The organism is Terrisporobacter mayombei, from assembly GCF_020748465.1.
In the GTDB taxonomy this organism is placed as follows: domain Bacteria; phylum Bacillota; class Clostridia; order Peptostreptococcales; family Peptostreptococcaceae; genus Terrisporobacter; species Terrisporobacter mayombei.
The window spans coordinates 1-57,671 of sequence record NZ_JAHZMP010000008.1 but is presented as its reverse complement, the minus strand read 5'-3'; the positions used below and the strand labels follow the sequence as shown (position 1 = coordinate 57,671).

Here is a 57,671-nt window from a genome sequence, read left to right as displayed (position 1 = left end):
GGAAAAGATAGCCTAGCACTACTTCATATATTGAAAAGCTATCAAAGATTTTCACCTGAAAAATTTGAGTTAATAGCCATAACATTGAATCCAGGAGGAGTAGATAATTCTCCTTTACATAAATTATGCAAAGATTTATCAATACCTTATCATGAAATTCAAACAGATATAAAAGAAATTGTATTTGATATTAGAAAAGAGAAAAATCCTTGCTCATTATGTGCAAACTTAAGACGTGGTGCCCTTAATGATACTGCAAAAAAATTAGGTTGTAACAAGGTTGCATTAGGTCATCACCGAGATGATGCCATAGAGACTTTCTTAATGTCTATTCTTTACGAAGGCAGAGTAAGTTGTTTCTCTCCTAGAACACATATGGATAGACAAGACTTGACTATAATCAGACCTATGATTTATGTTGAAGAATATATGACTAAAAAAGCAGCTAAGGATTATAATTATCCAATTATAGAAAATCCTTGTCCAGTTGATGGAAAAACTAATAGACAAAATATAAAAGAACTTGTGTCTAAGTTAAATGATGATATGCCTGGTTCTAAAAAAAATCTTTTTGGTGCTCTAAATAATGCAGATAACTTCTTTATCTGGGATAAAGAAAAAATTAAATAGTTGCAAATAAAAAAGGCTATATCATTTTTGATACAGCCTTTTTAAGGGTTTGGGGGTGTATATAAAAACACTTTAAAATGTCTATTACCTAGTTCATGTATAACTTAGCTTCTAACTCTTGAGATATTGCTAAATTATATATATAAGCATTACTCACTTCTACTATTAATTTATCTTCTAATTCAGAAGATAATTTTATATCATTTATTTTTGCAGCATAGTTCATAACATAAGATCTTATATTTTTTATTCCATCACAATTATAATAATTTAATCCCTCTGATGGAACTTTATAATTTACACCTAATAAAGATACAAATGTTCTTCCACCAAATAAGTCTGCTATAAATCTAGTATATGCATAAGCTATTATTAGCTCCGGATTTGTATTGCCTATTTCTTTTATTTTTTCTACAAAAGCAACTGTTGAGGCTAATAATTCATATTTGTTTGAGTTTTCACCTAAAAAATATTCTAAATCTTTTTCTATTAATTTATATCTATATAATTCTGGTGTTGCAAACTCTTTAACAACCTCATTATCTTTATTATTTTCTATAGTCTCTTCTATTGCTTTATACATACCACTAAGGTTGAATAGATATTCTACATAACTATCTATTGATGCCTCTCCATCTACTATTCTTTTTAAAATTCCTGAATGTTCTGCAGCACTATGTAAAGCACCTGTATTTCTTCTTATTTTAGTTATTAAATCCATAACTGTCACCACCTATAATATTTTAATTTTTATTTATCAGAAAAATCAAAAGTTAATTGATAATAATTATCACTTTCTATATTATTATATATTCCCTTTCTTTTTTATCTTAAACATTTTTTAATATTTTTATCATTTTCATGCTATGAATACGATATCCCAAGCATTGGTATATCTAAGTTACACCAATTATTAACTATTTAAATTTTTTTGTATACCTGAGACAAAATTTTTGGTATTATAGATTAGTATGTGTATACAAAATGCATTAATATGAATTTTTATTAGGAGGTTTAACAATGACAAACGAAACAAAAGTTAAAGTTGTAACTGCTGACCCTTCAGCATTAGGACTTTTTGGATTAGCAATTATAACATTAGTAGCTTCATCTCAAAAACTAGGATTAACTTCAGGAGTATCTTTAGTTTTACCATGGGCTATATTCTTAGGAGCTACAGCTCAGTTATTTGCATGTATAAATGATTTCAAACATAACAATACATTTGGTGCTACTGCATTCGGTGCTTATGCATTCTTCTGGTATGCAGTTGGGTTTACTTGGTTAATACAAAACGGAGTATTTGGTCCTGAATTAGCATCTGTTTGTGATACAAAACAATTAGGATTTGCTTACTTAGGATATTTAATATTCACATTATTTATGACTATAGGTGCTATGGAAACTCATAAAGTATTATTTACTATATTTGTTCTTATAGATTTCTTATTTATAGGATTATCTTTAAGCTCATTTGGAATAATGGAACATGCTACTCATATGTTAGCTGCTTATTCTGAATTATTAATAGCAATAGTATCATTCTATGGCTGTGGTGCAGCTGTTTTAAACACTCACTTTGGAAGAACTTTCTTACCAGTTGGCAAACCATTTGGTATATTTAAAAAATAATAACTTTTATATATATGAAAATAGCATTAACCATTTTTACGGTTAATGCTATTTTTTACTTACTTATAATTTACTTTTTAAATTCACCATTCTAATATCCTAACTGTTCCCCAACAATAATTACCTTTATTCTTCCTTTAACAAATTGTCCTCTAACGATCACAAAATCATTACAAATTCGATTTGTATTTTTACAATCCACACAGTATCCTAATTCAACACATGGAGTTTTTTTGCCTAATCTCTTAGCATCTATAGGTGCAGCATAATTTCTTACCCTTTTTTCTGCTTCTTCTATATCTCTAACAATTTTATTTATTCCAGTCACTAAAATAACTTGTTTAGGTCCATATAACATTGGTGCAACTCTACTTCCATTTCCATCAATATTATATAATTCGCCCTCTTCTGTTAATGCATTTGTACTACAGAGAAACGTATCAGCAGAAAAATTTTTAATATAAATTTCTCTTTTTTCCTCACTTGTAATTCCGCATTTATATTTGTCCAAAAAATTGAGATTTTCTTTTCTAAGAAAATCTATAACTCCTGTTTGAAACAGAGTCATAGAATCTCCTACCCCTACTAAAGAATTTTCAGATATTAACTCCTTTAATAGTTCTATTAATTCTTGTTCATCATTAACATAATAACCTTCCATATTTCGATTATTTAAATTTTTAATGGTTCTCTCTATTTTCTTTTCAATATACCAAGAAACATTATTATCCATACTTTTCTCCCCTAATTCTAGACACATTTGTAAATAAGCATATGTTCTTACCCTTTATAATAATTAAATATAGTTAACGTCAATCCTATTATATTTTATAATCTTCTAAATTTATGCTGTGGTCTTCCTACCTTTCCATACTCTACTAATTTTTCTAGTTGTCCTTCTTTCTCCATATATTCCAAATACCTTCTAACAGTAACTCTAGCTACCTTTATTTTTTCTGATAGTTCTTCAGCTGTAAAATATTCATTATCTCCCCGCTCGATTTCTTTCCATATAGATTTATAAGTATACTTATTAAATCCTTTTGCAAGTCCTTCATCCCTCTGAACTACAGTAGCATTTAAAATTAATTTGTCCAATTCACTTTGTTCAATTTCATCTACTTTTTTGAATTCATAATATCTTTCCTTAAACTGAATAAGGGCCTCTTTAAATCGCTCAAAATCAAATGGCTTTATCAAATAGTCTATCGCTCCATATCTAAATGCTTCCTGGACTCTTTCTATAGTCTTATCTGCAGTAATTAATATTACATCTATACTAATTTCTTCACTTCTCAACCATTTTAAAAAATCTATGCCATTTTCATTTGGTAAAAAAACATCTAACAATATTAAATCAGGTTTTTTTACCATAATAAATTTTTTAGCTTCAGTAAGATTTCCTACTGCTTTATATAAATTGAAACCTTCCACTCTTTTTAAAAACCTCGAATTTATATCTCGTACCATTGGATCGTCTTCAACAATCATTACTTCAATCAAACTATTCACTCCTTACCATAGGTATAGTAATATCCCAAATAACACCTTTATCTACCTTAAGTTCAATTTCTCCATTAGCATCATCTATTATTTCTTTTACAATATACATGCCATGACCCCTTTGACCTTCTTTAGTAGTAAATCCTTGCTCATAAATTTTATCCCTATATTCCTCTTTAATACCATGACCATTATCTTTAACTTTTATTTTAAGGAAATCCTTCTGTTGTACTATTTTTATATAAATCTCTCCATCTCCATCATTACTAACTGCATCTAAAGAATTTTCAATTAAGTTACCTAGTATTGATACAATCTCCTCTGAAGTCATATATTGAGGCAACTTCGTAATATTAGATTCTTCATCTATTTTAAACTTAACTCGATTCTCTTCAGCCTTGTTATATTTTGAAAACAGTATTGCCGATAAAGACGGGTCTTTTATTTTTTTTGTCAAAATACTATTTATTTTGTTTCTGTTTTTAGCCACATTCGATATAAATTGTAGCGCTTCATCATACTCCTCAAGCTGTATTAACCCAGCAATAGTATGAAGTTTGTTCATAAATTCATGGTTTTGAGCTCTCAATGACCATGCCATCTTTTTTGCCCCAGTAAGCTCTTCTGCTAGCCTTGTCACCTCTGTTTTGTCTCTAAATGTAGCAATAGCCCCTACAATCTTTCCTCTATCATTTATAGGGATTCTATTTGTCATTATTACAGTATTATTTATCCTCTGATCTCTTTCAAATTCACAATTTCCTGTTTCCAATACTGCAGTCAAATGCGTTGTTGGAAAAACATCTTCTATATCTCTACCTATAATCTCTTTTTTATCAATACTGTTTTCATAGTGTAATATATTTAGTGCTGAATCATTTATAAGAGTAACCTTTCCTTTATTATCAATAGCTATTAATCCCTCATAAATTGAATCAATTATTACCATTTTTTCATTATAAAGTCTTGTTATTTCATCAGGCTCAAGTCCTAATAAAGTATTCTTTATATTATTGGCTAATATAAACGCTCCTACTATACCTACTGTCAAACTAGCAAAAGAAATTAATATTATATATAATATAGCCATATTCTCAGCTTCTTCAATGCTTTTTATAAGTGTGCCTACACAAACAAAGCCTATCTCTCTCTCATTTTCTGTATTATATATCGGAGTAAAAGCTCTTAATGATTTTCCCAATGTTCCAATAGCCTCAGAAATGTATGCATCTCCTTCTTTAACTACTCTACCTTCATCTCCACCCACAAACTTTTGACCTATCATCTGTGAATTAGGATGAGAATATCTAACTCCATCATTGTCCACTACTATTATATACTCAATTTCATCTAGATTTTTTAGCTGCTTATCAATATAAGGTCCAATTTCTTTCTTAGGATCCTTCTCCTCAAGTGCATCTATTACTTCTCTAGAATTTGCCACCATATCAGCTACATTCATAACATTAGTTTTTGCTGTGCTTTCAATATTTCTAGTCATCCATGAGGCAACAAAAAAAGTGATTATACATATAGAAATAAACACTACTATAATAATCAATATAGTAAGCTTTGTTTGCAGCTTCATCTTTTTTTTCATATTCATCACCTCAACTTTAATATGTGCAAATCTAAGTTTTATAAATAAAAAACTTAAAAAACACGGAATCATAAAAGACTATAAATGCAGATAGAAGGATTAATATAGGAATATATATTTCAATCCTATTATATAGCACTTCTTTCATTATTGTCTTCCATTTTTTCCGTGTTTGGTTTAACATTTCTTTAATATATTTATTTAACCTTTTATCATGAGGCAGCTTCATTATCTAACTTTTTCATTTTATTATTTCTAAGAACTTTAAATGTATAAGATACAATAAATGGACAAACGATAGCAGATACTACACATGATGCTGCAACTTGTGCAGTAGCTACTGCTGCTATAGAAGCCACTGTTGGATCTATTGCTGCAACAGCAGCTGGAGTCGCTACAGCATTTCCTGCTGTTGATCCTGTCGCTAAACCAATTATAGGCTCTTCTTTAAATAATTTCAATAATATATAGGCCCCTATTCCAGTTAAAGAAGCTATTACTCCTAATATTATACCAGGAATCCCAGCTTGTACAATAGTTGTAAGATCCATTCCTGCACCTAATGGGAACGAAAAGAATGGTATTAATAATAATTTACTGCTTCCAAGGAAAGCTCTCATATCAGAATCAAGATTTCCTAAAACCATTCCTATTACTATTGGAATCATTACTGCTACAAGTGCCGAAATAGGAACTTGAGCAAGTCCTGATGCACCTAATGCAACTAATGTAAAGAATGGACCATCTTTTAAAGATAATATAGCATAAGCACCCACATCAGTTTCATCACCATACTGTGAAGCAAGAGATGCATATAATCCACCATTACAATTTGTTAATGCTGCAAGAATCGCTAATGGTGATAAACCTAATACCCCAGCAGGACCAAAAACTTTTCCTACAAGTATACCAATTCCCGCACCTACTATAAACTTTCCTGTTATTAATATTGCGCCTTTTTTTAATGCCTTTGGGGCTAATTTGAAGTTAATTTGTGAACCAATTAAAAACATAAAACAAGCTAAAATTGTTGATGATGCTTTTGGTCCAAATAATGCCGTTGTAAAACCACCAATTTTTAAAAATTGTGGTAAAAATGTATTAACTAATACCCCTAGAAAAAGTGGAACAACCATCATACCACCTGGGATTTTATCAATCGTTTTCTTAATTGGGATTTGCATATTGATTCCCTCCTATTCTTGATTTCTTGCTGCGCCGCTTTCTATCGCCGCTTTTTTTATTGCTTCAGCTACGTTCTCTGCAACAGTTCTATCTAATGCATATGGAATTACATTATCTTCATTTAAATCTTCCTCTTTTATCATAGAAGCTATAGCATAAGCTGCAGCTATTTTCATTTCCTCATTTATTTCTTTTGCCCTAACATCTAGAGCACCTCTAAATATTCCTGGGAAAGCTAACACGTTGTTAACTTGATTTGGAAAATCTGAACGACCTGTTCCTATTACTCTTGCACCTGCTTCTTTTGCTTCATCTGGCATAATTTCTGGAGTTGGATTTGCCATTGCAAAGAATATTGAATCTTTATTCATAGATTTTACCATATCCTTTGATACAATCCCTGGAGCAGACACCCCGATAAATACATCAGCTCCTACTAATGCATCAGCTAAATTTCCTTGAATATTATCTGGATTAGTGATATTTGCTAATTCAACCTTAGCTTTGTCGACGTTTTTCATACCTCTGTAAAGAATACCTACCCTATCACAAGCAATTAAATTCTTAACTCCAGAAGATAATAATAATTTTGTTATCGCAGTTCCCGCTGCTCCAGCACCATTTACTACTACCTTGATATCCTCTATATTCTTTCCAACTACCTTTAAAGCATTTATAAGTCCAGCTAAAACAACTATTGCAGTCCCATGTTGGTCATCATGAAACACTGGTATATCAAGTTCTTTCTTTAATCTTTCTTCAACTTCAAAACATCTTGGTGCTCCAATATCTTCTAAATTGATTCCTCCAAATCCAGGCGCTATAAGCTTAACAGTTTTTACTATTTCATCTACATCCTTTGTATCTAAACAAATTGGGAATGCGTCTACCCCTGCAAACTCTTTAAATAATATTGCCTTACCTTCCATAACAGGAAGTCCTGCCTTTGGCCCTATATCTCCTAATCCAAGAACTGCTGAACCGTCTGTTACTACAGCAACTAAGTTTCCTTTCGAAGTATATTTGTATACGTTTTCCTCATTTTCATGAATTTTTCTACAAGGCTCTGCAACTCCCGGTGTATAAGCTAAGCTTAAATCATCCCTTGTTTCAACTTTTACCTTACTTATTAATTCAATCTTTCCAACTTTTCCCTCATGTAGTTTTAAACTCTCTTCAAAATAGTTCATTTATGTCACCCTTCCTCTTTAATAATTATTTACTATGGCTTAATAATATCAGTAAGTTTAATACATTAAAATATTATGAAAATTTAAAATAAATTTTGGTCATAAAGGATACTTTGATATTTTATTAACATAATATAAAATAACCGTACCTAATCAGTATTAGTACGGTTATTTTATCCTTTATTTGTAATACGGTTCTTCGTTGCACCTTCATAGGAGGTTACTTTTTAAATATTTATTATTAAAGTTTATAATTTTATAGATCATCACTTAAAACCTGGCTTGGCCATGAAAGTAGACTTTTTCTTGATATTTTTAACTGTTTTTCATTGGGGAAATTTAAGTCACAAAAATAATTGTGATAATTTGCTGTCCAAACATATTTATCCCATACTCTTATATTCTTTTTATTAATCTCAAGCATTTCTTCAATTTTAACCTTATGTCTAAGTAGTAATTCTAGTTGTATTCTTTCAAATTCATATTCATTGTTACACTCTCTATAATATTTAAATATAGTATTTAAATAATTTAAAAACCATTGTCCATCACTGTCTATAAGTATTTTATTATATTGCGGTGCTACATCATAATAATTTATGTATTTTTTTAACCTTTTTACAGTTTTATCATCTAGTATAATTCTTGGATAACATGCCAGTTTACTTTCTGTATTATGAGCATCTAAAAGAGCTGGTCCAAATACAATGTCCTCATTTATATAAAAATCACCTACACTTACACCACCTCTAACAAAAAGGCCTTCTAGAGACAGATTAAATTGATATTCTGATACATTATCTAGTATTTCATTTAATTCAGCTTCTCCATCATCTTTTATAGGATATCCAATAATCATATTATCCGTATATATCTTTATATTTCCTTGACTATATTTATTAGGAACTACACATTGCTTGTTCTTATTTATAAGGTAGTTGATATCCTTTAATAACTGATCTCCATATCTATCTCTACAAGAATCTGATATCATTTGTGAAAATCCTAATATATCTATAGCACATACCATAGAGTTAACTAGTTTTGGATTATCTTTATCGTATTTTTGCATATTCATTTCAACACATCCTTACATATTATTTACAATTTAACTTAATATCTTTAATATTTTATCTTATATATCTTTAATATTATGTTAATAAGTTTTGAGTTTTTAATAATAAAAAATATCATTAAATTTAACAACTATCTACTTATTATATTATACTTTTGTAGCAAGCACAATTAAGTAAATAAACCTAAAAAATGGCGGTGATTTTTATTCATTTATAGCCTGATTGACTATATATTGCATACGTTTCATATGGTTCTATTTAGCTCTTCTTCTATAAGATAATTGTTTTGTCTTTTTTCTTAATCTTGATGTTATTTTTAACAAAAAATACTCCTTAACTAAAAATGTTATGGAGTATTAATATAGTTAATTTCATTTATTAAATTATTATTTCTTACTTATGATACGGTTCACCGTCAACAATCTACTCGCAAAAAAATATATATAGAAGTATAACCAAGAGACCTTAACATGTCTCTTGGTTTATATTAATATATTTATTATATTTTTGTTTCATAGTATTCTTTATATATTGTTCCATATATTCATAATCAGGTTCATTTTTATCATTTACAGGAACCATTATTATCTGTCTTTTCATTCTATTTTCATTAAATTTATACCCGTAAGTATATTTTATTTTTTGTTTATAAATAATTGATTTGAAAAATAAATAAATATATTTATTACCTTGAATATTTTTTAAGGAGATGTGTTTTACATCATCTGAAAAAATACATTCATACGGATGGTAAAATACTTCACAAACACTTCCATTGTAATTTACACCTAAAACATTACTATCTAAAGAGTTGTTTATATTAGAAATGAAGTTAGTTATACCATTATTAGAGTCAATAGAACCTATAAATGGCATATTTCCTTCAATCATATTTTTTTTAGTAAGTCTTTTACCTGATTTGATATAGAATAAATCATCGATAGAAAACCCCTCCCATTTTTTCTCACTTAAAGGGATTATTTTCTTGCATTTTAATTCTTTAATTGATTCTTTTACATACTTATTATATTTCTTCTCTCTAATTTCATATTTTTGTTTAATATAATCTTCCATAAAAGCATAATCTGGTTCATTTTTTTCATTAACTGGCAAAGTTATATACTGTTTATTCAACCTTTCAGTACCCATTATATACCCATAATTATACTTAATTTTCTGTTGCATTATCTGATTAGTCAAAAATAATGCAACAAATTGATTAACTTGTTTTTTAAATTTAAGTTTTCTACAATTATTAGAATACAACGCTTCATATTTATGATAAAATGCATAACCAACCGAACCAGTACGATTGACAGAAATTACATTTCTTTCAAGGGTTTTATTTATATTTGAAACAAAATGTTTGACTCCATTATCAAAGGAAGTAGCTGTAATATATGGTATATTTCCTTCAATTATTTCACCTTCATTAATATCTTTACCTGAGTCAATATTAAAAATATCACATATCTTAAACTTTTTCCATTCCCTATCACTCAACTTCATTTTCATCCTCTTTCTTTCGCTTATCAGGAATTTTGAATAAATATCCTCTATTTTGCATTATCATAGAAAACTCAAAAGACAAATAATCACCAATAGTTTTATCAAACTCTTCATCCGTTGGAATTTCATCATTAAAATAATAAAAACTATGAAGCCATTCATCAGTTGCCTCTACTGTAGTTTTTACACAAAACTTAGTTTCTGACTCAATTCTATTGAACCAAACATCTAATAAATGTTGTTTTCTATCTTTTGCTTGTTCTGTTTCTATTAATCCTATATGAGGACTAACTTTAAATCCATCATCTTTAAAATCTATAAACTTACACTCTTTATTTTTAGGATGTGACTCTCCAGCTGTAAATATAGCTATACAAGGCATTGTTCCAACCCCATAGAAAGTATCCTTATTTAAAGTTATAACTCCCTCTAAAGTATGTTTCTTTAAAATATTTTCTTTTATGCTTTGTTCTTCTTTCGTTTTTCCAGTCATAGATGATTGAGGCACTATAACAATTCCCCTCGCACCTACCGTTAATGAATCAAGCAGATGTTCAGTAAATGATATCTCATACAAATCACTATTTTCTTTTGAACCTTGTGAATATGGTGGATTCATCATACCAACTGTAGCTTGTTTTAATTGTAATTTGCTTGGATTTTGTTTTAAGAAATCATCATTAATTAGATTACTTTTTCCGTCTCCCCTCAAAATCATATTTGTAGTTGCAATAGTAAACATATATGGCTGTAATTCAAATCCATGAAGTTGTTTTTGTTTAATATTTTTCCTTTCTATTTTATCATCTGTTTTCTCTAACATATGATGCATAGACGCTACAAGAAATCCCCCGGTTCCACAACAAGGGTCTAAAACAACATCATTAACCTTTATTTCTACTAAATCACAAAATAAATCTGTTATATGTTTTGGCGTAAGAACAATTCCTAACGTTTGTCCATCTCCTCCAGAATAAGACATGAATTCCCCATAGAATCTACCTAAATAATCCTCTGAAGATTTTGTATACTTTATAGTTTTATAAATCCTATCATATAAAAACTCTGTATAATGCCTTAATGGAGTTTTTTCCAACTTATCATTAATTTCATTTAATATCTTAGTGTCTTTAATTATTGAAAACTGACTAAGTATTTTATCCTTTTTAACATCTGGAGAAACATTACTCCTTATTAAATTAGATGAAATAGCATCATATATTTTTTGCCCATCAGTTTTAATACTATCTCCTGTCAAATCATTGATTGTGAAATTTTTAAATTCAGACTCTCTTAATGCAAGTAAAATTCCTGATACAATTAATGGTTTATCAATATCTTTAAGATTTCCGTAATTTCTTAAATCTTCATGTAACTTTGAAGCATCTTTCAAAATTTCAGATGTTTCTTTTTCTTTGTCTGTAGCCTCTTTTAAAATTTCTCTTATATAATATTCTTCAATATTACGTTGGTTAAATGATATAAATGATTCCACATCTGGTAACTCTCTATAATATTCTGTTTCATCAATATAAACTGGACTAATCTTATGCTTTTTTTCATTTCCCGAAATACCAAAAGCAATTATCTTTTTATATGAAGTATTCTTCACTAAATGCCTACCATAGAATACTGCACCATTAACAGCATAATTCTTAATATCACTTTGTTCACAACTAATAAGCTCTCTATCATCTAATTTTATGTGCTTTGATAAATCAGCTTTATCTTCTATAACAATTAAAAAATCTTTCACTACTCCTACATATTCTGGAAAACCAACTTTTCCAGTACCATTCTTTGAAGCACTTTTTAACGCATTATTAACTTCAACTATTGAACTTCCTTGTGGCTCTAATTCAATATCTGCTTCTTTTAAAATATTATAGACCCATAAATCTGTTTTAGCCTCTTTTTTAGCCATTATTGTATATCCTCTCCTATATATCCTATATATCCTATATATCCTATAAAATCCGTTATATTTTTTATCTCCTCTACATTATAATAAATTTTCATACTTAATTAAATACTATAAAAAATTTATCATTTTTTATATTTTTACAGTTATATTTTTATTCTTTCTATCTATAATATATTAATAGGTTAATCAAATGATTAAATTTAAAAAGGTTATGATTTTATATGAGGTAAAGATTTTAGTTAAGGGGAAAATTTAACATTAACATTTCATATATTTTGATATATGATAATATTCACTTCTATTTAAAGTTTGTTTATCAGACTTTGTGTAAACTTTATTAAAATATGCAATATAAAAAGGTTTAATCCTCTTTAGGGTTAATAGCTTAACAGGTTAATAATTAGAAGAAAAAACAAGTAGAAAATTAATTTTCTACTTGTTTTTTCTATTTTAAATATCTATGTTATAAGTTAATATTTTGATATTCATTCTTTCAAAATCAACTTCTGATAACCTATTAGCTCTAAGCATTTCAATAAGATAAGTATCTATTCTTTTTTCTTTAGTTCGAGGATTTATTCCCTTCTTATTTAAATCTTGGATAATTCTATGTTGTATTAATTCATTTAAGCATACCACTCTAAATTCTATATTAATATTATTGCCAAATAGCCGTTTCGTGGTATTGTATAAAATGCTATAATTTAAAGCTATTGTATAAGAATTTTTATTTGTAAACATATTAAAATAATAAGCAATAATTTTAGTTGTATCAGATTTTTTATTATATTTTATATTAGCTAAATATATATTCTTTCTACTTAAAGTAGCTATATTACTATTAAATAAATAATCCTCTTTATTTTTCCTATATTTCTCTTCACTTTTTTTTGAAATACCTTTTAAGTTACTTAGCCTTTTATTATGCTCATTTTTTAATAATTTAAAATCTTCTTCTATTTCTTTCTTATCAAAATATAGGTTTGTTTTATTTAATAGTCCCTTATAAAAGCTATACATACAATTATCCTTATATAAGATATTACAATTTAATTGACCTATAAATACTAATAGATTATCTAAAGTTAATTCTATATTATTCTTTTTAGCTGTAGGAATAATGGTTGTTAGTATAAACTGTACTTTCATAATATTTTGTATGTATCTTTTATTAGAATTTACTACACTTATACCAGCTACTTGTGAACTTTTATTAGCTTTCGCTAAGTATCTTATTGCGTATTTTTTAAACAATATAAATTTATTACTTGTCCCACTAAACTTTATTTTTTTTATTATTTCAGCTCTCTCTAATTCTTGGATTTCTTTTATTGCTTGAAACTTATCTTTTACTGCCCCTAAAGCAATTGATATCTCTATAAATTGCTTTTGTAACATCATTTTATCCCCAATTATATCTATTATCTTTAATACTTCTTCATACTTTTCACATATTAATTGTTTTCTTTCATTTGATACCATTTTACACCCTTTCTGTTTGATATGATTTTATGTTCATAATTTCAACAAACCTTTCCTTAGCTTGAATTTCTTCTTGTCCATATGAGTTTGTTATTACTTCAAAATATGTTTCTATTCCTGTTTCTTTATCCACATAAGCTCCATCTGGTGTTGAAATTAATTTTTCTTCTAACATTTTATTTATCTCTTCATATCTCTTATAATCAATTATTTTTATTTCCTGTAATTTTTCTTCAAGTTCTTGTCTTAACTCTGTTTCAGTTTTCCAATTTCCTCTTTTCTCCTCACTTAAAGAAAAGTATTTATTAGATATACCTAAATCGTGATTTATTGATTGTGCATTATAATGATTTTTTACTCCCCACTCTCTTTCTAATAATTGCTTTCCATATTTAGTTAATTTATACGCAACTAATTGTTCTCCATTATTTTTATTAAAAACTTCTTTTGTTATCAAGTTATCTTTTACATAATTACTTATCCTTTTATCTGCAATGAAGTTTTTTAGCTGAGCTTCTTTAACATGACCACACTTACTAATACTGGTTAATGCAAGTCTATCTCTATTATAAAAATTTTTAATTTTAGCTTTTGCCATTTAGAATTTCTCCTTTCATAAATTTACTTGTAAATTTTATTGTTTGAGCGATAGCTCAATTGCTCCACTTGGAGCAACATTCCCCAAAAGGGGCTGAACTTTTGAAAGCCATTTTTTAGGTTGTCGAAATGCAATGTAGCAACCGTTAATAAAAATGAGCTTTGTGGTAGAAGCCACTAAATGATTTAGTGAGTGCAAACTCGCTAAGAATGTGTGGATTGATACCCAAAAGTGAAGCCCCTTATCCCTCGTCTATCGCTCCACTACTTGATATATCTATTATTTAAACTACGTTTTATAGTTTCTATAATTGTAGTTTGTTCCTCATAAATTTATAACTTTCGCTTTTGAATTTATCTATTTTTCAACAAAAAAAGGAGCACACGCTCCTTTACTTTTAGTTAATAATATATTAATAGTATTCATTTAATATGCTTTATAAAATGAATTATCAATAATTTAATCATATATTTACTTTTACAAAAAGATATGCATGGTCTGAATATTCAGTCCACATAGATTTAGATTTTTTTTGTATCTTATTAACAAGTTGACTATTTCCAAATATATAATCAAACTTACGATTACGATGGGTAGCTTCTTTAGTTGTAATTTCTGTTAAATAGACTTTAAACTCTTCAAGATATTCTTTAAATACTGCTTGTTCATGAAGGTTAAAATCTCCTAATATAAGCGATGGGGTATTACTATGCTTATACTCTATAAATTTTTTATTAAGCTCCTCTAAGAATAATTTTTTCTCTCTCCTATTATTTTTTCTATTCCCGTTCATATCAGTTGTTTCTGCAAGAGGAACGTCAATACCCAAAATTTTTAAATTATAATCTGGAATTAAAATTTCGTTCCAATTTCTCCAACTATATTTTAATATATTTTGAGGTTTTTCAATAGGTAAACACTTCAGCTTAGATGCAATCAGCACACCATATCTCAAGGTACGTTCTTCCAATATTTTATCATAGTAAAAAAAAGAATATCCTAATTGTTTTAATCCTTCTTCAATTAAATCTTTCTTATAAAGATATTGAAATTCTTGAATAATTAATATATCAGAATTTTCCACTTCTATGACATTTAAATTTTTTTTATGTTACTTAACTTGGGCTTATCTCTATTAATTATACCACCATCTTGTATATTCCAAGTCATAATTTTCATTCGAGCTCCTCCTAAAATTCTATTTAAACAAATTCTAAATTATCTGCACTGTATCATAATATAATAATTATAACTAAAAATATATGCTAAAATATCAACTTTTTCCAAAATAGATTTTATAAAATAAAAACTTATTTCATAAACTTTCATTAAATAAAATATTATTTTATATTATGCTACTTCCTTTTATTTTAAGCACATATATTGAAAGGATTTTTTATATATGTAGGTGATTTCTTCAAATTTTTAGGTATTAATATAGGATTTATTTCAAGCTCATTTAAATACCATTTGTATTTCTTGAAAGAATATTTACTATATCGCTGTATTGTTTTTGTAACTCCATTTTGTGATATACACTTTAGAAATTCTATTAATTTCTCCTTATCACTTTCCTTTATATTACTACTATTAATTTTCTTTCTTGCTCCATATATCGTGTAATAATCGCCACTATGAATAAATATCTCTAAATGATTTTTTAAATAGCTGACATACAAACTTTCTTGTAAATATACATCTAAACATTTATCCATCTTATATATTCTTTTATTATAATTTAAATGGCTATTGCATAAGGAAACCTCAAACCTAAGTACATTTTTTTCATAACTACATATACCTTCTTTTTTACTTTTTCTTTCTTCCTCTTTATCATAAATTTTTGATTGTATGCTTTTACTATTATAATAAATTGTTGTTTCAAATTTATTATATTTTTTCTTAAACCCATATTTATCTATAGTTTTATTGTAAAGGTACATTAACACTTCTCTTTCTTTTAAATTAACTGAAACATCTAACCTATAATCAAGTCTTATCATAACTGGTTCATTATAACTACCTGTAATATCGGATATAAATTTATATATTTCAGAATTTATATTTTCTAAATCATCTGCTGTTATATCTGTCTTTTCCAATAACTTAATAAAATCTATCACAAAGTGGATTCTACAATTACCATACTCTTGTGCTATATAATTTATAGTAATCCCCTTACTTTCATATATATTATTGATTTTTACTATAGCTCTACTTATATCTTCAGTATATTTATCTTTTAAAAATTCTTTTTCTTCAGTTTCTATATTTATATAAAATTGTGCTGTATGTATCATAATTATTATTTCTCCTTTTCTATATACGGGAATACTGTCTCCCCTGTTATTTCAATAACTTTGAGTATATTTTTCATTGATTTTTTTCCCAAGTCAATCATATTTATATCTCTCTTAATCAACTAATCTTCTAATGCTTGTCATAATAATATAGTCTTTAATAAAAAATTTATATAATTTTTATGCACTATCATTTTTCTATAAGAAAAAAACACTTAACTTATTGCATATTCGCAATAAATCAAGTGTTCCTATCAATATCCTATAGAGTTTAAATATCCTTTTATTTCTAAATATTCTTCATCATCTATTGTCATAAAATACTCATTTGCTCCTTTTAAAAATATTTCTAACTCAAATTCCTTACAGCTATCCATTTCTAATATCCTCCCCTCTAAGACCGTTATATTTTCTGTTTGAAATTGTACTTTCATTAATTCTTTTATCTTTCTAACAAGTAAGTCATCGTAAATTGGTAACCTTACTCTGTATTTATTTTTTTTACTTTCAGCCACTATAAAGATATGTTGCTTTTCAAGTTCTGTACATATACCAACTAAATTTTCTAAAGCTTCTTTAATTGATAATTTATTTTTTGATATATCTATTAATATATTTGTTCCTTTTTTTATTAATACCATATCTTTTTGGTTCGTACTTATTTTAGACTCCTTATCTTTTAAAAAACTTTTTGCTAACTCTTCATATGGTATATTTAGTGCTTCTGCCAATGAAATTGCATGTTCTGCTGATGGAGATTTATTTACTCCATTCTCTATACGACTTATATATGATGCACTTATTCCTGTTAAATTTTCAAGTTCAGTTAATTTAAGTCCACAATTTTTTCTACTTGTTTTTATTAAATCTGAAAATTCCATTCTTTCTGCCTCCTTAAAACTTATATCCTAATATTAACACTTCACATTCCTGTGTGCAACTTTATTTTTACCTGTTGACAAACTTTATTTTTTGCTTTACTATTTACCTATAAGGAAATTCACATTTACTTTAACGTAAACAATAAGGAGGATTATAACATGACTACTAATGATATAGATAAACTAAATACTGAAATTGATTTATTCAATAAATTAGGATTAGAACATCCAAATACTAAATACATAAAATCAACTGAATTTATTAATGTATTATTTGATATAGTATCTCAAAATATAAATAATTATGAAACATCACTTGAAGGAGGTTTTTAATAATGATAAATAATAACAAAGAAATTAAAAATGTAGTAATGTATTGTAGGACAAGTTCAGAATTACAAGCTGATAATTTTTCAATAGCAATGCAAAAGAATGCTATTAAAGAATATTGTAATAAACATAATTATAACTTAGTAGGTGAATATATTGATGAATGTAAAAGTGGAACATCCACTAATAACAGAACTGACTTTAATAAAATGCTTAATGATATAAAAAATAATTCTACTATTTCTGCCGTACTTATATATAGAATTAGTAGAATTTCAAGAAGTTTAGCTGATACCGTTAATACAATACAATTATTAGACCATTATAATGTGAATCTAATAAGTACAGAAGATAATATTAACACAAGCGATATGTTTGGTAGAACTATAGTTTACATACTTGGAACTTTTGCAGAATTAGATAGAAATAATATTGTATCAACTTGTCGTTCTGGCATGATGCAACGTTCAAAGGAAGGGCTTTGGAATGGGGGTCGTGTTTTTGGATATAAGTCTAATTCAAAAAAAGAATTAGAAATTGTACCTGAACAAGCTAAAATTATTCAACAAATATTCAATTTATACTCAAATGAAAACTGGGGATATAAAAAAATAGCTTGTTATCTTAACTCTTGTAATCATAAAACACTCAAGGATGGTGATTGGTCTATTCAATCAATCAAGCAAATTCTTGATAATCCTATTTATATTGGATATATACGTTGGGGACAATATATTAATTGGAGAAAAACAAATAGAAATGGCAAGAATGATAATTACCAATTAACAAGAGGTATGCATCTTCCTATCATTGATGATAATACTTGGAAAAAAACTCAAGCTTTACGCAAAGTAAATAAAGATAAATTTCCAAAAGTATATGAAGGTGATTTTATTTTAACAGGATTACTTAAATGTCCTGACTGTGGTGCTTCTATGATTTCTCATAGAACTAAAAAGAAAAATAAAGTCAATGAATTTTATCGTTATTATCAATGCTCTAATTTTTTCAACAAAGGTGCTACAGTATGTAAATCCAATTTAATAAATGCAGATATTGCTGAAAAATATGTTTTAGATAAAATTTCTGAACTTATTAAATCTGATGAAATAATTAATTCCTTAATAGGTAAACTAAATAAAAAAAATTCAGTTGATATTGAACCTCTAAGTAAAACTCTTCACTCATTAAAAAATAGTTTAAAAGAAATTGAATTAAATAAATTAGATGCATTTAAAGAAAAGAGATTAAATAATATTGACTTTAAAGCCCTAAATGACTATATAAGTTTCTTAACAAGTGAGGAAAATAAAATATTATTAGAAATAAATAATATAGAAAATTCTATTGCTCAATTATCCTCTTATACTGACATAGATTCAAAAAAAATCACTGCAATATTAACCAATTTTAATTTAACTTTTATATCATCTACCATTGAGCAAAAGAAATCTTTATTACACTCAATAATAGATTCTATAAGTATTAACAAAGGTAAATCACCAAAAGAAAGAACTATTAATAAAATCAAGTTACATTTTGAGCCTGTAGATATACAGGCTCAAAAAATAAATAAAAAGTTTGCGACTACTTATGATACGGTTCACCGTTATTTATTCTATAAGATCTATAAATTTGTTCTAATAATATTAGTCTCATAAGCTGATGAGGGAAGGTCATCTTAGAAAAAGACAACTTATAATTAGCTCTTCTTAAAACCTCATCAGAAAGACCTAAAGATCCGCCTATAACAAATACTATATGACTAGTTCCTCTAACACCTAAACTATCAATTGTATCTGCCAATTCTTCGGATGATAAATTCTTTCCATCTATAGCAAGAGCTATAACATGAGAGTTATCTTTGATTTTACTTAGTATCTTCTTTCCTTCTTTATCCTTAATCATAAGCATTTCTTTATCGCTTAAATTTTCAGGAGCTTTTTCATCATCTAATTCTATTACTTCTAGCTTGCAATATTTAGATAATCTTTTTGAAAATTCATCTATTCCTAATTTTAAATATTTTTCTTTTATTTTTCCTACACAAACTATACTGATACGCATATTTTTCTCCTCTTATTAACTTTATCTTTTGAGCGATAGGTGTGTCTAAAGTCATATCAAAATGACTTATCAATACGTTGCTATAAGATATGTCTTCAGTTATATGAACTAATTTGCTCACATAGTGGCTCAAAGTTCACAATTTTACAGTTCAAAAACCTTTGAAACTTTATCTCTTGATAAAACTTCTAAATTTAAATCTTGTCCTATTATCATGTCATTATTGGCTAGCACATTCTTAGACGTAGCAAATGCCAAGTCTGGAAAATTATTTTCCTTGCTTAAATGAGCTAATAATATAGATTGTGCATTATTATTAATTAAATCTACACAGAACTTAGCTGCTTCTTCGTTTGATAAATGTCCACAATCAGACATTACCCTTCTTTTTAAACTATACGTATAGCTTCCCATCATTAGCATGTTTGGGTCATAATTAGACTCTAATACTACAAGTTTTGAGCCGTATAAATTTTGTCTAATGTTATCTGTTACACATCCTATATCCGTAGCAATTGACATTTTTTCCTGTTCTGAAAATAAATTATATCCTACAGCATCACTTGAGTCGTGTGGTATGGAAAAAGGCTTAATTCCTAAATCTCCTATACTGTATGTTTTATGATTTTCAAATACTTTCATATTGCCTTCTTTTATGTTTCCTAATTTATCTTTCATAGCACACCATGTTTTTACATTTGCAAAAATAGGTATGTCCAATTTTCTCGATAATATTCCCGCTCCTTTTATATGGTCAGAATGTTCATGTGTTATAAATATGCCCTTTATTTTTTCTATATCAGCATTTATATCATTTAAGCCTGTCATTATTCTTTTCCCACTAAGGCCTGCATCTATTAATATATTAGTATCCTTATAACTAACAAAGTGACAATTTCCGCTACTTCCACTTCCTATAGAACAATACTTCAACATGGTGCACCTCTTTTCTCTTTTTCTCATGAATTATATTATACCAAAAAAACAGAGCATTAAATTATTTTTCAATGCTCTGGCAAAAATTTTATTTACATTCCTTTATAATTTTTTCAATATCCACACCTTTACTCTTCCAAAGATCAACAAATTGAGGTCCATTTACATTTTTAAATTTATATGTACTATAGTATTCTTTTAAAGTATTAAAAAATACTTCATCTCCAACTTCTTTTCTTATTTCATTAAAAACTACTGCTCCTTTTGTATAAACACTTAGACTATATTCTGATGAATCTTTATAATCTGTTGTAGCCTTGAATATATCAGTTGTTTTATAGTTTCTTGTTTGAACTTCCATAGTTTTTATTAATTTATCTCCTGTTTCTTTTCCATACTTTTGTTCAAAATAAAGTATGGTTGAATATTCCGTCAATGCTTCATCTAGCCAAGGTTCATTAATTTCATCATTTCCTATAACACTGTACCACCATTGATGGGCAGTTTCATGAGCTATTACATACTCCAATAAAAATTTATTTTCCTTATTATATAAACCTTCATCTATCATAGATAACATGGGATATTCCATTCCTCCAATAAAGAAGTCACTGGCTACTACTGAATATGTATCATATGGATAGTCACCAAATAAATTACTAAAAATTTCTATGGACGACTTAGATATATCCAAAGCTTCTTTACTCATATCCTCATTTAAATTATATGTATTTATCACAATATCCTTATAATTAGCCTTATTTACTATAAATTTGTCACTTAAAATAAAAGCAAAATCTCTAACCATCTTACCATCTATAGTATATAATATCTTCTCATTGTCTGTTTTCTTCTCTGTTACTTTTCCTGTAGTTGCTAACTTATATTTTGATGGGGCTAATATTTGAACTTTAAAGTTGCTAGTATCACTATAAAATGGATCTCCTACAGTTTCATAACTTTTTAGATTCCATCCTTTATCATCATAAACACATGCTATAGGGAACCAATTTGTTACATTTACTGTATTATCGCCATAACCAAATCTTCCAAGGCAATTAGGTAATTTTACATTATATTTTAAGTCTATTTTTACTACTTCACTGGCTTTTAATAATTTGTTTAATTTAATCTCTAGAATATCGTTTTTATCTCCTTTTACTTCATACTTTAATTTTTCCTTATCACTTAATACATTTTTAAGATCTATATATCCTTCATTAAAGCCATTTGGATAAGCTCTGCTCATTTCTGAGTCTTCAAAAGGAACTGATTTTTCTTGGCAAAAAGCATTTGGATAAATATGTAGGTAAATTTTATCTAATGTAGTTTTCGTATTATTTATATAAACTAAACTTTCGTTGCATAAAATACGATTAGTTTCATCATCATATATTACATCTATAGTATATTCGCTTTTGTTTTTTTCATCTTTAAGTGTAAAAGTTTCTCTTTGATTAGTAAGTATAAATGTGCGTATACTTCCCCCTATAATGATTAGAAGAGCTAAGATTATAACAAATAATCTCCTTCTCTTTTTATCGAATTTAATAACCAATTTATACCTCCTTTTTAGTGAATATTTTTTTTTAAAACTTCCAATATAAATTTGTAATAGCTTTTATGTTATAATTGAAGCTGAGGTGATTGTATGTTTTTTTATAAAGAAGAAAATGATATAGATTTTGGGGAAACAACCATCCCAAATATCTTCATAGATATATATATGCCTATGGGTGATGGATTATACACAAAGGTATATCTTTTAGCATATAGGCAAATATGTTCTTCTATTCCAGATTCTAAATTTGATAATAGTTCTATTGCTAGAATTTTAGAAGTTCCGTTGTCAGATGTTATTAATGCATGGAAATTCTGGGAGAAGCAAAACATAGTAAAAATGCACAAAAATGATAGCCCGGATGCTTTTGATTATTCAATTGAATTTTTAGATTTAAAAAGACTCTATGTTGAAAATCTACAAATTAATACACCTTCTATTAAATCTAATAGTGATAGAATAGTTTCTGCTGGACATAATCCAAGCATAACTAAAATGTTTAATAGTATAAATCGTATAATAGGAAGATTTCTTGATCCTTCAGAAAAATTAAGAATACTAGACATTAGAGAAAAATTTAATGTTAATCCTGATGTTATTGTTTATGCTTATGAAACTTCAAAGCAGAATAATAATGGTACGCCTAAAAATCTTAATTATATTGAAGGTATACTTAGAAACTGGTATGACTTAGGACTTTATACTATTGAAGATATTGAAAATAATGTAATTGAAGATAAAAAGCGCTATGACATTCATAAGCTTATTTTTAAATCTCTTGGGTTTAATAGAAATCCTGGATCAGAAGAAAAAAGAATTATGGATACATGGATTGATAAGTACAATATGGATATAGAGGTTATATTAGAAGCTTGTAGCAAGTCCAAAAATACATCTAACCCTTCTATATCTTATATAAATGGTATAATTGAAAGATATAAAAAGAATAATGTTAAAACTTTAGATGATATAGAAAAATTAGAAGAAGAATTTAATCAAAAAAAACAACATCGAAAAAATACAACTTCAAATAATAACTCTATTCCTAAAGTTAAAACAAGATTCCATAATATCAACGAAACATTTAGAAACTACAGCCCTGAGGAATTAGAGAAAATTCTAAAAGAAAGTCAAAAGGGTAAATTTTAGTAGGTAGGTGGTTAAATGCAGGAATCAAAATTAAGAGATATTCTTACTAGTTACGAGAGAAAAAGAGATAAAGCAGATAGGCTACTAGAACAACGGAAAAATGATGTTTATAAACAAATTCCTAAAGTAAAAGAAATAGAAGATGAAATTAGCAAAGTTGGATTAGAAATGATGAAACTCGTTCTTAAAAATCCATCAAATAAGGAAGCTCTCACATTAGAAGCCAAGGAAAGAATCCAAGCTTTAACTAGCGAAAAACAAGCTTTATTAGATAGTTGGAATGTTCCTAATGGGTATCTTGATATTCAATATGAATGTAGTATGTGTAAAGATAGAGGATTTCTTTCAAACGGCAAAAAATGCAATTGTTTAAAACAAGCAATTATTAATGAGTCTTATAAAATGTCCAATTTATCTAGAATGTTAGAGAAACAAAATCAGTGTACATATGACGACAGCATTTTTTCAGAAGAAGTCGATTCAAGCACTGGTATTTCTCCTAGACAAAACATGCAACTAATTTTATCTGATTGTGATGAGTTTATCTATGATTTCGACAAGGATAATGACAAAAACTTATTGTTTTATGGAGATACTGGACTTGGCAAAACATTTATGTCTAGCTATATTGCCAAGGAACTTCTTGATAAAGGATATTTAGTAATATACCAAACTGCCTTTAAAATGTTTGAAATCATAGAAGAATATAAATTTAGAAATTCTGATCATCATTTATCAAGGGATGATTACGAAAATTTATTTGAGTGTGATCTTCTAATAATAGACGATTTAGGTACAGAACTTACTAACTCATTTACTATTAGTGAATTGTTTATAATTCTAAATACTCGTTTATTAAATGGTAAAAAAACTATTATTTCTACTAATCTTAATCCTGCACAACTTGGAGAACTTTATTCTCAAAGAATTTTTTCACGTATTTTTGATAAATTCAAAATGATTAAATTTATTGGTGCTGATTTAAGATGGCAAAATAAAATATCTAATTTAAATAAATAAAAAGAGAAAACTTCTGACAGTTTTCTCCTTTTTGTTTCATGTGAAACTTTATGCAAATATATTTTTCCTTATTATTGTTTGAGTTCTGTTTGGTCCAACAGATACTAAATCTATGTTAACATCTATTAATTCTTCTATTCTAGCTACATATTTCTTAGCATTCTCTGGAAGGTCATCAAAGTTTTCAACCTTCGTTATATCTTCATGCCATCCATCTAATTCTTCGTACACTGGCTCACATTTTGCTAAATCTTCTAATGAAGCTGGGAAGTTATTTATTATTTCATCTCCCATTTTGTAAGCAGTACATATTTTAATTTTATCAAATCCTGTTAATACGTCTAATAACATGAATGATATACTAGTTAATCCATTTACCCTAGCTGCGTATTTTACTATAACAGCATCGAACCAACCACATCTTCTAGCTCTTCCTGTAACTGTTCCAAATTCATGACCTTGAGTTCTTATTTTATCTCCAGTTTCATCATGTAACTCAGTTACAAAAGGACCTTCTCCAACTCTTGTTGTATAAGCTTTTACTATCCCGACAACGTCTTTTATCATATTTGGACCTACACCAGCACCTACTGCAAATCCACCCGATATAGGATGTGAAGATGTTACAAATGGGTATGTTCCAAGATCTAAATCAAGTAATGTACCTTGAGCACCTTCAAATAATACTTTTTTATTAGCTTTTATTGCATCATAAACTATTACAGTTGTATCATCCACAAATGGTCTCATTTTTTCTGCATATACAATAAATTCATTGTATACTTCATCAAAATCAAACATAGCTTCTTTTTCATATACACCTGTAACTATCTTGTTCTTTGCTTCTATTTGAAGTTTTAATTTTTTAGCAAAAACTTCTTTATTCATTAAGTCACAAACTCTTATTCCTGATCTTTCTGTTTTATCCATATAGCAAGGACCGATACCTTTTTTAGTTGTTCCTATTTTGTTATCTCCTCTTGCTTCTTCTGCTAATCCATCTAATTCTTTATGGTAAGGAAATACTATGTGAGCTCTATCACTTATTTTGATATTTTTAGTACTTATTCCATTACTTTCAAGCATTTCTATTTCTTCAAAGAAACCTTTTGGATCAAATACTATACCATTTCCTATTACGTTTATAGTGTTTGGGTTTAATATTCCTGATGGTATTAATCTTAATGCAAATTTCTTTCCATCTACTACTAATGTATGACCTGCATTATTTCCACCTTGTCCTCTTATTACTACATCAGCTTGAGTAGCAAGAAAATCAATCACTTTTCCTTTTCCCTCATCGCCCCATTGAGAACCAACAACTGCTACTGTTTTCATTTATTTCACCTCTATTATCTATATATTAAATTTCATAAAATCTAATATATAATTTATTTTCAACTTATTATCGAACACTTACGTTATATATTTTAACAAATATTCGTTTTGGTTTCAACTTTTTTAATTTTTAATTACTTTTAATATGTATCTTTCTATTTCTTCTAAGCTTTTTCCATTAATAATATTATCCCTTTTTTCAATAAATATATCATTAAATTTCTCAACTTCATCTAAATCCTTACCCGTAAAGACTTTTTCTATAGATCCTGTCATTGTATTTATCATATATATGTTATATTGATTCTTTTCTTCCATTAAATAAATTACTATTGTTTCTTTTAATTCATTATCCACTATCCTAAACAAATTACTTTCTTTATTAACAATTCCCATATCTGGATATACAAAAAACATTTCTATTTTCATTTTATTATTCTCCATATCGACTTATTTTTGGGCATAAATATGAGTTGTTTAAAAGATACTCCTATCTTATAAACAACCCTTTCATTAAGTTTTACACATATTTATTTAGTTATTCACATTTATCCACATACTATTTGTGGATACTGTGTATAACATTTCATTGTATAGACTACATTTAATACTATCTTTTCATATTTATCCACATTTTTCTCAAATATAGAAAGGTTGTTCTGTGGATATATGTTTATATTTCTCTAACTTTGTCGGCAAATTTTTGTACTTGGCCAAACCATACTAATTCTACATTACCCGTTTCACCATGTCTATTTTTTGCAATTATAACTTCACCTATATTTTTCTTTTCAGAATCGTCATGATAGTATTCATCTCTGTATAAAAACATAACTATATCTGCATCCTGCTCTATAGACCCAGACTCTCTTAAATCTGATAATATAGGCCTATGGTCTTTTCTAAGTTCTGGAGAACGAGATAGCTGTGAAAGAGCAACCACAGGACAATCTAGTTCCTTAGCTAATATCTTTAAAGATCTAGAAATCTTAGCTATTTCTTGTTGTCTGTTTTCATTTTTGCCCTCTCCCTCCATCAATTGAAGGTAATCTATTAGGATTAAATCTAATCCCTTTTCTATTTTTAATCTTCTACATTTTGATCTTATTTCTGATATTTTTATACCAGGAGTATCATCTATGAAAATATTAGCTTCTGATAATACTGCCATAGCATCTATTATTCTTGGCCAATCTGATTCTCCAAGGGAACCAGTTTTTATTTTACTTAACTCCACATTAGATTGTGCAGATAACATACGTTGAACTAGCTGTTCCTTAGACATCTCTAAACTAAATACTGCCACAGATGCATCACCTTTTAATGCAGCATTTTGAACAAGGTTTAGTGAGAATGCTGTTTTTCCCATGGCAGGTCTTGCTGCTAGCAGAATTAAATCTGTTCTTTGAAGTCCATTTATTTTTTTATTTAAATCTGTAAATCCAGTAGTTATTCCTGTAACATCACTTTTTTGCGTACACAACCTTTCAATCATATCAAAGGTATCTTGTAGAACTAAGTTTATTGGTTGAATATCATCACCAGATTTTTCTTGAGATATATCAAATATACTTTTTTCTGCCTGATCTAATATTTCCTGAACATCTGTAGAAGCATCATATCCTAAGTTTATAATCTCATTAGACGCCTTTATAAGCTGTCTCATAACAGATTTTTCTTTCACTATGTTGGCGTAATACTTTACATTTGATGTCGTTGGGACTATTGTTGAAAGGCTTGTTAGATAACTAATACCTCCAACATTATCTAAATGACCTTCTTTTCTTAATTCCTCTATTAATGTTATCAAATCTATTGGTTCATTATTGCTATTTAACTTTAACATAGACTCATATATTATTTTGTGAGCTTCTTTATAAAAATCACCAGGATTTATGGTTTCTGCCACAGTTATAATCGCGTCTTTATCAAGGATAATAGAACCTAATATTGATTGCTCTGATTCCACACTATGTGGAGGAATTCTACTTATATCCTCCATTATTATCACCTCAACCTAGTGCTTATTGTTTTTCTTTAACATCTACTCTTATCTTTGTAGTAACTTTTTGATGTATTTTTATTTCAACAAATCTTGAACCTAATACTCTAATTGGCTCATCAAGCGAAATTTTTCTCTTATCCACTTCTACATTATGTTGTTTCTTTAATTGTTCTGCTACATCTTTAGAAGTTATTGATCCAAATAATCTTCCAGCATCACCAGCTTTAGAATATATAGTTACAGCCATGTCTTCCATTTTCTTTCCTAATTCAACAGCTTCTTCGTATTCTTTTTGAGCTTTTAATTCTTTTGATTTATTCTTTTCATTTAACTCTTTTACATTTGTGTTGTCAGCAACTACTGCCATTTTTTTAGGTAATAAAAAGTTTTTTGCATATCCATCACTTACTTCTTTAACTTCTCCTTTTTTACCTGTTCCTTTAACATCTTTTAATAATATTACTTTCATTTAGTCTTCCTCCCTTAAGTATTGTTCAATTATTTCATGTACTTTCATGTAAGCTTCCTTAATAGATACTCCCTCCAGTTGAGCACCGGCTATATCCATGTGTCCGCCTCCACCTAGCTTTTCCATTAAAACATGTACATTTATCTTTCCTAATGACCTTGCACTTATGAATACAGTTCCATCCTTTTCACCAAGTACAAATGATGCCTCTATTTTTTTTACTGTCAATAATTCATCTGCAGCCTGAGCAATAACCACATTAATATTTTCAGACTGTATTTTTGAATAAGATATACATATTCTATTATCAATAATACGAGTATTACTTATAATTTCTGCCTTTGCTTTAAAATCTTCCACATTTGATCTAAATAGTTTCTTAACTTCTGTAGTGTCTGCTCCTGCCTTCTTTAAATAAGAAGCTGCCTCAAAAGTTCTTACTCCTGTTTTAAATGCAAAGAATTTTGTATCTAAACTTATTCCTGCAAGAAGTCCTTCTGCTGTAAGTTTATTTATTTTAACATCATCCTCTAAATATTGGACAACTTCTGTTACCATTTCACAAGTAGACGATACATAGATTTCATGGAATGATAAAACAGTATCCTGAATAGACTCAACACCTTTTCTATGGTGATCTATTACAGCTATTTTTTTACTTATTCCCAATAATTCTTCGCATTCTGTATAACTAGGTCTATGAGTATCAACTACAACTACCAATGTATCTCTAGTACAATTTTTTATCGCCTCTTCTTTACTTATAAATAAATCCTTATAATACTCGCATTTGTTCAATCTACTTACAAATTCATCTATAGATTCATTAACAGTGTCCAGTACTATATATGTTTCTTTTTTCAAAGATTTACATATGTCATATATCCCAACTGCTGCTCCCATAGCATCTAAATCAGGATATTTGTGACCCATTATATAAATAGTTTTACTTTGAGATACTATTTCTTTTAATGCATGACCTATTAGCCTAGATTTAACTTTTGTTGTCTTTTCAACTGCCTTAGATTTTCCACCATAAAACTCAAACTTATCTTTTGTTTTTACAATAGCTTGATCTCCACCTCTACCTAATGCTAAGTCCAAAGCTCCTGTTGCAAGCTTAATATTTTCATAAATGGAGTCTCCACTTCTTCCAACACCTATACTTATGGTTACAGGAAGTGTATTTCCATAATCAATATCTCTTATTGTATCTAATATGGTAAATTTATTTTCTTGAAGTTTAGATAAACCTTTTTGATTAGTTATAATTATGTATTTATCCTTCGATGTTCTTTTTACCGCTGCTTGTAAAGATGTTTCCAAGCCAGATAGTATTCTCTCTAGTTCTACAGAAATTAAAGATCTCTTATCCTCATCAGCGCTCTTTAATACTTCATCGTATCCATCTACCTGAATTAACATTATGATATTTTTTTCTTCCTCATATTTTTGAGAAAGAGCTAAATATGCTGTTTTATCTATCCAATAAAGCATCATTAAATATTTCACTTGATCATCTTGTTCATTTTTTATAACATTATAAACAACTGTATACTCTCTATCTTTGTAGCTTACCTCAGTATACATTTCTTTATTTTCATTTAATACTTTTCTTAAATTAAGATTTTTAACTATATTATCAATATTTTCGCCAAGCAAATCTGGCGACTGTGTCATATCATAAAACTTCTTATTATACCATGATATATTTCCATCAAATTCGAGAATACAAAGAGGTATAGGTAGATTCATTATAGCCTTTTTGGTTGTTTCATCAATATCTAAAGATAAAGTTTCAATATATCTATTCCACTCTTTTTTTCTAAAATTAGCAATTCTCCAATTATGAAATACTATATAAATAAAACCAAAGAAAAACAAACATCCTATATACAAATTATAGAAAATTAGGATTAAACTTGTTATTCCAATAATTAATATATATATATTTATTTCTGGCATATTTATTTTAAAACTTGATTTACTCCTCATTTCTATCCTCCTATATAGATTTATAAGCTCTCACATTTCTAAAGTCTAATATGCTATCTATCATACCTATAAAAGAAATTCCGGTCATTCCAAGTATACCTACACACATTGCACTAATAAATACTTTTTTATCTATACCATTTTTTAGCCATTTTTTTATGAAATAGATAGATACAGATATTCCTTGTATTATAAACATAAAATTAAATACCATTTGCAGATTTAAGAATATTGCATCTGTATATAATGGTGTTTCTATATAAGACAGGCCTAACATTAATAGATATAATACAAACGAAATAACTATAGCATTTCCCGGTAAATAAAAATTTCTAAATTTTATTTCTACTAAATCTCCATATTTCATTTTTTTAAGAACATATATTTCAACAAAATATACAATTATTGATAAAATCATCCCTCTAAAAAATAATATGGTCGGTATTATATTTCTAAATGTATCTATAATATTTTCTGTATTTAACAATTCATTGTTACTTATAGATTGTAACAAACTTTTTTGTGCTTCTATACTTTTATTGAATACTTGAATCATCTCATCCAATATATCAACTCCAAAAGCATATTTTGATATAATGTAATGTACTACTATAGAAAGTATAAATACTATAGAACCTACAAAAATTGGTTCATATTTATTGCTATCTTGTTTACTTAAAACTTTTTTAGCTATAATACCTATAATTGTCCCCGGTACAATACTGTTTATAAATATATCAACTGCATTTATAGGTTTATTTAAAAATATTAAAGCCAAAAATGTAATTATTAGTGATATTATATTATTTTTAATATTTGATAATGTTCCGATTAATGCAAAAGGTATCGGTATTAATAATAATAGTAAACTTAATTGAGGAACATTTAAGCTTATCAATATTAATATTATAGCTAAAATGACTATCGGTAATACCCTTGATAGTCTTAAATATTTATTCAATTTATATCACTCCCTATTGTCCATGTATTTTTCCAATTTTGACAAATCTCCAAACCAGGTTTCTATACTGTGTTCTTCCTTTATTCCTTCTTTCGCTTTTTCTTTTATTTTATGATCTATTTCATCAAAACTAATGCCTAATCTTTTTCCTAAAAGATATAACAACATAATTATATTAGCTATTGCATTTTGAAGTCCATCGTCAATAGGTTTTACGCCCTTGAATATTAGATTGAACAGGCTACTTATACTCATTAGTATTTCATTTTTTATCCATTCTATTATTTTCACATTTTTTGTAATATCAGAACCTTTTTCTATTCGCACAATCTTCCCCCTCCTCAATATATAAACATTATATCATAATTTGCAAGGTAACATACAATGAAAAAAGGAGGGCTTCTACCTTCCTTTTCATAATAATATTATTAAATTATTTATATTTATAATTTCCCAAGTAATAATTTAATATTTTATTTCTATCATGTTTCCAAAATATTGAAAGCTATTTTTCTTGTTTCCTTAAGACTAATAAAAAAGCCCACCATTGATGAATCAATGGAAGGCATTTTTATTAGTCTAATGTATATGGTAAAAGTGCTATATTTCTAGCTCTCTTTATTGCTACTGTTAATTCTCTTTGATGTTTAGCACATGTTCCTGATATTCTTCTTGGTAATATTTTACCTCTTTCAGTTACATATTTTTGTAATCTTTGAGTGTTTTTGTAGTCTATTCTAGCGTCTTTAGAAGCACAGAATTGACAAACTTTTCTTTTCTTACGTCTTTTTTTGTTTATCATTTAGAGTCCCCTCCTTTTCTAAAATGGTATTTCGTCATCATCTATTGCTTGGAAACCATTTGGATCTAATCCTTGTGGTGCCTCGAAATTTGGTTCGAAAGTCGGTTGCGAACCTTGATGACCTTCTCCGTATGGGTTTTCAGATCTATTTTTATTGCTCTCTAAAGCTTGTACTGAATTAGCACTTACTTTAGTAAAAGTTCTATTTTCTCCAGATTGTGTTTGATATCTATCAACTCTTAAAGTTCCTTGAACTGCAACTAATCTACCTTTTGAGATATAATTTGCACAAAAGTCAGCTGCTTTTCCCATCACTTCAACAGGAATAAAGTCTGTTTCTTTAGTTCCATCTTTTTTAGTATAGTTTCTATCTATAGCTATTGTAAAGTTAGCAACAGGTGTTCCACTTCCAGGTATATATCTTAATTCTGGATCCTTAGTTAATCTACCAACTAATACTACATGGTTCATAAAAGCACCATCCTATTCATAATAAAACTAGTTAAATGCTAATTAAGCACAAACTATCATATGTCTTATTACGTTTTCGTTTATTTTTAAGTTTCTGTCTAATTCTTTTGGAAGATCAGCAGAAGCTTTGAAGTTTACTAACACATAGAAACCTTCTGTGAACTTAGCTATTGGGTAAGCTAATTTCTTGTTTCCCCAAGTGTCAACTTTTTCAACTTCACCATTAACTGAGATTACTTCTTGTATTTTGTTCATTACAGCTTCTCTAACTTCATCTTCAGCGTTTGGTCTTACAACGTAAACTAATTCATAATTTTTCATTAAATTTCACCTCCCTTTGGACTTAACGGCTCCACTTTTGCAGAGCAGAGAAATGAGAATAAATTCTCATACTTATGTATTTTATCACTTATAATAAGCTATGTCAAACTATTTATACCTAATTTTACTTTGTATATTTTATAATAATTTTTATATTATTTGAGAATTTTATTGAATTTATTCAATCTATGTATATTTTTATTACTTCTGATAAATAATAAAAGTATATATAGCCCCCATAACTTAAATATATTTCATCCCAATCTCCCAAATGGATAGCTTAATAGCTATCCATTTTAAATTGAAAACGGACAAAGAAAACCTTTGCCCGTTTTTTAGTATTCACCTATTTTATAAGTTTTATACAAATTATTTGTTAGTAGCTAACTCTTTTTCATCATTCTTAGCTAATTCTTCTCTTAATACTTCTCCCATTCTCTTTATACCTTCTACTATTTTTTCTTCAGGCATATTTGAATAGTTAAGTCTACAAGTATTGTATACTCCACCATTTGGATAGAATGACTCACCTGGAACGTATGCTACATTTTTCTCTAAGCATTTTTTAGCCATTTCTCCAGCATTAATTCCCTTAGGGAATGTAACCCAAGTGAATAGTCCTCCTTGTGGGTGTGTAAACTCAACACTATCTGGGAATTCTTCTTTCATAGTTTGTAACATTATATCTCTACGCTTAACATAACATGCTTTTATTTTTTCAACATGCTCGTCTAAGTCATAAATATCCATAAATTTACTTACTTCCATTTGACTTATTGTAGATGCTTGTAAGTCAGCTCCTTGCTTACAAATATTAAATTTAGCTAGTATTTCTGGAGCAGCACAAGTCCATCCTAGTCTATATCCTGGACAGAATATTTTTGAGAAAGTTCCTAGATAAAGTACTAATCCCTTAGTATCTAATGATTTTAGAGATGGTAAACTTTCTCCATCAAATCTTAACTCCCCATATGGATTGTCTTCTATTACAGGTATTTCATATTTATTTACTATTTCCATAAATTTAAGACGTCTTTCTAATGGCCATGTTCTACCTGATGGATTTTGGAAATCTGGTATTACATAAATCATTTTAACTTTGTCATTTGAAGCTAAAACTTTTTCTAAGTCTTCCATCATCATACCATCATTATCAGTGTCAATTTCAATAAACTCTGGCTCATATGCTTTCATTGCATTTAGTGCACCCATATAAGATGGACTTTCGCATAAAATTACATCACCTTTGTCTATAAATGTCTTTCCAGAAAAATCAAGACCTTGTTGAGATCCACTAGTTATTAATATATCATCTGGACCTACATTAGTTTTTAGTGTGTTGTTCATTCTTGCTGCAATTTTTTGTCTTAATGGAAGATAACCTTCAGTTGATGTATATTGTAATGCTGTTCTTCCTTGCTCTTCTAATACTGCAACTGATACCTTTTTCATTTCTTCCACTGGAAATAATTCTGGAGCAGGCATTCCACCTGCAAAAGATATTACCTCTGGTCTAGCTGTAAGTTTTAATAACTCACGTATAGCTGACCCTTCAATTTTGCTCATTCTGTCTGCAAATCTAACTGCCATGTTAAAGCACCCCCTATATATTACCTAATGATCTATATAAATTTTATTAGGTTACTACAACTGTTTAACTAAAGCCTTCCTATTTATTTACAATTTTCTTTACTCTTTTTTCTAGAGTTTGTCTATCTAACATAATCAATCTTTTACAGTTAGTACATTTAATCTTTATATCCATTCCTACTCTAACTATTTCAAATTGTTTACATCCACAAGCATGTTGTTTTTTTAATTCTACTATGTCACCTAAATTAAGATCCATTGGCATAAACAATCAACCTCCTAACTAATTTAGATTTTGCTTTTGTTGCATTACTTTTTATGATATTTAATAAGTCCCCAAACACATTAAACACCATTCTTTGTTTTATATTTTCAGTTGAAAATCAATAGATACAACACCACTTTTTATAATAAATATTTTAAGAAGTAGTATTAATATGAGCCTTAATAATTACTTTGTCTTAATTATTTTAGTCGATTGAAATGAATTAAGACTGATAATACTATTTATTTTAATAAAATTATTTAACTTTATTGCTTCAGTCTTTAAATAAAAAATCTTTTATTTATTCTATATAGATATAATTATAGTGAGAAATTACTTCGATATCATAATTATACCAATTGAGAATACAAATGTAAATTTGTTATTATCATATTTTAAATAATCACAACAATAAAAAGCTTTTCCATAGCAATATTTAATATATTAAATGTTATATAATATCTAGTTCTTTATACATAATAACGCCTTTTTGGTAATATTCTAATTCTCTTTCTTTTGATATACTAGAATATAACTTACCTAATTCAATATATAAGCTAGCTAGTATTTTCTTACTTTCTAAGCCTTTTGCAATATCTATACACTTGTTTAAATAATCTATTGATGTTTCTATTTCATCCTTATTCTTATACATATCAGAATAGAATTTTAATGATTTATACTCATAGTACTTATCTTTATTTTTAATAGATGAAACTAGAGCTAATTTACAATATCTTTGAGCCATATCATATTCGCCTCTTTTTACATAAGAATCAATCATATTAAACAAACTTTCCATCATATATTGGTTTTCATCTCTCTTTGTAATATCGTATACTTTTTGAGAGTATTCTAAGTGCTTATCTATATCTCCCATTTCTGAATAAATTTTACTCATAGACAGGTATATTTTAGCCAACCTATTTTTATTTTCTTCTTTTTCTATTATTTCTAATGCCTTGTTAAAGCATTCTTTAGATTCTGAAAATTTACCAATCTTTAGTAAGTTTTTAGCTTTTAATACTAAAATATTGACCTCTTCTTTTATGCAATCTTCATTATCTATTCTATCTATTTTTTCCATAAACTCTAATGATTTCTGTGGTTGATTCAATTTCATATAACACTCAGAAATTTTACTGTATAACTCCTTGTATATGTCTGCATCTTCTATGTTACTTTCGTCTAGAACCTCTTTTGCAAACATAAAATGAGTTAAAGCTCCCTTATAGAATTCATCTATCATATATATATTTCCTATATTAACATAACAATTGTATATATCATCTTTATCTTCATTTTTTATAAAATAATATAGTGCTTTTTCGTAATAATATACTGCACAAGTGTAATCTCCTTTTTTGCAATTAATCTCCGCTAATAGGTTATTACATTTACCGTAATTTTCATTCAACTTGTACTCTTTACATATATCTATAATTTCTTTTATTTGCTCTTCTGCTTTTTCTAGTTCATCACATTTAATATAAATTTCACTTTTTAGTACAAGATTATCTGTTATTTTTTTAGATTGCATCTCTTTTGTTTCTAGCAAATAATCTACACTTACTCCTAATTTATTCGACAAATATTCCAACAACTCATAACTTGTATGTGATTTGTCTCTTTCAATATGGCTTATTTGAGCCGCTGTGATTCTGTCTCCAGCCAATTCTTTTAATGTCATATTTTGTTCTTTTCTAAGCTTTTTAATTTTTTCCCCTAAACTTAATATATTCATTTATTATTTACTCCCCTCCTTTTTTAAGTTATTATCATTTTATAATATAATTATAACTTATATTTACATTAAAAACATCATTAAAATATTCCTTTTTCTAATTATATTTTTTGTGTATAAATATTTAATATTATAAAAAAACACATTAAATATTAAAATTTCACTATAAGTTTTTTCATAAAACTTATAATTTTTTAGCATACAAAAAGAAGGTATAAATTTAATTAATACCTTCTTTATATTTATTAATCTTCATCCATCATCATGGACAAGATGTCATTCAAGTCTTCTTCATTATTGTATACTATTTCTATTTTACCTTTTTTCTTACCCTTTGATATATTTACCTGTGTTCCAAATATGTTAGAAAGTTTTTCTTCCGCATCAACTATATAAATATCTTTTTGTTTCTTTTGGGATTTCTTAACCTCTTTGTTAGAAATAATTTTTTTAGCTATTTCTTCTACTACTCTAACAGATAAATCCTCTTTAACTATTCTATTAGCTATTTCTAATTGCTGATTATGATTTTCTATTCTGAGCAATGCTTTTCCATGACCTGGTGTTATTTCTCCATTTTCAATCATCTTAATTACTTTTTTTTGTAAATTTAGTAATCTTAAAGTATTGGTAATGTGAGGGCGACTTTTTCCAACTGCTTCTGATAACCCTTCTTGAGTGACCCTATAATTGTCAATTAAACTTTTATAGGCTAAAGCTTCTTCTATAGCATTTAAATCTTCCCTTTGTAAATTTTCTATAAGTGCAATTTCCATTATATCTTTAACTGGTATATCCTTAATTACTGCTGGTATTTCTTCTTTTCCTGCCATAATAGATGCTCTGTATCTTCTTTCACCTGCTATAATCATATAATTATTCTCATCTGTAGGCTTTAAAACTATTGGTTGTAGCACCCCCACATTTTTTATGGAATCAGACAAGGCTTTTATTCTGTCTTCATCAAATTCTTTTCTTGGTTGGTTTTTGTTGGGTCGTATATTGCTTAATTTTACTTGTACAATCTCTTTTTTATCAACCTCTTCATTTATTTCAGGGATTAAAGCGCTAAGACCTTTTCCTAATCTTTTACTTCTTCTAGGTGTATTATCCATACTATATTACATCCTCCTCTAATTCGATAAATTCTTCCGCTAACTCTTTATATGCTAATGTTCCCCTACATTTTGAATCATAATAAATCACCGGTTTTCCATAGCTTGGTGCCTCAGCAAGTCTTACATTTCTAGGAATTAATGTAGTGTATACACTCCCTTTGAAGTATTTTTTTACTTCTTCAACAACTTGAATAGATAAATTTGCTCTTCCATCAAACATACTAAGAACTACACCCTGTATTTCAATCTTAGGATTCAATCTCTTTTTTACTAATTTATAGGTTGACATCAGTTGACTTACACCTTCTAATGCATAGTACTCACATTGTATAGGTATTAAAACACTATCAACTGCAGTCAATGAGTTTATAGTAAGCATGCCTAAAGAAGGAGGACAGTCTATAAAAATATAGTCATATTCATCTTTGATTTTGTCTATACTATCTTTTAACTTATACTCTCTATCGCTTTCATTTGCCAACTCTATTTCTGCTCCAGCCAACTCACTAGCTGATGCTACAATATGTATATTATCAAATTCTGTGTAAATAATAGCTTCTCTTATATCTAAACCATCTATTATAACTTCATATATAGTATTTTCTACAGTATTTTTATCAATTCCATAACCACTAGTGGTATTCCCTTGGGGATCCATGTCTAAAACTAATACTTTTTTCCCTAATTGTCCTAAACTTGCACTTAAGTTAACATTAGTTGTCGTCTTTCCTACTCCACCTTTTTGGTTAAAAATTGCTACAGATTTTCCCATAAAGATTTCCCCCTTTTTCTTCTTTTAAAAAAAGATTACTGCTAAGCAGTAACCCCTTATTTTTTAGGAATTTTGACTACAACTTCCATGTAATCTCCCTTATCTATTTCATTATACTTTGCTTCAATTCCTGTATTCTTTATGGCATCATATGCTTGTTTTAATGTATTAAGATATATTCTAATACCTACTGAACATTTTATATTCTGTTTCTTTTCAGGTTCACTCTCTGCTTTTAAAGCTTCCAATGTATCATTAATTAATTTTTCCGTTTTCTTAACTGTAAGTTCTTGTTTAACTACTTTTTGAATAATTTCCATCATTAGTTCTTCATTAGGTAACTTAAGCAATGCTCTTGCATGTCTTTCAGTTAAACCATTCTCAACAAGATATTGCTTTACAGTATCAGGAAGTTTTAATATTCTAAGTTTATTAGCTATAGTTGATTGATTTTTACCTAATTTTTCAGCCAACTGTTGTTGCGTAAAATTATGCTCTTTTATTAAATTCTCATATCCTAGAGATTCCTCTATAAAGTTCAAATCTTCTCTTTGTAAATTTTCTAATAAAGCTAGAACTGCAGAATATTGATCTGACATATTATTTATTATCGCTGGTATAGTTTTTAGCTCAGCCAACTTTGCTGCCCTTAGTCTTCTTTCCCCCGCAACTAACTCATATCCATCTTCTTTTTGTCTAACAGTAATTGGTTGAAGTATTCCGTACTCTTTTATAGATTTACTTAATTCTTCTAATGCATTGATTGAAAATACTTTTCTTGGTTGATATGGATTAGGAATTATTTTATCAACTGGTATCTCTTTAACTATTTTTTCTTCCATAACATCCCTCTCTTATTGATAAATATATTTTTACTGCAATTTATGTAAATTTATTTTGATTTTCTACTCATAAAGGAAAGTTACTTCCCTTTATGAGTATTTATTTCTTCATTTAATATTATTTTCCTTCTATATTTCTCTATATTATTTATTTTATAGGATTTTTAGATGGTTTGCCTGCTTTTCTTGGATATTTTGATGGGGTACTCTTAATTTTTTTGAATACTAATATATTATGATTTAATTCTAAATCAGGTAACTTAATATCTATTTTTTCAACAAATTCTATCCCCAAAGTTTCCATAGCTGCTTTTGACTCTTCTAGTTCTAAGTTAGCATTTGGTCCTTTTAGACATATAAAATATCCCCCAACTTTTACAAACGGAACACAAAACTCCATTAATATTGGTAATCCGGCGACAGCTCTTGCTGTAGCTACATCATACTGTTCTCTGTATTCCTCACTTTTACCAAAATCTTCAGCTCTGCCATGAATAAATTCTATCCCTTTTAAATTTAATTCACTAGCCACTTCTTGTAAAAAACTTATTCTTTTATTTAGCGAATCTAATAAGGTTAGATTTAAGTTATCTAAGCAAATTTTTAGTGGCATACCAGGAAAACCTGCCCCAGTACCCACGTCTATCAATGATATACCATCACTTATATAATTATTAGTTACAGCTGATATAGAGTCTAGAAAGTGCTTAATATATACTTCTCTCTCTTCCTCTATACCTGTTAAATTCATTACTTTGTTCCATTCAACTAATATTTCTCTGTATTTCTTTAAGCTTTGAAGTTTTTCATCAGTAGCTTCTAGGCCAAAATCTTCTATACCTGCTTTTAATACTTCTAGGTTATTCATTACTTCCTCCTCTAGTTTTTCTCATTTGTTCTAAATAAATAAGTAAAACTGATATATCTGCAGGAGATACCCCAGAAATACGAGAAGCTTGTCCTATAGATACTGGTTTTATAGCATCTAGCTTTTGTCTAGCTTCTAATCTTAAACCATCTATTGAAGAATAGTTTATATCTTCAGGAAGCTTTCTATTTTCTAATTTTTTGAATTGATCTATTTGCTTTAATTGTTTATCTATATATCCTTCGTATTTAGACATAATTACACATTGCTCTTTAACATCATCAGATACTTCTTCTCCAGCATCTTTTCCTATTTGTTCTAAAATGCTATAGGTAACTTCCGGACGCTTCAGGAATTCATATAAAGATAAACCGACTTTTATTTCTGAACCACCAACTTCAGCTAATATATGGTTAACCTCTTTTGGTGTTACTCTTTCTGTTTTTAGTCTTTCTAATTCTTTTTCAACTTCTGCTTTTTTAGCAATATATCTTTCGTATCTGTCTTCTTTAACAAGACCTATATCATGACCTTTTTCTGTGAGTCTCATATCTGCATTATCTTGTCTTAAGTATAATCTATATTCTGCTCTAGAAGTCATCATTCTATAAGGTTCATTAGTTCCTTTAGTAACTAAGTCATCTATAAGAACTCCTATATATCCCTCTGATCTATCTAGTATAAAAGGTTCTTTACCTTCTATTTTTAGAGCAGCATTTATACCTGCTATAAGACCTTGAGCTGCTGCTTCTTCATATCCTGAAGTACCATTAAATTGACCTGCACTGTATAAATTTTCAGTTACTTTTATTTCCAAAGTAGCTTTTAATTGAGTTGGATCTATGCAGTCATATTCAATTGCATAAGCAGGTCTCATTATTTTAGCATTTTCAAGACCTTTCATTGATTTGTATATTTGAACTTGTACTTCAAAAGGTAAGCTTGTTGATATACCTTGAATATACATTTCTTTTGTATCTAGTCCTTCTGGCTCAATAAATGTTTGATGTGATTCTTTATCATTGAATCTCACAACTTTATCTTCTATTGATGGACAATATCTCGCCCCTGTAGCATTAACTTTTCCACTATACATAGCAGATCTTCCAATGTTATTCATAATAACTTTATGTGTATCTGTATTTGTTCTTGCTAAATAACAAGGCACTTGATCTATCTGTAAATTTTCACTCATAAAAGAGAATGGAGTTATTCTCTCATCTCCCTCTTGGATTTCCATTTGAGAGAAATCTATACTATCCTTATGAATTCTAGCAGGAGTACCTGTTTTGAATCTTCTCATATTTAAACCTAAATCAACTAATTTATCTGTTAAATAAGTCGCATATCCTAATCCATTAGGGCCTTCTTTAAATGTTCCTTCTCCTATATAAATTAATGAATTTAAGTAAACTCCAGTTGCAAGTATAACTGCTTTAGCATTATAAGCACATCCTAATTTAGTTACTACTCCTGTTACCACTTGTCCATCATGAAGTATATCTACAACTTCATCCATAGCTATATCAAGGTTTGGCTCGTTTTCAAGAGTTTTTTTCATTTCTGTGTGATATTTAAACTTGTCTGCTTGTGCTCTTAAAGAATGTACAGCTGGTCCTTTTGCTGTATTTAACATTCTACTTTGTATAAATGTCTTGTCTACATTTATACCCATTTCTCCACCAAGAGCATCTATTTCTCTTACTAATTGTCCTTTACCAGTTCCACCTATAGATGGGTTACATGGCATCATTCCAATCGAATCTAGTGTTAGTGTTATTATTAGTGTTTTATGACCCATTCTCGCTGTAGCTAATGCCGCTTCACATCCAGCATGTCCTGCTCCAACAACAATTACATCATAACTTCCTGCATTATATGTTTGCATGTTTTCTCCTTTCTTAAATAATGTTTCACGTTAAACGTTAATATCTTATTAATCGTTTCATTTATAAAGTAACTTTATTTAAGTTTATTTTATTTATTTCCCAATACAGAAGTTTGCAAATATAGTATCTAGTAAATCTTCCTGTACAGTATCTCCATTTATATACCCTAAATAATCCCATATATTCTTAAAATCAACTTCTATGAAATCATAAGGTAGTCTTTGATCTATTCCATCTATAGCATCATTTATAGCATTGTACGCTTTTAGTAGGGCATCTTTATGTCTAGAGTTTGTAACAACTACACTTGAGTTATTTCTTATATCCCCTTTAAATACCATAGATTCTATTTTATTGTGAACCTGTTCGATACCTTCATTTTTTAATGCTGATATTTTTATTATACTATCCTTGTCAACATATTTAGCTATTTCTTCCTCTGATACAACTTGGTCAAGGTCATTTTTATTTAACAAAACAATAGTCTTTTTATCTACTGCTTGTTCTAATATTTCTTTGTCTTCTTGTGACAATTCTTTTGAACCATCTATTACGATTATTACTAAGTCTGCTGAGTTAAATGATTCTCTAGACTTTTCTACACCTATTTTTTCAACTATATCTTCTGTTTCTCTTATACCTGCTGTATCAACAATTTTTAAAGGAATTCCCTTTATATTAACGAACTCTTCTATTACATCTCTTGTTGTTCCAGCTATTTCAGTAACTATGGCTCTGTTTTCTCCTAAAATATAGTTTAGTAATGATGATTTTCCTACATTTGGTTTACCAACTATAACTGTTTTTAGGCCGTCTCTTAAAACTTTTCCGCTTTCAGCTGAGTCATACAGTGATTTTATTTCACTTCTTAATCCTTGTGCACTCTCAATAAGCATTGCATAAGTTATTTCCTCAACATCTTCTTCACTAAAATCTATTGAAACTGTTAAATGAGCTAAAACTTCCGTTACCTTAAATCTTAACTCTTTTATTTTATTAGCTAAAACACCACTTAAATGACTTTGAGCCACCTCTTGGGCCTTATCTGTTTTTGCTTTAATTACATCAATTACAGCTTCTGCTTGAGATAAATCTATTCTTCCATTCAAGAATGCTCTCTTTGTAAACTCACCTTCATCAGCAAGTCTTACGTCTTTACTTAATATTAATTCTAATATTTTTTTTACTGAAATAAATCCACCGTGGCAATTTATTTCAATTACATCTTCTGCTGTATAAGAATTAGGTCCTTTCATAAAAGCAAGCAACACTTCATCTATTTTTTTATCACCATCTAATATATGGCCATATATTAAAGTACGAGTGTTGTAATCTGTTATATTTTTTCCTGAAACAGATTTAAATATCTCCTCAGCTACTGAAAGTGATTTACTTCCACTAATTCTTATTATGCCTATTCCACCTTCTCCTGGCGCTGTTGCAATTGCTGCTATAGTATCATCTATAAACATGATATCACCTCTATATTTAATCTATTTTAAATTCTTAACTATTATTTAAAATTATAACCTTAATTTTATCATTATATTAAATAAATTACAAAAATTAAACCCCCTAAATAGTTAGGAGGTTTGAATTTTATCTTTTATATTCAATCACTAGTCTTCTATATGGATCTGTTCCTTCACTATAAGTAATTACATACCTATCGTTTTGTAAAGCTGAATGAACTATTCTTCTTTCATAAGGATTCATATAGTCCAATTTTTTTATTCTTCTAGTCTTTGCTACTTCACGAGCAACTTTTCTAGCATATCTAACTAATGATTCTTCTCTTTTATTTCTATAATTTTCTATATCAACTAATACTCTCATATGAGAATCTTTATTGATTTTATTTAAAGCTAGTCCAGTTAAAAATTGTACTGCATCAAGAGTTTCTCCTCTTCTTCCAATTAAACAAGTAGCTTCTTTTCCTTCAATGCTAATTTTAATTAAGTTATCCTCTTGAGTGGCATTAACTTTAGCATTTATCTTGGATTTTAATAGAATGCTTTCTATAAATTCTCTAGCAATTTCTATTTCTTCTTTTTTTATTACCGTTACTTCGTATATTCCCTCTTTAGCACCTAGGAATCCTAGAAACCCCTTAGAAGGATTTTGAATAACATTTACTTCGATGTCTTTTTCTTCAACGCCTAATTCCAGTAATGCTGATTGAATCGCTTCTTCTTTAGTCTTACTTTTTATTTCTATCTTTTTTGTCTGACTTTGCATTGCTGTTAGGTTTTCCTGATTTTTCATCTTTAACTACTGCCTCCTTAGAATCAGCCAGTTTAGCTTTTAAAGGACTTGTTATTAATTGATATTGAGCTATAGAGAACAAGTTACTTGTTATCCAATATATTGCAAGACCTGCTTGGAAAGTATATCCCCAGAATAATGACATTGCTGACATTACATAAGTCATACTTTTCATCATATTTTCAGTTTGCGCATCCCCAGTAGACATCATTTTTTGCATGAAGTAAGCACTTATACCTGAAAGTAATGCTAGACTGATACTTCCTGTTGCAGAAATATCTTTTATCCATAAGAAACCTGCTTGCGCTGCTTGTGCTGCCACATCTGCATTTGGAAATACACCATAAAGTACAGGTTCTCTTAATACATTAAATAGTCCTATTAAGATAGGCATTTGTATTAATAATGGCAAACAACCAGCTAGTGGATTAATCTTTGCTTCTTTATAAATCTTCATTAGCTCTTCTTGCTGTTTTTCTGGCTTATTTTTATATTTTTCTTGAATTTCCTTTATTTTAGGTTGGATGTCTTGCATTGCTTTTTGAGATCTTATTTGTTTTACCATTAAAGGGACTAATAATAATCTTACAAATAGCGTAAATACAACTATAGACAATCCATAATTATTCACAAACTCAAAAATAACTTTAAGTATATGACCTAATACATTACTTATAATACTCAATTGTATACCTCCTATTAGTACGCTTATTTTAGAGGATCGTATCCTCCTGGATGAAATGGATGACACTTTAAAACCCTTTTTATTGACAAATACATACCTTTAAACAATCCATATTTTTTGAAAGCTTCTATTGCGTATTGAGAACAAGTAGGATAAAACCTACATGTAGGTCCCTTCAAAGGAGATATATATTTTTGGTAAAATCTTATTAAGTAAATACATAATTTCGATAAGTATGTATTTATTTCCTTCCATATATATGCTATTTTATTCAACAATTTTAACCTCCATAAAACAGACGTTATTAAATATGTACAGTTTTAAAATAAATTTACCTTTTTAATCAAATGCTTCATTGCTTTTTCAACCTCAATATATTCAGCATCCTTTATGGCAACTCTAGCTATAAATACTATGTCATAACCAGATTTTATATTACCATCTATATTTAACCTATATGATTCTTTTATTCTTCTTCTAGCTTTATTTCGCACATTGGCCTTACCTACTTTTTTTGAAACGGATATACCAACACGATTATTATCCGACTTGTTTGGAAGCGTATACATAACTAATAATCTATTCGCTATAGATTTTCCATATTTATAAACTTTCCTAAAATCTGAATCTTTTTTTAAGCCTTGTGTTTCTTTAAAGTTCATATTAATATCCTCCGTAAACACAGCTATGTAATAAATTACATAAAAAGGCCACTATTAAAGCGGCCTTTTTAATTATTAATGAGTTAATCTATTTCTTCCTTTAGATCTTCTTCTTTTTAAAACATTTCTTCCGTTAGAAGTTTTCATTCTTTTTCTGAATCCATGCTCTTTTTTTCTTTGTCTCTTTTTTGGCTGATAAGTTCTTTTCATTATATTGCACCGCCTTTCACAATTTTTTTCCGTTTATAAAAATAATAACTTTACTGTCAAAGTAAACATAACACATATTATTATAAATCCTTTTATATTTGTTGTCAACGTGTTTTATAGCCATTAAATCTTAGTTTTTTATTCTATTTTTAATCTTAAAATTCATAATTTCCAAAAAAATATATATTATTCCTATATATTAATGTAATCTCTTTATTCTTTTCATTGTTGATTAAATTATTCACAGTGCGACATAATTGTGGATAATTTATTCAGAACATATTGAAGTTTGACATATATTCTGATATTATAAATATACTTGTTGATAATGTTAATAATAAATAATAACATATTAAACTTATGCACAATCTGTGGATTAAATTGTGAATAAGTTTTCATATCTTAGACAATAATTGAGTAAATGAAGAGTTTTTACTATATATTTTACTATTTATAAGTTTATATACACCCTGTTTATATCTTTTAAATTATTTTTTGATAATTTTATTTATTAAAATATTATCCACATTTTATCCCAAAGTTAGAATTTATATTTTTTATTCACTTATCTTTCGTCAATTTTTGTTAATAACTTTGTGGAAAATGTTAATTATTTAGTTCGGAGGTTTATACTTATGGATATAGTTTCTTTATGGGAAAAAACTTTGCAACTAATAAAAGGTGAGGTATCTACAGCCAGCTTTAATGCTTTTTTTAAGGAAATAAAACCTTTAAAACAAATATCTAATGAGCTTATTTTTTTGGCTCCAAACGAATTTATACAAAACATACTTGAAAATAGATACTTAAACTTAATTGAAAGTTGTATAAGCCAATTATCCCTGAAAAAATATCAGATCAAATTTATTTTAGACGAAAAAGAAATACAAGATACTAATGAAGAAGATAAATCTACTACTATCAAAAAAAGTTATCCCAATTTAAATCCTAAATATACTTTTGATACCTTTGTAATAGGTAATAGTAATAGATTTGCCCATGCAGCTTGTGTAGCAGTAGCTGAATCTCCAGCTAAAGCATATAATCCTTTGTTTTTGTACGGAGGAGTTGGTCTTGGAAAGACGCATTTAATGCATGCTATCGGACATCATATAATGTGTCAACAAGAAGACCCTAAGGTTGTTTATGTTTCTTCTGAAAAATTTACAAATGAGCTTATAAACTCAATAAAAAATGATAAAAATGAAGAATTCAGAAATAAATATAGAAATGTCGATGTTCTATTAATAGATGATATACAGTTTATTGCTGGAAAAGAAGGAACTCAAGAGGAGTTTTTCCATACATTTAATGCATTACATGAAGCAAATAAACAAATAATCATATCTAGTGATAGACCACCAAAAGAAATCCCTACATTAGAAGACAGATTAAGATCAAGATTCGAAATGGGTCTTATAACTGATATTCAGCCACCGGATTTCGAAACGAGAATCGCTATACTTAGAAAAAAAGCACAATTAGAAAACATAAATGTTCCAAACGAAGTAATGACTTACATAGCTAAGTACATTAAATCAAATATAAGAGAATTGGAAGGTGCTCTAACTAGAGTTGTTGCATATTCATCTCTTACAAATAAAAATATTTCACTTGAGCTTGCAACTGAAGCTTTAAAGGATATAATATCAAATCCAAAAAGTGAAGAAATAACAGTAAACAGAATAAAAGAAAAAGTTTCAGAAGTTTTTAACATAAAAATGGACGATTTTAATTCTAAAAAAAGAACAAGAACAATAGCATATCCTAGACAAATAGCAATGTATATCTGTCGTGAACTTACTGATTTATCATTACCTAAGATAGGAAGTGAATTTGGTGGAAGAGATCATACAACAGTAATTCATGCTCATGATAAAGTAACTAGGGATATCGAAGAGAATCAACAAATAAAGGACAAAATAGATAAAATAATCTCAGATTTAAAGGGATAATTTATTCACATTTTGCCTGTTAATAACTATTGCTGTAATGTTAATAATTTTTTTGTTAAGATTTTGTTCACAATGTAATTAAGAGGTTTTTTATAAGATATTAACATTTTGTATACAGGTTAATATCTTTTGCTTTATTTGGGTTGATATGCTTATCCACTTTATCCACAACACCTACTACTACAACTACTATTGTTTTTATATATATTTTTATTAAAATGCTACAAGGAGGTTATCCACATTGAAAATAATTTGTAATCAGAAACTATTAGCTCATAAAATAAGTATTGTACAAAAAGCTATTAATGGAAAAACGAACTTTGATTTATTAAAAGGAATTTTAATAGTAGCTAAAGGAGATCAAATAGTTTTAACTGGATATGATTTAGAAATCGGTATAGAAACTTATGTACAAGCAGAAATAGCAGAGGAAGGAAGCATTGTTATAGATGCTAGACTTTTTGGCGATATAATAAGAAAACTACCTGATTCATTTGTTGAGATTGAAACAGATGATGACAACAACGTTTACATAAATTGTTTAAACTCAAAATTCAAAATTAAGGGAGATAGCCCTGATGAGTACCCTGTGTTACCTAACGTAAGTAAAGATAACTTATACAACGTGCCACAAGATATCCTAAAAAATATGATTAAACAAACTGTATTTGCCATATCTCAAGATCAAACGAAACCAGTTTTAATGGGAGAATTACTAGAAATAGTTAATGGAGAAGTCAGTTTAGTTGCTATAGATGGCTATCGACTTGCAGTAAAAAGTTGTTCTGTGGAAAACCTAAATTCAAATGCAAAAGTTATAATCCCAGGAAAAACTTTAAATGATGTAAATAGTCTTTTATCCACAGAAGAACAAGTTCAAATTGGATTTGACGATAAAAATGCAATTTTCATGATAAATGAAACAAAAATAATAACAAGATTATTAGATGGCGAATTTATTGAGTATAAAAAATTACTTCCAAGAGAACATAATACTAGGATTAAATTAAATACTAGAAGCTTACTTAATAGTATAGAAAGAGCATCTTTATTATCACAATCAGAAAGAAATAATCTAATAAAATTATCAATAAGAGATAATACACTGGCAATAACATCTAATACTGAAAAAGGTAATGTTTACGAAGAAGTAGATTTGGAATTAGAGGGAGATTACTTAGATATTGCTTTTAACTCAAGATATTTATTAGAAGGATTAAAAAATATAGAAAGTGAAGAAATATTCATCGAATTTACTACTAATGTTAATCCATGTATAATTAAGCCAGTTGATGGTATTAAATATATATATTTATTACTTCCTGTAAGGATAGCTTCAAATATATAAGACTTGGAACCCAACTGCATTTAGTTGGGTTTTTATTATTTTTATGGTATAATAAATACTTAACTAATAAGAAATAGGAGGAGTCGATATGATAGAAATAGCCATAGATTCAGAGTATATTAAGTTAGATCAATTCTTAAAACTTGCTGATATTGCTTCAACTGGCGGACATGCTAAATTTTTAATACAAGAAGGCGTAGTAAAAGTAAATGGCGAAGTTGAGACACGAAGAGGTAAAAAAATCAGACCAGGAGATCTTATTGAAGTTGAAGGAAACTCAATAATGGTAGTGTAAAAAGGAGTCCCTTTAATGCAGCTTAATAGCTTAAAATTAATGAATTTTAGAAATTATGACAATCTGTATATAGATTTTAATAAAAATGTTAATCTCTTAGTTGGTAAAAATGGACAGGGGAAAACAAATATAGTGGAATCTATTTATATGCTATCTTTTGGCAAATCTTTCAGGACGAGTAAAGATAAAGAAATTATTAAATTTGATACGGAAAGTTTGTATGTTGGAGGAAATTACACTAAATACGATACAAATGGTTTAATAGAAGTTGCAATTGGAAAAAATAAAAAGGGAATTAAAGTAAATAAGATACACATCCAAAAAATTCAAGAATTACTTGGAAATTTAAATGTAGTAATTTTTTCTCCAGAAGATTTAAGGTTAGTCAAAGATGGCCCAAGAGAACGCAGATCATTTATAGATAAAGAAATAAGTCAAATAATGCCCAAATATTATAATTATTTAATAAATTACAATAAAATATTAAGTCAAAAAAATAGAGTTCTTAAAAATAGAAATATAGATACCAACTTATTAGATGTTTATGATGAAAGTTTGTCTCAATATGGTAGCTATATATATATTATTAGAAGAGATTTTATCAAGAAAATTTCTAATATAGCAAATGCTATGCATACTAAATTAACTAACAATATAGAAGACTTACAAATTACTTATAAGAATCAAATGAATATAAGTGATGAAGATACTGTTATAGAATTAAAAGAAAGATTTTATAATAAGTTAATTGAAAGTAGAGAACATGATATGGAAGTGAGAACTACAAGATATGGTATTCATAAGGATGACTTAAATATATTTGTTAATAAATTAGATGTGAGATTATATGGTTCACAAGGGCAACAAAGGACAGCTTCTATTTCATTGAAATTATCAGAAATAGAGCTAATTAAAAATGAGGTTGGAGAAAATCCTATATTAATACTAGATGATGTATTTAGTGAATTAGATGAAACAAGACAAAAACTACTAGTAGAGAATTTAGAAGATGTACAAATGTTTATAACTACAGCAGAAATAGCTCATAAAAGTATATTTAATAAAGATAATACTACTATTTTTAATATAGAAAAAGGTAAAGTAATTAGTATACAGAATGGAGGTAACTAAATGAAACAACAAGAGTATGGCGCAAGTCAGATTCAGGTGCTAGAAGGTCTAGAAGCAGTTAGAAAAAGACCTGGTATGTATATTGGATCTACTGGACCAAGAGGATTACACCATCTAGTTTATGAAATTGTTGATAATAGTATAGATGAAGCATTACAAGGTTATTGCGACAGAATATATGTTAGTCTAAATGATGATGGTAGTGTAACTGTAAAGGATGATGGTAGAGGAATACCTGTTGAAACTCATCCTAAGACTGGGAAATCTACCTTAGAAACAGTTTTAACAGTTTTACACGCTGGTGGTAAATTTGGTGGAGGAGGATACAAGGTATCTGGTGGACTTCACGGAGTTGGTATATCTGTAGTTAATGCATTATCAAAATGGTTAGTTGCAGATATATATAGAGATGGAAAGATATATAGACAAAGGTATGAAAAGGGGATGGCAACTTTAGCATTAGAAGTAGTTGGAGAGTCTCACCATACAGGAACAATAATAAGCTTCATGCCAGATGAAACTATATTCGATGAAGTTGAATTCAAATATGAAACATTAGAACACAGACTTAGAGAGCTTGCTTTCTTAAATAAGGGAGTAAGAATTGTATTTGAAGATAAGAGAGTAGACAGCGAGCGTAAAAAAGAATTTCATTACGATGGTGGTTTAGTAGAGTTTGTTAAATACCTAAACAAAACAAAAACAGCTATACATGAAGATATAGTTCACATAGATAAAAAAATAGGCGATTCTATCGTTGAAATAGCAATGCAATATACTGATGGATATACAGAAAATATATTCTCATTTGCAAATAACATTGACACACACGAAGGTGGAACTCACTTAGCAGGATTTAAAACAGCATTAACTAAAACTGTAAATGACTATGCTAAGCGTAATAAGTTAATAAAAGAAAATGAGGTAAATTTAACAGGCGAAGATATAAGAGAAGGTCTTACAGCTGTCGTATCAGTTAAACTACCAGAACCTCAATTTGAAGGTCAAACAAAGACTAAATTAGGTAATACATATATGAGAGGTAGTGTAGATAGCGTAACAGTAGAAGAACTAGGAGCATTTTTAGAAGAAAATCCAACAACAGCTAGAATTATAGTTGATAAAGGTTTAAGAGCTCAAAGAGCTAGAGAGGCTGCAAAAAGAGCTAGAGAATTAACAAGAAGAAAAAGTGTCCTTGAAAGTACATCATTACCTGGGAAATTAGCAGACTGTGCAGAGAAAGATCCTGCAAAAAGTGAAATATTCTTAGTCGAAGGGGATTCTGCCGGTGGTTCTGCAAAACAAGGTAGAGATAGACACACACAAGCAATACTACCACTTAGAGGTAAAATATTAAACGTAGAAAAATCAAGATTAGATAAAATATTATCTTCTGACGAAATAAAAAACATGATAACTGCTTACGGTTGTGGTGTAGGAAATGACTTCGATTTAGAAAAAGCTAGATACCACAAAATCATAATCATGACCGATGCCGATGTGGATGGTGCTCACATTAGAACACTATTATTAACATTCTTCTTTAGATATATGAGACCTCTTATAGAAAATGGATATGTTTATGCAGCTCGACCACCTCTATATAAGGTTAAAAAACAAAAGAAAGAACACTACGTTTATTCAGATAAAGAATTAGAAGATTTATTAGAAGAAATAGGAAGAACAGGTGTTGAACTTCAAAGATACAAAGGTCTTGGAGAGATGAATGCTGAGCAACTATGGGATACAACAATGAACCCAGAAACGAGAACATTATTACAAGTTACAATTGAAGATGCTGTAATGGCAGATCAAGTATTCTCTATGTTAATGGGAGATAAGGTTGGACCTAGAAAAGAATTTATAGAAGAAAATGCAACATATGTTACAAACTTAGATATATAAGAAAGGAGATGAGTAAAAATGGAAGAAAATAATAAGATACTCCCTATAGAAATAGCAAGTGAAATGAAGAAATCTTATATTGATTATGCCATGAGTGTTATAGTTGGTCGTGCATTACCTGATGTAAGAGATGGATTAAAGCCTGTTCATAGAAGAATACTTTACTCTATGAATGAACTAAATTTGACGCCAGATAAACCTTATAGAAAATCGGCACGTATTGTTGGGGACGTTCTAGGAAAGTACCATCCACATGGAGATACAGCAGTATACTTTGCAATGGTAAGAATGGCTCAAGACTTCTCAACTAGAGGACTTTTAGTTGATGGTCATGGTAACTTTGGTTCTGTAGATGGTGACTCACCAGCAGCAATGCGTTATACAGAAGCAAGAATGAGTAAATTAGCTATAGAATTACTTAGAGATATAGATAAAGAAACAGTGGACTATGTAGCAAACTTTGATGAGTCTTTAAAAGAGCCATCAGTATTACCATCAAGATATCCAAACTTATTAGTTAATGGATCTAATGGTATAGCAGTTGGTATGGCTACATCTATTCCACCACATAACTTAGGTGAAACAATTGATGCAACAGTACATTTAATTGACAATCCAGATTGTAGCATAGAAGAATTAATGAATTACGTACAAGGACCAGACTTCCCAACATCAGCAATAATAATGGGAAAAGAAAATATAGCAGAAGCTTATAGAACTGGTAGAGGTAAAGTAAAAGTTAGATCTAGAGCTATAATAGAAGAATTACCAAAAGGAAGACAACAAGTCGTTGTTACAGAAATTCCTTACCAAGTAAATAAAGCTAGATTAGTTGAAAGAATAGCTGAACTAGTTAAAGATAAAAAATTAGAAGGTATTTCTGATTTAAGAGATGAAAGTAACAGAAATGGTATGAGAATCGTTATAGAGCTAAAAAGAGATGCTAATGCTAACATAGTTCTTAATAATCTGTATAAACATTCTCAAATGGAAGATACTTTCAGTATAATAATGCTTGCACTTGTTAACGGCGTTCCTAAAGTATTAAATTTAAAAGAAATGCTATATTACTATGTTGAACATCAAAAAGATGTTGTTACACGTAGAACGAAATTTGAATTAAATAAAGCAGAAGCAAGAGCACATATATTAGAAGGATTAAGAATAGCACTAGACAATATAGATGCTGTAATAAGTTTAATAAGAGCCTCTAAGACAACTCAAGAGGCTAAAAATGGACTAATAGAAAAATTTGGTTTAACAGATGTACAAGCTCAAGCTATCTTAGATATGAAATTGCAAAGACTTACTGGATTAGAAAGAGAAAAGATAGAAGATGAATACAGTGAGTTAATGAAAAAAATTGAATATTTAAGATCTATATTAGCAGATGAGCAATTACTTTTAGGTGTTATAAAAGAAGAAATTACAGCTATAAGAGAAAAATATGCAGATGAGAGAAGAACAGAAATAAGACATGCTGAAGGTGAAATCAACATGAGAGATTTAATTGATGATGAAGAAATAGCAATTACTCTAACTCATTTTGGTTACATAAAGAGAGTACCTCTAGATACATATAAGAGTCAAAATAGAGGTGGCAAAGGAATATCAGCAATGTCTACGAGAGAAGAAGACTTTGTAAAACATTTAGTTACTACAACTACACATAGTAGATTATTATTCTTTACAAATAAAGGTAGAGTATTTAGATTAGATGCTTTTGAAATTCCAGAAGGAAAGAGAAAAGCAAAAGGGACTGCTATAGTAAACTTATTACAATTAGCACCAAACGAAAAAATAACTACTCTAATTCCAGTAGATAATTCAAATAATGATGAGCTATACTTACTATTAGCTACTAAAAAAGGTATCGTAAAGAAAACTAAACGTGAAGAATTTAAAAATATTAATAAATCAGGACTAATAGCAATTGGACTTAGAGATGATGATGAATTAATAGACGTTAAAATTACAAACGGTCAAAAAGATGTCCTTTTAGTTACTGAAAATGGAATGTCTATAAGATTTAATGAAACAGATATAAGACCTATGGGTAGAACAGCAATGGGTGTAAAAGGTATAACTTTATCAGGAGATGATAGAGTAGTTTCTACGAACTTAACAGACGAAGGTCAGGAATTATTAGTAGTAAGTGAAAAAGGATTCGGTAAAAGAACAGATATTAATGAATATAGAGTTCAAAGTAGAGCTGGAAAAGGAATAAAAACATATAATATATTTGAAAAGACAGGAAAAATCGTTGGAGCTGAAATGGTTGCAGAGATAGATCAAATAATGATGATTAACTCTAATGGAATACTTATAAGACTGGAAGTTGAAGGAATTTCAATTTATGGTAGAGTAACAAGTGGGGTTAAATTGATGAAGACAGAAGACGAAGTAAATGTAGTTTCGATTGCAAAAATAAATATAGATGAAGAATAGGATTTTATCCTATTCTTTTTCCATATAAATCTGTAATATATAATTAATAAATATAAAAAGGAGAAATTACTATGAGTTCAAAAAAGGGATTATACTTAGTATTAGGAGCAGTAGCTGGATTTGTAACAGGATTATGTTTAGCACCTAAAGAGGGTTCTGAAATAAGAAAAGAAGCTAAAGAAAAATTAATAGAAGTAAAAGAAAATCCAAAAGATGTTCTACATGAAACATTTGATAGTGTTAAAGAAAAAATTATATCTATAAAAGATGAAATAATAGAAGATAATAATATAGAAATATCAGAAGAAGATATATTAATAAGTAAGAGTTTTGAAGAGGGAGATAAGTAATGAATGCATTGGGCTGGCAAATAGGGGCAGTTTTATTTGGTGCTAGCTTTTTTATAGTAGCTATATACTTAGCAAAAATATTAAATAGCGCCAACAAAGTTGTTGAAAGAACAAATAGATTAATAGATGTTAATGAAAGACATATAACCGATATAATAGATAATGCTGCACATATAACAAAAAGTGTAAGAGAAATTATGGATATCGTAACTAAAATTAGTAGCTTATTTAGAGTATTCAAGTTTTTCAAAAAATAGTACATTAAACAGGAGGTAGAATAATGTCAATAAAAATAAATTCAATACTAGATACAACAAATGATTTCTGGAAAGTTTCACTTGAAGGAGAACTAGATCTATCTACAGCAGATGAATTAAAAAAATGCTTACATAAATTAGTTGATGAGAAGAATATAGATATGAGATTAGATCTTGAAGATTTAGAGTATATAGATTCAACTGGACTTGGCGTAATGATAGGAATTCTAAAAAGATTAAAGATAGAGAATAAAGAAGTCTATATAGAAAAACCTAAGAATAACGTAAGAAAAATATTCAATATAACAGGTTTAGATAAGATTTTTAAATTGGAGGGATAGTTTTGACTTGCGAAACAATAAAAATGGAGATTACAGCAAATCCAGAATATGTAAGTATAATAAGATTAACTACTTCTGGTATTGCAAATAAAGTAGGTTTTTGTATTGATGATATAGAAGATTTAAAAGTAGCTATATCCGAAGCTTGTACAAATGCTATAAAACATAGCTCAGAAGACCGATTTACAATTATATACTCAATGATAGAAAATGGATTAACTATAGAAATAATAGATAATGGCAAAGGATATGATAGAAGTTCTGTAAGTGAGCCAGATATAGATAATCTTAAAGAGAGTGGAATGGGACTATTTATAATAGAATCTCTTATGGATGAAGTAATTGTTGAATCACAAGAAGGAAAGGGAACTAGTATAAAAATGACAAAGTATTTAGGAGTTGATATGTAATGAAGAGGGTAGCTAATGCTACAGATTACCTAAATATGGAAACTAAAGAACTTTTTAAACTTTATAGCAAAGAAAAAAATAGAGAAGTAAGAGATATACTAATTGAAAGACATCTATATCTAGTTAATATCTTAGCAAAAAAGTATATTAATAAAGGAGTAGAATTTGATGATATATACCAAGTTGCTTCTTTAGCATTAATATATGCTATAGATAGATATGATATAGAAAAAGGATTTGAATTTTCAAGTTTTGCTACACCTACAATAGTGGGTGAAATAAAAAAGTACTTTAGAGACAAAGTGTGGACCCTAAGAGTTCCCAGAAGGGTTCAAGAACTAAGTAAAAAGGTAAGTGAAGCTAAAGTTGTATTAGAACAACAAAATAAAAAACATCCTAAAGTAAAAGAAATTGCTGAATATTTAGGATGCACAGAAGAAGAAGTATTAGAGTCTATGGAGGCATCTTATGGCTACCAACCAGTATCATTAGATGCATCAAGTAACAGTGATTCAGAAGAAAATATATCCTTAATGGATAAGATAGCAGATAAAGAAGAAAGTTTTAATGATATAGAATATAAGGATTTCTTGGAAAAGTTTATAGCAACATTGAATGAATTAGAAGTTCAGATTTTTAAAGGCAGGTTCTATTTAGAAAAAACACAATCAGCTCTAGCAAAGGAATTGAATATATCTCAAATGACCATTTCTAGACTTGAAAGAAAGATAATAGAAAAGCTAAAAAAAGAATATGAAAAAAATATATAAAAACTATTGACCTATCATCTAATATAGTGTATATTATTTATTGCGCTAGAGAAATGGAGCAATAACAAACTATCACTTAGGTGGTAGGTTAATTTTTTCTTAAAAAAGAAAATTAAAAAGAGTAAAAAACATTTGACAAAAGCTTTGAAAAATGTTAATATAATACTCGTACTAAAAACAAAATGAAATTTGGTTATTATAGCAAAGAGGATACACCTGTTCCCATTCCGAACACAGAAGTTAAGCTCTTGAGCGCTGATGGTACTTGGGGGGTGACCTCCTGGGAGAGTAGGACGTAGCCAAATTTGGTGCATGCCGAAGTGGCGGAACTGGCAGACGCACAGGACTTAAAATCCTGCGAAACTTATACTTTCGTACCGGTTCGATTCCGGTCTTCGGCACCAAATAAAGTGGACCATTAGCTCAGTTGGTTAGAGCGCCCGGCTCATAACCGGTAGGTCTGGGGTTCGAGTCCCTGATGGTCCACCACAAAGAACTTTGAAAATTAAACAGTAGGTTAACAATAAATTAATTCTTTAAGAATTAAACTGAAACAACAAACAAACCAAGCCAGATATTCAGATAATGATTAGTCTGAGCGATGGACAACTTTTTT

58 protein-coding genes, 2 tRNA genes and 1 rRNA gene (1 of these 61 running past the window's edge) are annotated in these 57,671 nt (G+C 28.4%); 20 read left to right on the top strand and 41 right to left on the bottom strand.

The features are described 5' to 3' along the window. Nucleotides 1-630, top strand: partial view of a tRNA 2-thiocytidine biosynthesis TtcA family protein gene (locus K0039_RS17760; RefSeq protein WP_228106408.1) — the 3' portion only. The gene continues 90 nt to the left of window position 1, outside the view; the window shows 630 of its 720 coding nt (coding positions 91-720); its start codon lies off the left edge, out of view; its stop codon occupies nucleotides 628-630. Nucleotides 631-718: 88 nt separating this feature from the next. Here the strand turns inward: K0039_RS17760 and K0039_RS17755 are convergent, their stop codons facing one another. Further along, entirely contained in the window at nucleotides 719-1,351 is a 633-nt protein-coding gene (locus K0039_RS17755) for a biliverdin-producing heme oxygenase (protein ID WP_228106407.1), read from the bottom strand. A gap of 299 nt (nucleotides 1,352-1,650) precedes the next feature. Here K0039_RS17755 and K0039_RS17750 point away from each other — a divergent pair, with 299 nt between their 5' ends. Next, on the top strand, nucleotides 1,651-2,262 hold the full coding sequence (locus K0039_RS17750; protein WP_228106406.1) for an acetate uptake transporter: 612 nt from the start codon (nucleotides 1,651-1,653) through the stop codon (nucleotides 2,260-2,262). Nucleotides 2,263-2,353: 91 nt separating this feature from the next. Here K0039_RS17750 and K0039_RS17745 read toward each other — a convergent pair whose 3' ends face one another. From K0039_RS17745 to K0039_RS17685, 13 genes are all read right to left on the bottom strand, one after another. Then, entirely contained in the window at nucleotides 2,354-2,995 is a 642-nt protein-coding gene (locus K0039_RS17745; protein WP_228106405.1) for a lactate utilization protein, read from the bottom strand. 95 nt (nucleotides 2,996-3,090) lie between these two features. Continuing rightward, entirely contained in the window at nucleotides 3,091-3,765 is a 675-nt protein-coding gene (locus K0039_RS17740; RefSeq protein WP_228106404.1) for a response regulator, read from the bottom strand. Nucleotide 3,766: 1 nt separating this feature from the next. Beyond that, on the bottom strand, nucleotides 3,767-5,365 hold the full coding sequence (locus K0039_RS17735; RefSeq protein WP_228106403.1) for an ATP-binding protein: 1,599 nt from the start codon (nucleotides 5,363-5,365) through the stop codon (nucleotides 3,767-3,769). A 212-nt stretch (nucleotides 5,366-5,577) separates the two neighbouring features. Continuing rightward, complete coding sequence (locus K0039_RS17730) at nucleotides 5,578-6,549, bottom strand: 2-keto-3-deoxygluconate permease (protein ID WP_228106402.1); 972 nt, start codon at nucleotides 6,547-6,549, stop codon at nucleotides 5,578-5,580. Nucleotides 6,550-6,561: 12 nt separating this feature from the next. Next, the gene (locus tag K0039_RS17725; RefSeq protein WP_228106401.1) at nucleotides 6,562-7,740 is read right to left on the bottom strand and encodes an NAD(P)-dependent malic enzyme; all 1,179 of its coding nucleotides are present in this window, start codon (nucleotides 7,738-7,740) and stop codon (nucleotides 6,562-6,564) included. 256 nt (nucleotides 7,741-7,996) lie between these two features. After that, complete coding sequence (locus K0039_RS17720; RefSeq protein WP_228106400.1) at nucleotides 7,997-8,818, bottom strand: hypothetical protein; 822 nt, start codon at nucleotides 8,816-8,818, stop codon at nucleotides 7,997-7,999. 463 nt (nucleotides 8,819-9,281) lie between these two features. Next, nucleotides 9,282-10,325 (bottom strand): restriction endonuclease subunit S, encoded by a 1,044-nt coding sequence (locus K0039_RS17715; RefSeq protein WP_228106399.1) that lies wholly within the window; start codon nucleotides 10,323-10,325, stop codon nucleotides 9,282-9,284. Then, complete coding sequence (locus K0039_RS17710; protein ID WP_228106398.1) at nucleotides 10,312-12,249, bottom strand: HsdM family class I SAM-dependent methyltransferase; 1,938 nt, start codon at nucleotides 12,247-12,249, stop codon at nucleotides 10,312-10,314. The genes K0039_RS17715 and K0039_RS17710 overlap by 14 nt, the downstream gene beginning before the upstream one ends. Before the next feature lie 450 nt (nucleotides 12,250-12,699). Continuing rightward, nucleotides 12,700-13,731 carry a hypothetical protein gene (locus K0039_RS17705; protein ID WP_228106397.1) on the bottom strand — a complete coding sequence of 344 codons (1,032 nt, stop codon included), beginning with the start codon at nucleotides 13,729-13,731 and terminating at the stop codon, nucleotides 12,700-12,702. Between the two features lies 1 nt (nucleotide 13,732). Continuing rightward, nucleotides 13,733-14,329: a hypothetical protein gene (locus K0039_RS17700; protein WP_228106396.1), complete on the bottom strand. Its 597-nt coding sequence runs from the start codon at nucleotides 14,327-14,329 to the stop codon at nucleotides 13,733-13,735. A gap of 463 nt (nucleotides 14,330-14,792) precedes the next feature. After that, on the bottom strand, nucleotides 14,793-15,413 hold the full coding sequence (locus tag K0039_RS17695; RefSeq protein WP_228106395.1) for an endonuclease/exonuclease/phosphatase family protein: 621 nt from the start codon (nucleotides 15,411-15,413) through the stop codon (nucleotides 14,793-14,795). A 286-nt stretch (nucleotides 15,414-15,699) separates the two neighbouring features. Further along, the gene (locus tag K0039_RS17690; protein WP_228106394.1) at nucleotides 15,700-16,629 is read right to left on the bottom strand and encodes a phage/plasmid replication domain-containing protein; all 930 of its coding nucleotides are present in this window, start codon (nucleotides 16,627-16,629) and stop codon (nucleotides 15,700-15,702) included. A gap of 254 nt (nucleotides 16,630-16,883) precedes the next feature. Beyond that, entirely contained in the window at nucleotides 16,884-17,510 is a 627-nt protein-coding gene (locus K0039_RS17685; RefSeq protein ID WP_228106393.1) for a helix-turn-helix domain-containing protein, read from the bottom strand. Between the two features lie 159 nt (nucleotides 17,511-17,669). Here K0039_RS17685 and K0039_RS17680 point away from each other — a divergent pair, with 159 nt between their 5' ends. After that, nucleotides 17,670-17,843 (top strand): hypothetical protein, encoded by a 174-nt coding sequence (locus K0039_RS17680; RefSeq protein ID WP_198605090.1) that lies wholly within the window; start codon nucleotides 17,670-17,672, stop codon nucleotides 17,841-17,843. 2 nt (nucleotides 17,844-17,845) lie between these two features. Beyond that, nucleotides 17,846-19,501, top strand: coding sequence for a recombinase family protein (locus K0039_RS17675; RefSeq protein ID WP_228106392.1), 1,656 nt, complete (start codon nucleotides 17,846-17,848; stop codon nucleotides 19,499-19,501). Here K0039_RS17675 and rlmH read toward each other — a convergent pair. The 3 genes from rlmH to K0039_RS17660 form a co-directional block, all read right to left on the bottom strand. Then, nucleotides 19,428-19,907 carry a 23S rRNA (pseudouridine(1915)-N(3))-methyltransferase RlmH gene (gene rlmH, locus K0039_RS17670; protein WP_228106391.1) on the bottom strand — a complete coding sequence of 160 codons (480 nt, stop codon included), beginning with the start codon at nucleotides 19,905-19,907 and terminating at the stop codon, nucleotides 19,428-19,430. The genes K0039_RS17675 and rlmH overlap by 74 nt on opposite strands. A 144-nt stretch (nucleotides 19,908-20,051) precedes the next feature. Then, a complete protein-coding gene (locus K0039_RS17665) occupies nucleotides 20,052-20,843 on the bottom strand; it encodes an MBL fold metallo-hydrolase (RefSeq protein ID WP_228106390.1) in 792 nt (263 codons plus the stop codon). 88 nt (nucleotides 20,844-20,931) lie between these two features. Then, nucleotides 20,932-22,401, bottom strand: a complete 1,470-nt coding sequence (locus tag K0039_RS17660; RefSeq protein ID WP_228106389.1) for a M1 family metallopeptidase — start codon at nucleotides 22,399-22,401, stop codon at nucleotides 20,932-20,934. 93 nt (nucleotides 22,402-22,494) lie between these two features. Between K0039_RS17660 and K0039_RS17655 the strand changes: the two genes are divergently transcribed. Then, nucleotides 22,495-23,553, top strand: coding sequence for a DnaD domain protein (locus K0039_RS17655; RefSeq protein WP_228106388.1), 1,059 nt, complete (start codon nucleotides 22,495-22,497; stop codon nucleotides 23,551-23,553). Between the two features lie 15 nt (nucleotides 23,554-23,568). Next, entirely contained in the window at nucleotides 23,569-24,573 is a 1,005-nt protein-coding gene (locus K0039_RS17650) for an ATP-binding protein (RefSeq protein WP_228106387.1), read from the top strand. Nucleotides 24,574-24,621: 48 nt separating this feature from the next. Here the strand turns inward: K0039_RS17650 and K0039_RS17645 are convergent, their stop codons facing one another. From K0039_RS17645 to rpmH, 24 genes are all read right to left on the bottom strand, one after another. Further along, nucleotides 24,622-25,911 (bottom strand): adenylosuccinate synthase, encoded by a 1,290-nt coding sequence (locus tag K0039_RS17645; protein ID WP_228106386.1) that lies wholly within the window; start codon nucleotides 25,909-25,911, stop codon nucleotides 24,622-24,624. A gap of 123 nt (nucleotides 25,912-26,034) precedes the next feature. Next, nucleotides 26,035-26,340: a hypothetical protein gene (locus tag K0039_RS17640; RefSeq protein WP_228106385.1), complete on the bottom strand. Its 306-nt coding sequence runs from the start codon at nucleotides 26,338-26,340 to the stop codon at nucleotides 26,035-26,037. Nucleotides 26,341-26,584: 244 nt separating this feature from the next. Further along, the gene (gene dnaB, locus K0039_RS17635) at nucleotides 26,585-27,913 is read right to left on the bottom strand and encodes a replicative DNA helicase (protein ID WP_228106384.1); all 1,329 of its coding nucleotides are present in this window, start codon (nucleotides 27,911-27,913) and stop codon (nucleotides 26,585-26,587) included. A gap of 22 nt (nucleotides 27,914-27,935) precedes the next feature. Continuing rightward, complete coding sequence (gene rplI, locus K0039_RS17630; protein ID WP_228106383.1) at nucleotides 27,936-28,385, bottom strand: 50S ribosomal protein L9; 450 nt, start codon at nucleotides 28,383-28,385, stop codon at nucleotides 27,936-27,938. After that, the gene (locus K0039_RS17625; protein WP_228106382.1) at nucleotides 28,386-30,380 is read right to left on the bottom strand and encodes a DHH family phosphoesterase; all 1,995 of its coding nucleotides are present in this window, start codon (nucleotides 30,378-30,380) and stop codon (nucleotides 28,386-28,388) included. A 10-nt stretch (nucleotides 30,381-30,390) separates the two neighbouring features. Next, on the bottom strand, nucleotides 30,391-31,341 hold the full coding sequence (locus K0039_RS17620; RefSeq protein ID WP_228106381.1) for a DUF2232 domain-containing protein: 951 nt from the start codon (nucleotides 31,339-31,341) through the stop codon (nucleotides 30,391-30,393). Between the two features lie 6 nt (nucleotides 31,342-31,347). Beyond that, the gene (locus K0039_RS17615) at nucleotides 31,348-31,668 is read right to left on the bottom strand and encodes a MazG-like family protein (protein WP_228106380.1); all 321 of its coding nucleotides are present in this window, start codon (nucleotides 31,666-31,668) and stop codon (nucleotides 31,348-31,350) included. 247 nt (nucleotides 31,669-31,915) lie between these two features. After that, on the bottom strand, nucleotides 31,916-32,143 hold the full coding sequence (gene rpsR / locus K0039_RS17610; RefSeq protein ID WP_018590090.1) for a 30S ribosomal protein S18: 228 nt from the start codon (nucleotides 32,141-32,143) through the stop codon (nucleotides 31,916-31,918). 18 nt (nucleotides 32,144-32,161) lie between these two features. Next, a complete protein-coding gene (gene ssb, locus K0039_RS17605; RefSeq protein ID WP_018590089.1) occupies nucleotides 32,162-32,614 on the bottom strand; it encodes a single-stranded DNA-binding protein in 453 nt (150 codons plus the stop codon). A 42-nt stretch (nucleotides 32,615-32,656) separates the two neighbouring features. Beyond that, entirely contained in the window at nucleotides 32,657-32,935 is a 279-nt protein-coding gene (gene rpsF / locus K0039_RS17600; protein WP_228106379.1) for a 30S ribosomal protein S6, read from the bottom strand. 369 nt (nucleotides 32,936-33,304) lie between these two features. Beyond that, a complete protein-coding gene (locus K0039_RS17595) occupies nucleotides 33,305-34,525 on the bottom strand; it encodes an aminotransferase-like domain-containing protein (RefSeq protein WP_228106378.1) in 1,221 nt (406 codons plus the stop codon). 79 nt (nucleotides 34,526-34,604) lie between these two features. Continuing rightward, a complete protein-coding gene (locus tag K0039_RS17590) occupies nucleotides 34,605-34,790 on the bottom strand; it encodes a DUF951 domain-containing protein (RefSeq protein WP_228106377.1) in 186 nt (61 codons plus the stop codon). Nucleotides 34,791-35,241: 451 nt separating this feature from the next. Continuing rightward, the gene (locus K0039_RS17585) at nucleotides 35,242-36,534 is read right to left on the bottom strand and encodes a helix-turn-helix domain-containing protein (RefSeq protein WP_228106376.1); all 1,293 of its coding nucleotides are present in this window, start codon (nucleotides 36,532-36,534) and stop codon (nucleotides 35,242-35,244) included. A gap of 245 nt (nucleotides 36,535-36,779) precedes the next feature. Continuing rightward, nucleotides 36,780-37,649: a ParB/RepB/Spo0J family partition protein gene (locus K0039_RS17580; RefSeq protein WP_228106375.1), complete on the bottom strand. Its 870-nt coding sequence runs from the start codon at nucleotides 37,647-37,649 to the stop codon at nucleotides 36,780-36,782. 1 nt (nucleotide 37,650) lies between these two features. Next, nucleotides 37,651-38,424: a ParA family protein gene (locus tag K0039_RS17575; protein ID WP_228106374.1), complete on the bottom strand. Its 774-nt coding sequence runs from the start codon at nucleotides 38,422-38,424 to the stop codon at nucleotides 37,651-37,653. 56 nt (nucleotides 38,425-38,480) lie between these two features. Next, nucleotides 38,481-39,266: a nucleoid occlusion protein gene (noc, locus tag K0039_RS17570; protein WP_228106373.1), complete on the bottom strand. Its 786-nt coding sequence runs from the start codon at nucleotides 39,264-39,266 to the stop codon at nucleotides 38,481-38,483. Nucleotides 39,267-39,414: 148 nt separating this feature from the next. Next, on the bottom strand, nucleotides 39,415-40,134 hold the full coding sequence (gene rsmG, locus K0039_RS17565) for a 16S rRNA (guanine(527)-N(7))-methyltransferase RsmG (RefSeq protein WP_228106372.1): 720 nt from the start codon (nucleotides 40,132-40,134) through the stop codon (nucleotides 39,415-39,417). Then, nucleotides 40,127-42,022 (bottom strand): tRNA uridine-5-carboxymethylaminomethyl(34) synthesis enzyme MnmG, encoded by a 1,896-nt coding sequence (gene mnmG, locus K0039_RS17560; protein WP_228106371.1) that lies wholly within the window; start codon nucleotides 42,020-42,022, stop codon nucleotides 40,127-40,129. Before mnmG ends, rsmG begins: the two co-directional genes overlap by 8 nt. A gap of 93 nt (nucleotides 42,023-42,115) precedes the next feature. Continuing rightward, nucleotides 42,116-43,495, bottom strand: coding sequence for a tRNA uridine-5-carboxymethylaminomethyl(34) synthesis GTPase MnmE (gene mnmE / locus K0039_RS17555; RefSeq protein ID WP_228106370.1), 1,380 nt, complete (start codon nucleotides 43,493-43,495; stop codon nucleotides 42,116-42,118). A gap of 127 nt (nucleotides 43,496-43,622) precedes the next feature. Beyond that, on the bottom strand, nucleotides 43,623-44,288 hold the full coding sequence (gene jag, locus K0039_RS17550) for an RNA-binding cell elongation regulator Jag/EloR (RefSeq protein ID WP_228106369.1): 666 nt from the start codon (nucleotides 44,286-44,288) through the stop codon (nucleotides 43,623-43,625). Further along, nucleotides 44,224-44,973 carry a YidC/Oxa1 family membrane protein insertase gene (locus tag K0039_RS17545; protein WP_228106368.1) on the bottom strand — a complete coding sequence of 250 codons (750 nt, stop codon included), beginning with the start codon at nucleotides 44,971-44,973 and terminating at the stop codon, nucleotides 44,224-44,226. Before K0039_RS17545 ends, jag begins: the two co-directional genes overlap by 65 nt. Before the next feature lie 23 nt (nucleotides 44,974-44,996). Then, entirely contained in the window at nucleotides 44,997-45,248 is a 252-nt protein-coding gene (yidD, locus tag K0039_RS17540; RefSeq protein ID WP_228106367.1) for a membrane protein insertion efficiency factor YidD, read from the bottom strand. A gap of 45 nt (nucleotides 45,249-45,293) precedes the next feature. Beyond that, on the bottom strand, nucleotides 45,294-45,635 hold the full coding sequence (gene rnpA / locus K0039_RS17535) for a ribonuclease P protein component (protein WP_228106366.1): 342 nt from the start codon (nucleotides 45,633-45,635) through the stop codon (nucleotides 45,294-45,296). 75 nt (nucleotides 45,636-45,710) lie between these two features. After that, nucleotides 45,711-45,845 (bottom strand): 50S ribosomal protein L34, encoded by a 135-nt coding sequence (gene rpmH / locus K0039_RS17530; RefSeq protein WP_039679955.1) that lies wholly within the window; start codon nucleotides 45,843-45,845, stop codon nucleotides 45,711-45,713. A 635-nt stretch (nucleotides 45,846-46,480) separates the two neighbouring features. Between rpmH and dnaA the strand changes: the two genes are divergently transcribed. The 14 genes from dnaA to K0039_RS17460 all read left to right on the top strand — a co-directional run bounded on the left by dnaA (nucleotide 46,481) and on the right by K0039_RS17460 (nucleotide 57,544). After that, on the top strand, nucleotides 46,481-47,800 hold the full coding sequence (gene dnaA, locus K0039_RS17525) for a chromosomal replication initiator protein DnaA (RefSeq protein ID WP_228106365.1): 1,320 nt from the start codon (nucleotides 46,481-46,483) through the stop codon (nucleotides 47,798-47,800). Nucleotides 47,801-48,041: 241 nt separating this feature from the next. Next, nucleotides 48,042-49,148, top strand: coding sequence for a DNA polymerase III subunit beta (gene dnaN / locus K0039_RS17520; protein WP_228106364.1), 1,107 nt, complete (start codon nucleotides 48,042-48,044; stop codon nucleotides 49,146-49,148). Nucleotides 49,149-49,236: 88 nt separating this feature from the next. Then, nucleotides 49,237-49,443, top strand: coding sequence for a S4 domain-containing protein YaaA (gene yaaA, locus K0039_RS17515; RefSeq protein WP_018590072.1), 207 nt, complete (start codon nucleotides 49,237-49,239; stop codon nucleotides 49,441-49,443). A gap of 15 nt (nucleotides 49,444-49,458) precedes the next feature. Beyond that, on the top strand, nucleotides 49,459-50,574 hold the full coding sequence (gene recF / locus K0039_RS17510; protein WP_228106363.1) for a DNA replication/repair protein RecF: 1,116 nt from the start codon (nucleotides 49,459-49,461) through the stop codon (nucleotides 50,572-50,574). Continuing rightward, nucleotides 50,575-52,479 (top strand): DNA topoisomerase (ATP-hydrolyzing) subunit B, encoded by a 1,905-nt coding sequence (gene gyrB, locus K0039_RS17505; RefSeq protein ID WP_228106362.1) that lies wholly within the window; start codon nucleotides 50,575-50,577, stop codon nucleotides 52,477-52,479. An 18-nt stretch (nucleotides 52,480-52,497) separates the two neighbouring features. Then, nucleotides 52,498-54,927 carry a DNA gyrase subunit A gene (gene gyrA / locus K0039_RS17500; protein WP_228106361.1) on the top strand — a complete coding sequence of 810 codons (2,430 nt, stop codon included), beginning with the start codon at nucleotides 52,498-52,500 and terminating at the stop codon, nucleotides 54,925-54,927. A 71-nt stretch (nucleotides 54,928-54,998) separates the two neighbouring features. Further along, entirely contained in the window at nucleotides 54,999-55,277 is a 279-nt protein-coding gene (locus K0039_RS17495; protein ID WP_074920212.1) for a YtxH domain-containing protein, read from the top strand. Then, nucleotides 55,277-55,534 carry a DUF948 domain-containing protein gene (locus K0039_RS17490; RefSeq protein WP_228106360.1) on the top strand — a complete coding sequence of 86 codons (258 nt, stop codon included), beginning with the start codon at nucleotides 55,277-55,279 and terminating at the stop codon, nucleotides 55,532-55,534. The genes K0039_RS17495 and K0039_RS17490 overlap by 1 nt, the downstream gene beginning before the upstream one ends. A 23-nt stretch (nucleotides 55,535-55,557) precedes the next feature. Then, nucleotides 55,558-55,875, top strand: a complete 318-nt coding sequence (locus K0039_RS17485; RefSeq protein ID WP_228106359.1) for an STAS domain-containing protein — start codon at nucleotides 55,558-55,560, stop codon at nucleotides 55,873-55,875. A gap of 2 nt (nucleotides 55,876-55,877) precedes the next feature. Further along, on the top strand, nucleotides 55,878-56,285 hold the full coding sequence (locus K0039_RS17480; RefSeq protein ID WP_018590065.1) for an ATP-binding protein: 408 nt from the start codon (nucleotides 55,878-55,880) through the stop codon (nucleotides 56,283-56,285). Next, entirely contained in the window at nucleotides 56,285-57,055 is a 771-nt protein-coding gene (locus tag K0039_RS17475; protein WP_228106358.1) for a SigB/SigF/SigG family RNA polymerase sigma factor, read from the top strand. The genes K0039_RS17480 and K0039_RS17475 overlap by 1 nt, the downstream gene beginning before the upstream one ends. Before the next feature lie 188 nt (nucleotides 57,056-57,243). Beyond that, nucleotides 57,244-57,360: ribosomal RNA gene (gene rrf, locus K0039_RS17470) — 5S ribosomal RNA — on the top strand. 9 nt (nucleotides 57,361-57,369) lie between these two features. Further along, nucleotides 57,370-57,459: transfer RNA gene (locus K0039_RS17465), tRNA-Leu, on the top strand. Nucleotides 57,460-57,467: 8 nt separating this feature from the next. Continuing rightward, nucleotides 57,468-57,544: transfer RNA gene (locus K0039_RS17460), tRNA-Ile, on the top strand. Nucleotides 57,545-57,671 lie beyond the last annotated feature (127 nt).

Coding starts and splice junctions, on each gene's coding strand:
- K0039_RS17475 (WP_228106358.1), top strand. CDS start 56,285: ATGAAGAGGGTAGCTAATGCTACAGATTACCTAAATATGGAAACTAAA.
- rpsR (WP_018590090.1), bottom strand. CDS start 32,143: ATGATAAACAAAAAAAGACGTAAGAAAAGAAAAGTTTGTCAATTCTGT.
- K0039_RS17640 (WP_228106385.1), bottom strand. CDS start 26,340: ATGAAAATAGAAATGTTTTTTGTATATCCAGATATGGGAATTGTTAAT.
- ssb (WP_018590089.1), bottom strand. CDS start 32,614: ATGAACCATGTAGTATTAGTTGGTAGATTAACTAAGGATCCAGAATTA.
- K0039_RS17750 (WP_228106406.1), top strand. CDS start 1,651: ATGACAAACGAAACAAAAGTTAAAGTTGTAACTGCTGACCCTTCAGCA.
- K0039_RS17700 (WP_228106396.1), bottom strand. CDS start 14,329: ATGGCAAAAGCTAAAATTAAAAATTTTTATAATAGAGATAGACTTGCA.
- K0039_RS17625 (WP_228106382.1), bottom strand. CDS start 30,380: ATGAGGAGTAAATCAAGTTTTAAAATAAATATGCCAGAAATAAATATA.
- gyrB (WP_228106362.1), top strand. CDS start 50,575: ATGAAACAACAAGAGTATGGCGCAAGTCAGATTCAGGTGCTAGAAGGT.
- K0039_RS17490 (WP_228106360.1), top strand. CDS start 55,277: ATGAATGCATTGGGCTGGCAAATAGGGGCAGTTTTATTTGGTGCTAGC.
- K0039_RS17715 (WP_228106399.1), bottom strand. CDS start 10,325: ATGAAGTTGAGTGATAGGGAATGGAAAAAGTTTAAGATATGTGATATT.
- gyrA (WP_228106361.1), top strand. CDS start 52,498: ATGGAAGAAAATAATAAGATACTCCCTATAGAAATAGCAAGTGAAATG.
- K0039_RS17650 (WP_228106387.1), top strand. CDS start 23,569: ATGCAGGAATCAAAATTAAGAGATATTCTTACTAGTTACGAGAGAAAA.
- rlmH (WP_228106391.1), bottom strand. CDS start 19,907: ATGCGTATCAGTATAGTTTGTGTAGGAAAAATAAAAGAAAAATATTTA.
- rnpA (WP_228106366.1), bottom strand. CDS start 45,635: ATGAACTTTAAAGAAACACAAGGCTTAAAAAAAGATTCAGATTTTAGG.
- dnaB (WP_228106384.1), bottom strand. CDS start 27,913: ATGGAGGATATAAGTAGAATTCCTCCACATAGTGTGGAATCAGAGCAA.
- rplI (WP_228106383.1), bottom strand. CDS start 28,385: ATGAAAGTAATATTATTAAAAGATGTTAAAGGAACAGGTAAAAAAGGA.
- rpsF (WP_228106379.1), bottom strand. CDS start 32,935: ATGAAAAATTATGAATTAGTTTACGTTGTAAGACCAAACGCTGAAGAT.
- K0039_RS17680 (WP_198605090.1), top strand. CDS start 17,670: ATGACTACTAATGATATAGATAAACTAAATACTGAAATTGATTTATTC.
- rpmH (WP_039679955.1), bottom strand. CDS start 45,845: ATGAAAAGAACTTATCAGCCAAAAAAGAGACAAAGAAAAAAAGAGCAT.
- K0039_RS17575 (WP_228106374.1), bottom strand. CDS start 38,424: ATGGGAAAATCTGTAGCAATTTTTAACCAAAAAGGTGGAGTAGGAAAG.
- K0039_RS17495 (WP_074920212.1), top strand. CDS start 54,999: ATGAGTTCAAAAAAGGGATTATACTTAGTATTAGGAGCAGTAGCTGGA.
- K0039_RS17645 (WP_228106386.1), bottom strand. CDS start 25,911: ATGAAAACAGTAGCAGTTGTTGGTTCTCAATGGGGCGATGAGGGAAAA.
- K0039_RS17585 (WP_228106376.1), bottom strand. CDS start 36,534: ATGAATATATTAAGTTTAGGGGAAAAAATTAAAAAGCTTAGAAAAGAA.
- K0039_RS17755 (WP_228106407.1), bottom strand. CDS start 1,351: ATGGATTTAATAACTAAAATAAGAAGAAATACAGGTGCTTTACATAGT.
- K0039_RS17730 (WP_228106402.1), bottom strand. CDS start 6,549: ATGCAAATCCCAATTAAGAAAACGATTGATAAAATCCCAGGTGGTATG.
- jag (WP_228106369.1), bottom strand. CDS start 44,288: ATGAAAAATCAGGAAAACCTAACAGCAATGCAAAGTCAGACAAAAAAG.
- K0039_RS17655 (WP_228106388.1), top strand. CDS start 22,495: ATGTTTTTTTATAAAGAAGAAAATGATATAGATTTTGGGGAAACAACC.
- noc (WP_228106373.1), bottom strand. CDS start 39,266: ATGGAAGAAAAAATAGTTAAAGAGATACCAGTTGATAAAATAATTCCT.
- K0039_RS17595 (WP_228106378.1), bottom strand. CDS start 34,525: ATGGCAGTTAGATTTGCAGACAGAATGAGCAAAATTGAAGGGTCAGCT.
- K0039_RS17720 (WP_228106400.1), bottom strand. CDS start 8,818: ATGAATATGCAAAAATACGATAAAGATAATCCAAAACTAGTTAACTCT.
- K0039_RS17690 (WP_228106394.1), bottom strand. CDS start 16,629: ATGATACATACAGCACAATTTTATATAAATATAGAAACTGAAGAAAAA.
- K0039_RS17675 (WP_228106392.1), top strand. CDS start 17,846: ATGATAAATAATAACAAAGAAATTAAAAATGTAGTAATGTATTGTAGG.
- K0039_RS17485 (WP_228106359.1), top strand. CDS start 55,558: ATGTCAATAAAAATAAATTCAATACTAGATACAACAAATGATTTCTGG.
- rsmG (WP_228106372.1), bottom strand. CDS start 40,134: ATGAATAACCTAGAAGTATTAAAAGCAGGTATAGAAGATTTTGGCCTA.
- mnmG (WP_228106371.1), bottom strand. CDS start 42,022: ATGCAAACATATAATGCAGGAAGTTATGATGTAATTGTTGTTGGAGCA.
- dnaA (WP_228106365.1), top strand. CDS start 46,481: ATGGATATAGTTTCTTTATGGGAAAAAACTTTGCAACTAATAAAAGGT.
- K0039_RS17665 (WP_228106390.1), bottom strand. CDS start 20,843: ATGTTGAAGTATTGTTCTATAGGAAGTGGAAGTAGCGGAAATTGTCAC.
- K0039_RS17705 (WP_228106397.1), bottom strand. CDS start 13,731: ATGGTATCAAATGAAAGAAAACAATTAATATGTGAAAAGTATGAAGAA.
- K0039_RS17725 (WP_228106401.1), bottom strand. CDS start 7,740: ATGAACTATTTTGAAGAGAGTTTAAAACTACATGAGGGAAAAGTTGGA.
- K0039_RS17710 (WP_228106398.1), bottom strand. CDS start 12,249: ATGGCTAAAAAAGAGGCTAAAACAGATTTATGGGTCTATAATATTTTA.
- yaaA (WP_018590072.1), top strand. CDS start 49,237: ATGATAGAAATAGCCATAGATTCAGAGTATATTAAGTTAGATCAATTC.
- K0039_RS17590 (WP_228106377.1), bottom strand. CDS start 34,790: ATGCCAATGGATCTTAATTTAGGTGACATAGTAGAATTAAAAAAACAA.
- K0039_RS17580 (WP_228106375.1), bottom strand. CDS start 37,649: ATGGATAATACACCTAGAAGAAGTAAAAGATTAGGAAAAGGTCTTAGC.
- K0039_RS17735 (WP_228106403.1), bottom strand. CDS start 5,365: ATGAAAAAAAAGATGAAGCTGCAAACAAAGCTTACTATATTGATTATT.
- mnmE (WP_228106370.1), bottom strand. CDS start 43,495: ATGTTTATAGATGATACTATAGCAGCAATTGCAACAGCGCCAGGAGAA.
- K0039_RS17685 (WP_228106393.1), bottom strand. CDS start 17,510: ATGGAATTTTCAGATTTAATAAAAACAAGTAGAAAAAATTGTGGACTT.
- recF (WP_228106363.1), top strand. CDS start 49,459: ATGCAGCTTAATAGCTTAAAATTAATGAATTTTAGAAATTATGACAAT.
- K0039_RS17745 (WP_228106405.1), bottom strand. CDS start 2,995: ATGGATAATAATGTTTCTTGGTATATTGAAAAGAAAATAGAGAGAACC.